Origin of the sequence: Lysinibacillus sphaericus (genome assembly GCF_015844675.1) — a bacterium.
Classification (GTDB): domain Bacteria; phylum Bacillota; class Bacilli; order Bacillales_A; family Planococcaceae; genus Lysinibacillus; species Lysinibacillus sphaericus_E.
The window spans coordinates 1-57,671 of record NZ_LDGC01000096.1 but is presented as its reverse complement, the minus strand read 5'-3'; the positions used below and the strand labels follow the sequence as shown (position 1 = coordinate 57,671).

Here is a 57,671-nt window from a genome sequence, read left to right as displayed (position 1 = left end):
GGTTCATAGTGATACTTTCTACAAGCTTCTATAACCAGTTCATATTGACCGACACCCTTAAAACGTTGTAGCAACATTAATGGCATATTTGAAAGTTCATCTAGTCTTAATGTATTTTCATAATTCCAACTCTCAGGGATAACGGCTACAAAATGGTCCGGAGGTAATGGCAGTGAGGATAGGTCATCTGATTCTGCTTCTAAAGGTAACCGGACTATAGCAACCTCAATATGCCTATTTCTTAAATCTTGTAATAATCGATAGGTATCCCCTTCGTATAAACGAAATGTAACGTTTGAATACTTTTCTCGGAAAAAACGAATGCGTTCAGGTAGGTAAGAAAAGCATGTTTTTACAGATCCAATTGATAAGATTCCCTTAAGACCTTCTCCTACTTCTTTCACCTCCATAATTGTTTCTTCAATCTGATTTAAAAGGTCAGTAGCTCTCTTATACAAAACTTTTCCTGCTTCTGTTAGTTCTATATTCTTTCCATTTCGTACTATTAACAGAGTACTAAGTTCTTCCTCCAGCGCTTTTAGCTGTTGACTAAGGGGGGGCTGGGCCATATGTAATTTCTTTGCTGCTCTAGTGATTTGCCCTTCTTCAACAATAGTGGCAAAGTATCGCAATTGTCTTATATCCATGGAACTCCTCCTTAGAAAGCATATTTATTTTATATACGTTACAAACATTTTAAATATTTTAAATATTGCAAACTTAATGATACATTATTTTTGAAAACGATTCCATGAAAAGGTAGAAAAGGAGAAGATAAAATGTCTAGAATTCAAAATGCTAAGGTAAGTTTAAAAGGTTCGATTGCACCAGTTATTACGCCATTCAAGGAAGATGAAAGTTTAGATTTACAGACATTTAAAAGTTTAATTAACTGGCAAATAGAAAGTGGGAGCCATGGTATTTCGGTAACCGGGACTTCTGGGGAACCTAGTTCTCTAACGTTCGAAGAGAGAGAGCTTGTGATGGAAACAGCAAGTAAAACGATTAACGGACGTGTTCCATTTATACCAGCAACGGGATCAGTTAATCATAATGAAGCCCTTCGGCTAACAAAGGCTGCTCAAGAAATGGGAGCAGATGCTGCGATGGTCATTGTTCCGTATTATAACAAGCCCTCCCAGCAAGCGTTATATAAACACTATAAAACTATTGCAGATGCCGTGGATATTCCAATTATTATATATAACATTCCTGGAAGAACAGGTGTGAATATGGAAGTAACAACAATGGCTCGACTTGTTGAAGATTGCCCGAACATTATTGGTGCCAAAGAGTCAAATAAAGATTTTGAACATGTCAATCGGGTGTTATTAAATTGTGGCAGAGATTTTAGTCTATTCTCGGGAATTGAACTTCTTTGCTACCCAATGTTAACAATCGGTGGAAAAGGTTCTATTAGCGCTACAGCAAACGTTGCACCAGCGAAAGTAGCGGAAATGCACAATGCTTGGGAGGAAGGCGACACTGAAAAAGCGTTAGATCTTCATTTTGAATTAATGACATTAAATGATGTGTTATTCAAAGAAACTAACCCTGGACCAGTAAAAGCTGCGCTGGGCATGATGGGTAAAATTACGCCAGTTTTACGCAAGCCAATGGATGTACCATCTGAGGCACTTCAAAACGAAATTCGTGAAGTTTTACATCAATATGGCATTTTGTCAAATGAGATTGTAACTAAATAATCATTCAAAATCTAAAAAATCCTCTTACTCCTTGTTATAGGAGTAAGAGAAGAAAGAGGAGTGTATTCACATGCAAGTTCAAGTAACTGAGACTAAAAAAAATCACGAACACATGCAAGTAGAAAATATAAAACTCTATATTAATGGACAGTTTGTCGACAGTAAATCAGGTGCTACTTTTGAAAATAAAAATCCATTTACCAATGAAATAAACAATTATATCGCTGAGGGACGTGAAGCGGATATAAATCAAGCTGTTCTTTCAGCAAAAGAAGCGTTTGAGAATGGTCCGTGGGGCAAGATGAAATTGAAAGAAAGAATGAAATATATTAATAGAATTGCAGATCTCATCGATGAGGAGATTGAAGAAATTGCTTTCTTAGAATCATTAGATACAGGTCTGCCAATTAGCCAAACAAGAAATCAAACGGCACGTGCTGCAGAAAATTTCCGTTTTTACGCACGGATGGTTGAGACAAAATTGCATGGCGAATCTTACCCTATGGATGATGAATTCATCAATTATACAGTTTATAAGCCATTAGGAGTCATAGGATTAATTACCCCATGGAATGCCCCATTCATGTTAGAGACTTGGAAAGTAGCGCCTGCATTAGCAACTGGAAATACTGTTGTTCTAAAACCAGCTGAACTTTCACCATTGACTGCAAATAAATTAGCAGAAATTATTCATAAAGCTAAAGTTCCGGATGGAGTCTTTAATGTCGTTCATGGCTTTGGAGAAACAGCAGGGGCTGCTCTTGTTGCTCACCCACATGTGAAAGCGATTTCATTTACAGGTGAAACGACTACAGGTTCCACTATTATTAAAAACTCTGCAGATACTTTAAAGAAAACATCGATGGAGCTTGGAGGGAAATCACCTTTAATTGTATTTGATGATGCAGATCTTGAACGAGCTCTAGATGCAGCAATATGGGGGATTTTCTCTTTTAATGGGGAACGTTGCACATCCAATTCTCGAGTATTCTTGCATAAAAATATTAAAGATCAATTTGTTGAAAAATTAAAAGCGCGTGTCGCAAACATTAATATCGGTGACCCAATGGATTCCTCAACTGAGCTTGGTCCGCTAATTGAAAAAGGGCACTACAACAAAGTAAAAAAATATATAGAAATCGCTAAACAAGAAGGTTGTGAAGTAGTTCAAGGAGTGGTTCCGGAGAAGGTAAAGGCAGGTAATTTTATACCACCAACACTTTTATTAAATGCAAAAAATGACATGAGAGTATGTCAGGAAGAAATCTTTGGCCCCGTAATGGCCGTAATCGAATTTGAAACAGATGAAGAAGCACTTCATATGGCAAATGACGTATCTTATGGACTAGCAGGTTTTGTATGGACAAAAGATTTAAAACGAGCACATCGTATGGCGGATGCTATTGAAGCAGGTATGCTTTGGATTAACGCTCAAAACGTACGAGATCTTCGAATTCCATTTGGCGGTATGAAGGATAGTGGAATCGGAAGAGAGGGTGGTCATTACGCGATGTTTGAATTCTATACAGAACCAAAGGTGGTCCATGTTGCTATAGGTGACCATCATATTCCGCAATTTGGAAAGTAAACACTATTTTTAAGGGGGACACAATAATGCCAGCAAAAACAGGAAAGCAATATATTGAAAGAGTCGATAATGCACAGGCAAATATATGGATTGATGGCAAACGAGTAGAAGGAAAGATTTCTGAACATCCAGCTTTTAAAGGAGTTATGAAAACTCAAGCAGAACTTTACGATTTGCAACATGATCCAGACAAAAAGGATTACATGACATATGTATCTCCAACAACTGGTAAACGGGTAGGTACATCATTTATTCAGCCAAAAACAAAAGAAGAATTGGTGACACGTCGCAAAATGATGCAAGAATGGGCGAAATATAATGGTGGCATGATGGGACGTTCACCTGATTACATTAATGTCGGGATGATGGCGTATGGTTCAGCTGCAGAAATGTTTGGAAAACAGGACTCCATATACGCTGAAAACATGGCCAACTACTACGAGTATTGCCGTGAAAATGATTTATCTTTAACACATACGTTGATTCAGCCTCAAGTCAATAGGGGAGTAAATTCAGCACAGCTTCCAGATCCGTTTATTGCAGCACGAATTAAAGAGAAAACATCTGAAGGGGTCGTTATTAAAGGGGCAAGATTACTTGCTACTCAAGGTGGTATTACCGATGAAATCATGGTATTCCCATCTACTTTGTTAAAACAATCAGCTGAAGAAAATCCATATGCATTTGCATTTTCTATTCCTAATAACACACCGGGCTTAAAATTTATTTGTCGAGAATCTTTTGATTATGGGAAGTCTCATTTCGACCATCCGCTAGGATCTCGCTTTGAGGAAATGGATACCATTGTTGTGTTTGATGATGTTGTCGTTCCGTGGAATCGAGTCTTTGCCCTTGGGGATGTTAATGTGTGCAACCAAGCCTACAACGAAAGTAATGCAGTTGTTCATATGACACATCAAGTTGTATCAAAAAATATCGCGAAAACAGAGTTTGTACTTGGTATTCTTCAATTAATGGCAGAGACAATTAATATTGGTCAATACCAACATATACAGGAGAAAATTTCTGAGGTAATTATTGCACTTGAGACGATGAAAGCATATGTCGTTGCTGCCGAAGCAAATGCAAAAGTGGATAGATGGGGAACTATGACACCAGAATTTGCACCGTTAAATGCAGCACGTCATTACTTCCCGAAAATTTACCCTCGCTTTACAGAAATTATGCAATTAATGGGTGCAAGTGGCTTAATGGCGATTCCAACAGAATCAGACTTCAATTCTGAAATTCGTCCGGATCTTGATAAATATTTACAATCAGCCACTGGAGATGCTTATGATCGTGTGAGACTTTATCGTTTGGCATGGGATGTATGTATAAGTTCATTCGGTACTCGACAAACACTTTATGAGCGCTTCTTCTTCGGTGATCCAGTTAGAATGGCAAGTACGCTTTATAACGGGTATGACAAACAGGAATATGTTGATCGTGTGAAAGAATTTTTGAATCGTTCAGAAGCGTTAGTTAAAAAATAACTAATTAATCGACTAAGGGAGATGAGGAGTATGGATTTCAATATCATTCGTATTGCCAGAACTGTTATAAATGTGAAGGATTTAGACCGTTCAAAAGATTTTTATGTAAAAGCGCTCGGTATGATTGAAACGGAAACAAAGGGTGACTGTGTTTATTTGAGAGGGCTTGAAGAACACACACACCACAGCTTGGTTCTTAAAAAGTCCGAGACGTTAGGGGTACACGCACTCGGTTACAAAGTAGAAAAAGAAGAAGATCTTGACCGTCTGGCCGAATTATTTAAAGCAAAAGGCTTAAAAACAAAGTGGCTTAAGGAAGGTACTCAGCATGCTCTTGGACGTGCACTGCATGTCCATGATATTTCAGGGATGCCCCTTGAATTTTTCTGCAAGATTGAAAAAGCAGAGCGCTTACTTCAGCGCTACGACTTATACAGCGGTGCCCGAATTCAGCGGATTGACCACGTAAACTGTGCTGTACCGGATGTAGAAAAAGCTTATAACTTCTTTATCAACGAGCTAGGCTTTGCATGTTCTGAATATACAACTATAGAAGACGGAAGTATTTGGGCTGCGTGGCTCCATCGTAAACAGACCGTGCATGATCAAGCCTTTATGAACGGAGATGGTCCACGTCTTCATCACTTTGCTTACTGGCTTCCTGATCCACTTGCTCTAATTCACTGCTGCGATGTTTTAGCTTCGCTTGGCTACTCACAGAACATTGAAAGAGGGCCAGCACGCCACGGCTTATCCAATGCGTTCTTCTTGTATTTAAGAGATCCAGATGGATACCGCATTGAGCTGTATAACGGAGATTACTTAACAAGTGACAATGACTTCGAGCCAATTCGTTGGGATTTAAATGACCCACGTCGTCAAACATTATGGGGTGCAAAAGCACCGGACAGTTGGTTTAATGAAACGTCTCCGTTTTTAGATATCGAAACAAATGAACAAATTCAATCAAAGGCACCAAACCTTGCACAGCGCAAACCAGAACTTGTTATTTAAATAAAAAGAATGGAGGAATTTCAATGGATGATCGTACATTTCGAGATGCGATGGGTAAATTTGCAACCGGCGTAACAGTTATTACAACGGACATTGATGGAGAGCCACATGGCATGACGGCAAATGCCTTCATGTCAGTGTCGCTAAACCCAAAACTCGTATTAATATCGATTAAAGAAAATGCAAAAATGCTCGATAAAATTAATCGCTCAGGTAAATTTGCGGTAAATATTTTAGCCGAAGACCAGCAAGAAGTTTCTATGTTATTCGCCGGCCAGATTAAAGAAAAGCGTGAACTAGAATTTGACCGCTTAAGCGAAGTTTCGGTAGTAAAGGATGCTCTGGCGAATATTGTATGTAATGTATATGGGAAGCAAGTAGCTGGTGACCATACGTTGTTCCTTGGAGAAGTAGAAGATATTGTGCTCCGTGAAGGAAATCCTCTGACATTCTTTGCAGGAAAATATGGCCAGATCACTGCACCGCAATTAACTTAACATAAAAGGGGAGGGCAAACGATGGAGACAATTACTATCAAAGGTTCAATAGATAAATCAACGTTCACTGAAATGGAAGCTTGTGTTTTGGCCCTTGGTTTTTTTGATGGCGTTCACATCGGTCATCAAAGAATTCTTGAAACAGCAAAACAAATTGCTAGGCAAAAACAATGCGCCTTTGGTGTTATGACGTTTTATCCGCACCCAAAAGATATACTCTTTCCTCATATGGAGCCAATGACTTATTTAACTCCGCTTCCTTTGAAAGAAGATCGATTTGAAAAGTTGGGTGTTGAGAAGTTATTTGTTGTTGAGTTTAGCCCTGAGTTTGCCTGTCTTTCTCCTAACGATTTTGTTGAACGATACATTATTGGACTTGGATGTATACATGTTGTAGCAGGCTTTGATTATCATTATGGCTATAAAGGACTCGGTAATATGAAAACGTTATCAGAGTATAATCCCGGAAGTTTGGACGTAACGACAGTTCCAAAGATCCAACATGATGATGAAAAAATTAGTTCTACAGCAATCCGAAAATTGCTTGATGAAGGTCATGTGCAAAAGATTCCTATGTATTTGGGCGATTTTTATGAGATTAATGGAGAAGTAAATCAAAGTTCCCTTTTTTACAATAACCATCAGTTTCTTAAATTAATAGTAAAAAAGAGATACCGATTGCCTAAACCGGGTATTTACCATATTCAAGTTGAAATAAATGGTATTTATTATGATGGAACCTGCCATCAAATATCTATAAATGAGCAACACCCTTCATTATTAATACAATTAAAAGATTGTTCTGTATACCCATACAAGAAGCGGATTAAAGTAAAGTGGCTAGATTATAAATATGGCAAGCAGAATGAGTCATACGGAATGAATGAATACATGAAAAAAGATGAGCTAGTAATCTAATTAAAAGTAGGCTATTACAGAAAGGAGTAGACTATGAATTTAAAAGTACAAGTAAGAAAGAAAAACTTATACATTGATGGTCAATGGCAAGAAGCCACTGAACATGCATCCATAACATCTCCATACTCTGGAGATGTTATTGCATATATTCCTAAGGCTAATGAAAAAGAAGTGAATGAGGCAATTGAAGCGGCATGTCGTGCAAAAACAGTCATGGCGAAAATGCCAGCTCACGAACGTGCAGCTATTTTGGAACGTTTAGTAGCTTTGTTTGAGAAGCGATTAGATGAAGCTGCAGAAATTATCGCTTTAGAGGCAGCTAAACCAATTGCTACTGCAATCGAAGAAGTAAAACGGACAATACAAACATATAAGTTTGCAGCTGAAGAAGCAAAGCGAATTCATGGAGAAACAATTCCATTGGATGCTGCACCAGGCGGAGAAAAACGAGTAGCATATACGGTGCGTGAACCTATTGGGGTTATTGGAGCGATTACTCCATTTAATTTCCCGATGAATTTAGTAGCCCATAAAATAGGTCCTGCCATTGCCGCAGGAAATACAATTGTATTAAAACCAGCATCTCAAACGCCACTATCTTCTTTCTTTTTAGCAGAGTTGTTACAGGAGGCTGGTTTACCTAATGGAGCTCTTAATGTGATTACTGGAAGCGGAAGAGTCGTAGGGGATAAAATCGTAACTGATGATAGAATTGCTGCTATTACATTTACCGGAAGCCCAGCTGTTGGGATGGGTATTCGAAACAAAGCTGGACTGAAGCGCGTGACATTAGAACTAGGTTCAAATGCAGCCGTTATTATTGATAAAGGGGTCGATATAGATTCAATTATTAATCGTTGTGTGAAGGGAGCCTTTTCTTTTCAAGGTCAAGTATGTATATCATTACAACGCATTTATATTCATGAAAGTTTGTACGAAACATTTGTGCAAAAATTCGTTGAAGCAACTCAACAACTCAAAATTGGTGACCCTTTAGATCCACGTACGGATGTTTCAGCGCTTATTTCAAAAGAAGATGTGGAACGTACTTTAGATTGGATTCATGAGGCAAAACAACATGGAGCAGAAGTAGCAACTGGAGGAATCGCAAAAGGGAATATTCTATTGCCAACGGTATTATTAAATGCAGAGTCTTCTTTAAAAGTTTCGTGTCAAGAAGTGTTTGCTCCAATTGTGATCATCAATAAAATTCAATCAGTAGAGGAAGCAATTGAGCAAGTAAATGATTCGCGATATGGCCTTCAAGCGGGAATTTACACGGATAATGTTCATACAGCATTAACTGCAGCTGAAAACCTTCATGTTGGAGGCGTAATGATTAATGATATTCCAACGTTTCGTGTAGATCACATGCCGTATGGAGGTGTGAAGGAAAGTGGAGTTGGAAGAGAAGGAATAAAATATGCTGTAGAGGAAATGACAGAGCTAAAACTAGTAGTTTTTAATAGAAATTAAAAATTAGAAGCATTTAAGAACCCTATTGAATTATTAGGAAAGAGGTGCTATCAATTTGGAGCTAGTAAAAGAACAGAGTAATGTAAAAGAAGAAATCGAACAACAAGATAACAACCAAATCGATTATGACAAAATTTCCACTTCAGAGGATTTTAAACAACTACTTTTAGATAAGAAAAAGTTTATTATTTCATACACAATTTTTTATTTGGCTTATTCACTAGCTTTACCATTCCTATCCTTGTTTACAAATATATTAAACGTTCAAGTAATAGGAGACATTACGTTGGCGTGGATTTACGGTATTTCAATTATCTTTATGTCATTTGGAGTATGCAGTGTTTATGTAAAGAAATCTGCTGAATTTGACGAAAAAGTAAAGCAAATCATAGTAAAGGAGGGGCTGTAGACATATGGGATGGGATATTATTCTTCTTTTTGTACTCATGTCAATAGGGGTACTTTTCATTACGTACTATGCTTCCAAAAAAACAAAAACGGCAGGTTCTTTTTATACAGCTGGAGGTGGTCTGACTGCTAGGCAAAATGGACTTGCTTTAGCTGGAGACTTTATGTCTGCATCTACCTTTTTAGGGTTAATAGGAGCCTTTTCTTTAACGGGATATGACGGATTTTTCCTCATGTACGGTGCCCTAGTTTCTTTTCTTGTCATTTTATTTTTAGTTGCAGAACCATTAAGGAATCTTGGGAAATATACGTTAGGTGATATGATTACTGCTCGATTTAAGTTTAAACAAGTACGAGGTGTAACTGCTTTCAATACAATAATCATCTCGGTTTTTTATATGCTTGCACAGCTTGTTGCTGCTGGAGCTTTATTCAAATTATTATTAGGTATTCCGTATAATACTTCAGTCCTTATTGTGGGTGTTGCTATGTTAGCTTTTGTTTTGTTTGGAGGAATGACCGCAACAAGCTGGGTTCAAATTATTAAAGCCATTCTTTTAGTAGGTGGAACCTTTATTATGTTTGTCATGGTTATGTGGAAATTTAATTTTAATTTTATTGGCATTTTTACGGATATGAAAACAGCCACTCCTTTTGGAATTGATTTTTTAAATCCTGGTTTGAAATATAAAAATGGTTGGGATGCAGCTTCTTTAACTCTTGGGCTCATTCTTGGGACAGCGGGTCTACCCCATGTATTAGTTCGCTTTTTAACTGTACCTAATGCTCAGGTTGCCAGAAAGTCAGTTGTTTGGCTTATGTGGATCATGGGGCTGTTCCATATTATGGTTATTTTTCTTGGGTTTGGAGCAGCAAAGCTAGTTGGAACTTCTAGAATTATAGAGGCTAACCCAGCAGGGAATATGGCAGCACCATTATTAGCAAAGTATATTGGCGGAGATTTTATGTTTGCTTTCATTTCTGCGGTTTCTTTTGCTACTATTCTCGCAGTTGTTGCTGGAATTGTAGTTACGGGAGCAACAGCATTTTCTCATGACTTTTATAACGAAATTTTAAAAGACGGGAAAGCAACCGAAAAACAGCAAATGTTTATGGTACGTCTTGCATCGATTGTCATCACTGCTATCGCCATTGCCTTATCACTATTCCTTCAAAATTTTAATGTTGCCTTTGTAGCATCAATTGCTCTTACATTAGCAGCGAGTTCGAATTTACCAGTTATTTTATTAACTATTTTTTGGAGAAAATTCAACAAAACTGGAGCAATATTTGGGATGCTTATAGGATTAATTAGCACGATTGGTCTAGTTATGTTAAGCCCAAATGTTTGGAATCCAGAACCAGGTGTAGCCTTATTTACTGGTAAGCCTATTTTCCCTCTTGCATCACCAGGAATTCTTTCTATACCGTTAGGTTTCTTAGGTTGCTATATTGGTACATTAATAGGGGCCCGTAAGTCAAAAAATGTAGAGGATAATTTTTCAGAAATTATCGTTAAGTCAAATATAGGTAATGATGTTAAAGGTGTAGTTAATCATTAATGATAGTTTTGCAAGTTCAATAAGATTAAGTAATCATCAGAAGAATTTACGAGTTTATGAGAGGAGTGAATAGTTATGAGTAAGGCAATTATTAAATTTAGTGAAACCCTTCACACAAAAGAAGTGGAAGTAGATCCTCAAAGCAATACAATTATTCTCGGTGATAGAAATTTAACAGTAGAGCAGTCCTCTTTGGAGGCGCCAATTTCGGGTACAGTATATGGGGCTTTATTAAATTATAGTGGCGAGCTTAAGGCATTAGGTTCATCTTTAACGAAAGAACCTTATAAACAGCCTCCTAAAGCGCCTGCGTTATATATAAAACCGGTTAACACCATTACTGGATTTAAATCTTCAATTCCATTACCCGAGGATACATCTCATCTGCAAGTAGGTGCCTCATTAGGCATTGTCATTGGGAAAAATGCTACTCGTGTAACAGAAGAAAAAGCTTTAGATTATGTATTAGGATACACCATTGTAAATGATGTGAGTATTCCACATGAGAGTTTTTATCGACCAGCTATTAAACAAAAAGCAAGAGATAACTTTTGCCCTGTAGGTCCATGGATTATTGAACGAGATGCAATCGCTGACCCTAATAAGTTGACGATTACTGTATTCGTTAACGATAAATTAAAACAAAAGAATACAACGGCCAATTTAATTCGTCCTGTATCGCGACTGATTTCTGAAATTTCGGAATTTATGACGCTGTATGAGGGAGATGTTTTACTGGTTGGGGTACCTGAAAATCCTCCGCTTGTTAAAAAGGGAGATCGAGTACGAATTGAAATCGATGGAATCGGTTATTTAGAAAATACAGTTAAATGAGAATCTTATTGTTTTGTAAAGGAGCGCGATTAGTATGAAACATGCACGTGTAGTATTTCAAGATGTCATTCATCACGCAATTGAAACAGATGATGGTCATCTTAAACTTGATAATGGACAAATTGTTTCTGAGGAGGAAGTGGGCTGGCTACCGCCTGTCCAACCTAGAACCGTGTTTGCTTTAGGACTCAATTATGCAGATCATGCAAAGGAACTTGCTTTTCAAGCACCAACTGAACCTTTAGTTTTTCTAAAAGGTCCTAATACTTTTATTGGTCATAGAGGTCAGACTTACCGACCGGATGAAGCAACTAATATGCATTATGAATGTGAACTTGCAGTTGTCATTGGGCGTTCCGGGACTAACATTAAACGAGAAGATGCTTATGATTATGTAGCAGGATATACCGTTGCAAATGACTATGCCATCCGTGATTATTTAGAAAACTATTATCGTCCGAACTTAAAAGTAAAGAATAGAGATACTTGTACGCCAATCGGACCATGGCTAGTTGATGCAAAAGATATTGAAGATCCTATGAATCTTACATTGCGTACTTATGTAAATGGAAAAGTTACGCAGGAAGGCACAACGAAAGATATGATTTTTAGTATTCCGCAATTAATTGAGTATTTAAGTAGTTTTATGACATTAAATAAAAACGACATTATCCTTACTGGTACGCCTGAGGGCTTAGCTAATACAAAGGTAGGGGATGAAGTCATTACTGAAATTGAAGGTGTGGGACGACTAGTAAATACTATTATTAGTGAAAAACAGTTCTTAAGAACAGAAAGTGAGAACGCCATTTTTAGTCAGTGAAAGGGATGAAAACATGCCGCATTTTATTGTTGAGTATACCGATAACATAAAGGAAGAAGCAGCCATTCCGAAGTTGCTTGGAAAAGTGAATGATGTTTTGATTAGCCGTGGTAATCTTTTTCCGACTGGAGGAATTCGATCAAGAGCAGTTGAACTTCATGATTACCGAGTAGCAGATGGAGCAGAAGATGATGCATTTGTTCATGCTATATTAAAAATTGGAGCGGGAAGATCGCCTGAACATAAGAAAGAAACTTGTGACAAACTATTCGAAGTAATCAAGGATCATTTTGCTGATTTATTTTCTAGACGATATCTGGCATTATCTATGGAATTGATTGAATTCAGTGAGGAAGGTACTTACAAGCATAATAATATCCATAAGCGTTTTAAAAAGTAAGAAGGAATCTAATATCTTCATTACTGTTGTTTTTATTGAAGGCTCATAACCTCCATTTTTAAGAGGTTATGAGCCTTTATATCACAACATAGTTGAATCGTTTGTAACAGTAGTTCCGCTTTTTACAATAAAAAGCAATTGATGCCGCTTACAATTTAGGTTACATCACGTTAAGTGTAGATTTTCATTTCAGGAAGGGGACTTTAAATGACAAAGAATCAGGCTTTAGATGTGAACTGCATTGAATGGGCAAGTAAAATAAATAAAAGTTATATTGGAGGTCAATGGGTAGAGGGTGGTAGTAAAAGAACTTATTCAATAAAGGATCCATATGATCAGTCAACTATTACAACTGTAGAATTAGCGAATGTAGAGCAAATAAAAGACGCTTATCACAAAGCAAAAGTAGCACAAAAGGAATGGGCTAAATCTACCCCAGAACAAAGAAGAGTGGTTTTAACGAAAGCATTACACTATTTAGAGAAAAATAAAGAGTATATTTTGGAATTAATTACACGAGAAACAGGTGGAACACTACTTAAAGCTCAAATTGAGTTTGGCTTTGGAGTTAGTGACATCAAAGATTCTATAAATATGGTAGATGAAATATACACACCTAAAAATTATATATCTTCTACACCAGGAAAGGTTAGTCGTGTATATCGATTACCTTTAGGTGTTATTACGTCCATCACACCTTTTAACTTCCCATTTAACATGGCAACAAGAACAATTTTCCCTGCCATTGCTCTCGGGAACAGTGTTGTTCATAAACCAGATCTCCAAGTAGGAATAGTTGGTGGACAAGTTTTTGCAAAGGCTTTCGAAGAAGCAGGACTTCCTGCTGGAGTGTTTAATTCAATTTTAACTGATCTTCAAGAAGCAGGAGAAGAATTCCTGTTAAATACGAATTCTTCGTTTATCAGTTTTACAGGATCAACTGCAGTAGGAAAACATATTAATAAAGTAACAGGCGGAACATTAAAACAAATGGCATTAGAACTTGGAGGCAATAATCCTTTAGTAGTTTTAAAAGATGCCGACGTTGAACAAGCAGTAAAAGTAGCTATCTTCGGGAAATTTTTGCATAGTGGCCAAATTTGTGCGATTACAAATCGGATTATTGTTCATCGAGATATTTATGATGAATTTGTTGCTAAATACGTTGAAAAAGTAAAGGGGTTAACAGTAGGAGACCCTAAAGACCACAACACAATTATTGGACCTGTTATCAATGAAAAACAAGCTGATAAAATCATGGATTTAGTTAATAAAGCAAAGGAAAATGGATTAAAAGTTGTCGTAGAAGGTGACCGTAAAGGGAATGTTATTTCTCCATTTGTATTTGTTGATGTACCTAATGATTCAAGTCTTGCGTCTTGTGAGATCTTCGGTCCTGTTGCACAAATTATTCCGGCTGAAAGTGATGAAGAGGCCATTCGTTTTGCGAATGACACGGAATATGGATTATCCTCTGCCATTATAACTAGTGACTTAGAAAGCGGGGAAAGATTAGCTCTTGAGATTGAATCTGGTACAACACATATAAATGATATGCCAGCAGTGCTAGAAGGAAATGTTCCATTTGGTGGAGTGAAACAAAGTGGAATTGGGCGTTTTGGATATGAATGGATTATAGATGAGTTTACTGTTGCGAAATGGGTATCTGTACAAACGAGTAAATTAGATTATCCGTTTTAGGATTGCCGCAAAATTCACTGTTGTTAAAAAAGCCTGTAACCTTGAGGTAACAAGGGATACAGGCTTTTAACTTAAATACAGATAGTAATTATGAGTGGTAAAGGGCTCTAAATTGCTATATTAAAATTTTTCCGCTATTCGTTTTTGATAATTCGTTTTACTTTTTCAACGAATTTAGGGATTTTATATCGAATTAAATGTAATCTATAAAGGTTTTTTAATTCTTCTTCATCAATATGATCTATTGGATTCCGAATAAAAGGCCTCTATATTTCTTCACCGATGATTGAATCAGGAACGGCAATGCCACTTCCGATTTAAAATAAAGTAATAACCATCTTCATTAAATAAAAAGTCAGTAACACTGAGGGTAGGTGATTAATTATCAAAATTTTCCGAAAGTTATATTGATTATTTTTCCTTTTTTAATTACACTTATTTTACGAACGTTTGTAGTGACGTGGAATATGAAAGCTCTACTAATTCAGAAATGTACTTTGGTTCATTTTTGATTTTTTAGATAGCATGTTAGTTGAGTTGATTTACGTAAGTATAGAAAAATTTAATTTAAGGCTTGATTGTTTTGGAAAATCTTCTGGCAAGGTATTTCTAAAATGAAAAATAGCTACTTCTTGAAAATGAAGGTGGCTAAAAATTGGAATTAAGATAGAAGTTCATCTTACCTTATCTCCTTGTAAACAGTGAGCCAGAGAGTAGACGTAGATAAGGAATCAACCCTGAATAATTGCGAAATACCTACTTAAACTTACTTTGTGTAAGAAAAGTAGTAAACCATTGATATAGCTGTTATTTGATTAACCTAGAAAATAATCATATATTAAGCATCGAATTGTAAGCGTTTACTAATTTGTGTTGCAGGGGGAAAAAGTTGAATAGTCCTTTGAATTCGAAAATAATTAGTTACTTGCCGTCTCAGCCTGACTTTGAATTTCGGACAGATTACTATATTGAACAAAAAGTTAGAATTAAACCAAATCAACCATCTATTTTGTTTTATCAATTTAAGATGGGAGGGGTAGGTAGTCAAATTTCTGTTATTCCGGATGGGTGTATCGATATTCTCATTAATTGTGATCAGCACTACGGTAATATTTGTGGAAGCGTTACTAAAAGTAGAATGATTAATCTTCTTCCAAACAGTATATACTTTGGTATTCGTTTTCTGCCATGCCTAGATATTAAGAAACTAAAATTCGGTATAAAAGACCTTACAGATAAAGAAATTTCCTTAAATGAAATGTTTCCTGTAAATACGAATATTTTAGAAAGGGTAGTAACCGATGAAAGTTTTTTGCAGAGAGTCAATATATTCAATGAAATATTGGAAAGTCATATTTTTGAGATTGATAAATCAACAAAACTAATAAAACAATCATTATATAATATATACGCGACAAGAGGTAATATCACCATAATGCAACTTGCAGAAGAAGTAGGATATTCAACTAGATATTTAAGAAAACAATTTGAAGACCATATTGGAATTTCTCCAAAATTATTTAGCCAAATCGTTAGATTTCAATCATCACTAAATATGCTTCTGAGGGCAACACACTTTACGTTAAATGATATTATCTATGAGAATGGTTATTATGACCAAGCTCATTTGATTCGTGAGTTTCGGAATTTTGGATGCACGACACCTTATCGATTTAACGGGGCAAAAAAGGTGCTTGAATATTAGCTAAATGATGTCTAGCTCAAGCAATTACTTATTTAAGTAATTGCTTTTTTACGTGCGCCTGGCATACGAAACGTTTTTGGTGAAAATTTAGAATGTTCCGATTTTTACAATATCAAATTATCTTATTCTGATAATCTGAAATTAATAGAAAGAATGCTTATTGATCCTACTATAGTCAAAGGAAAAATGGGCAATTAACAAAATAAAAGAGGGGAGTCAGATGAATGACGAAATACCGGCTATTTATTAATGGTAATTGGGTTGAGGCTGTGTCAAGCAGAACGTTTGAGTCTATTTACCCCAGAACCGGAAATGTACAGTTAGGCAAAGCCCTAGGTTGACTTGGGTGAAAAAGTTTTGAATATGGAGGGTAACGCTTTGTATAAATAACAAAATTATAATAATGCCAATGGGGGTAGGGATTATAGAGAACATTCAAATTGTATCAGATGGGCAAAGTCTAAAAAGAAGTTTAAAGATGCGAGATTTAGTTATTTTTGGTCTTGGCTTTATGGCACCAGTTGCAGCGATGTCAATGTTTGGAATTATCACATTGGTATCTCAGGGCCATTCTGTCCTTTCATATGTTCTTGGTTTTGTTGCTATGTTATTTACAGCGTACAGTTTCGGTAAAATGGTTGAAGCTTACCCAGTTGCAGGCTCAACCTATACCTACGCCCATCAAGCGTTACACCCTAAAATAGGATTTATAGCTGGATGGGGAATGCTCCTTGATTATCTGTTGATACCCATGCTAACTTTTTTGATCAGTGCAAGTTTTGCAAACGCCCTTGTACCAAGTATTCCAGTTTGGGGTTGGGTTCTCATTTTCGCTATCCCAATCACGATTGTCAATATAATCGGAATTGATATAGCAACTAAGTTGAATTCAGTTTTAGTGCTCTTCATGATTATCGCGGTGATTGCCTTCGTTTTTAGCGCAAGTCACTTTATTATAACGGGTGATTTATCTTTAATAAATTATAAGGCAATTTATAATGGTGATTCTTTTTCTATAGGAGCAGTTATTGGCGGGGCAGCTATTGTTATTGTCGCTTACCTAGGTTTTGATGCTATTACAACCTTAGCTGAAGAGACGAACGTAGAGGGGAATAAAATTGGTTTGGCCATTATGTTTACCTGTGTCATTCAAACAGTATTTTATGTCTCCGTCACCTATTTAGCAGTGATTCTTGTAGGAAACTATTTAACTATTGATAATCCCGACACAGCCTTCTTCAACGTTTTAGAGACGATAGGGGGCGGGTTTCTTCAGACTTTCATTACATTTACGATTATCGCATCTGGAATTGCAAGCGCTTTAGCGAGCCAATCAGCTTCAAGTCGTCTGCTCTTGGGGATGGGACGTGACAATGTCATCCCTCAAAAATTTTTTAGCTATATCCATCCAAAGTATAAAACACCGATGAATAATATTTTATTAATGTCAATAATCGGTGTTATTGGTGCAATGTCTTTGGATTTGCAAATTGTATCCGACTTAGTCGCATTTGGTGGATTATTAGGATTTGCTTTCGTAAATATTTGTGTAATTAATCATTACTATTTAAAAAGTAAGCAAAAAAATATCGTTAAATATTTGATTGTTCCATTAATTGGGATGTCAGTTTGTCTTTATATTTTATGGGGGCTTTCAACAGCTGGAAAAATAGTTGGATTTACTTGGATGGGAATTGGCGTTTGTTATTTCGCGATTCGATCCATATATTCAAAAGAATCCAAGAAATTCTTAACAGATATAGAAGGGCAGAATATTAGTTAACTAAAATAACAAGCTTTATACCTATTCAGATCTTAAAGGAGGAATAAAATATGCAATACGTTGCAAAGCGGAATAACTTAAGCAAATTGGAATTATCAGAACTTGATAAAAAACATTATTTACATCCAACCACACCACCAAGAGCTCATTATTTATCAGGGCCTTCAACAATTTTTACAGAAGGCAAAGGAATTTATTTGAAAGATATAGAGGGGAAAGAGCGTATTGATGGGGTTTCGATGCTTTGGAATGTTAACCTTGGCTATGGGAATGAAGAGCTTGCTGAGGTAGCAAAACAGCAGATGTTAAAACTTTCTTATAGCTCTTCTTTCAGCGGACAATCCAATGAGCCTGCTATCCTTTTAGCACAGAAAGTGGCCTCATTAGCACCTGGTGATTTGAATGTTTGCTTTTTCACATCGGGAGGCTCGGAATCTAATGATACTGCGTTTAAACTAGCCCGTTTTTATTGGAAAGTAAAAGGTCAGCCAGAGAAAACTAAAATTATTTCTCTTGAACAATCATTCCATGGAGTTACAGTAGGAGCCACAAGTGCTACCGGAATCGAGGGATTCAACAAATTTACGACTTCCAATGCTCCGAACTTCCTTACAGCTGCAGCGCATGTTTTGAATGCAGAACTTGGTGACAAAAGTGATCCAAATTACTCGCGTTCTATTCGTGGAATAATTGAATCAGAAGGCTCCGACACCATAGCTGCTGTCATTCTGGAGCCAATCCAAGGTGCAGGCGGGGTTAGGTTCCCTCCTGAAGGATACCTTCAAGCTGTTCGCCAACTTTGCGACGAACACAACATTTTGCTTATTGCAGATGAGGTGATTTGTGGGTTTGGAAGAACCGGAAAGACCTTTGGTGTTGATAATTGGGGCATTGTTCCGGACCTTCTATGTGTTGCAAAAGGAATCTCGAGTGGCTACGCTCATTTGGGTGCTGTAATTATGAGAGAGCATGTAAGAGAAGCATTTATTCAATCAGATGAAATGATGTTCCATGGATTCACATATAGTGGACATCCAATGGCTTGCGCGGTTGGCTTGAAGACACTTGAGATATTAGAAAGAGATCAAATTGTTGAGAATAGTAGACTTCGCGGTGAAGAATTATTAAAAGGACTTAAGTATCTCGAAAGCAATCATAAACATATCACGAATGTAAGAGGGCTTGGTCTACTTGCCGGTATTGAGCTAGTTAAAGATCCTGAAAACGGCATCTCATTTGATCCGTCTGTACACGCGGCAGCTTTATATACAGATATATGCATGGACTTAGGGCTACAATTGCGTTATTTCGATTGGAAGGGAACAAATACGGTTGCTCTTGCGCCACCGCTTATTATTACAAGCCAACAGGTTGAAGAGATTATTAACAGAATGTCTGATGCTTTTAAAAGGTTTGAAAAACAAATTTAATTCACGCTAGCAAAATCTATTTATACTATTGATAGTAAAGACTATATCCAATAAACGACTGCTGACCAGGCGCTCATACCATGTGAGTACCTGGTCTTTTATTCATCATACGGTCTAAACTTTCTATGCAATATAGAGTAGGAGAATGGAGGCTGAAACCATATTTTTTGACACTTATCTAACATCGTGAAGAAGCGAAAGCAAAGTGAACCGATAAAACCTTATATAGTAAAGGTTCACCGGCTAAATAAAAATATAGATTGATCTGAAAAGAACGATTCTACAAGAATCAAAAATGGATGAGAACCTATTTTAAACAATATTAATTCCTGCACTTGCTGTACCGATAACAAGGTCAACTGCAGTTTCTGCTTGTAACGATGAAATATAAAATACCATTAATAAACGATCACCTGCAGCGACTGGTACTGGTGGGAAAGTAGCCGATCCAAATACTAAAAGGCCTAAGGGTACAGGTTCTGTAATTGATGGAACTAAATCAACACTAGCACTTGTACCAGTAAAAGTATTACTTCCTGCAGGTGCAAGAAAAATTTGAGCACGGATTGTTACAAATCCTGATTCTACCAGTCCCTCCAATGTAGTATATGAGGCTGAAATAGCAGTAATATTCCCGTCACGCGGGACGGAGAAAGCTTCACTTAAAACTGCAGTTAAATTAATCGTATTATTTGCAATAGGTACAAAATCTACAGCAGAACCAAATCCTATGATACTAGCAAGATTATTGCCAAGTATATTTTCAACGACTGTTTGTGTTCCAGAGGAGAAGGGAATTATTGAACCACCTTGATTTTCTCCGCCATTCCCAATTTCTGAATTGATACAGATTGATATCTGTGGCCACAAATGGTCCTAAGTTATTACAGTCTTTTCTTGCTGATGAACTATTACAATTATTTTTGCACACAAACTTCCCTCCTTTTATCGCTAGGATATGTGGATGAAGGTAAGTGAGAAGGGCTATTTACTTGATAAATATTACTTTTCTTTGTCTTTATATGAAAACAACCATGACTTAATTTTGTTAATTTTATTGGAGAGCAGGCATGCTATCAAAAACTATCTCTGCTTGACACATAAACGATTTTTTGTAAGTTTTTTATATATCGAAAACCCGGTTTCTTTTAATAATTATTTGCGCCGAATTTAACTTGCACATTTGCCTCCTCGTATTCTTTTTTTACCATATAGATAATTTCATTTGCTTGATATTTTGATAGTTCCTTTGCCATCACTGTTACAGAAACTTTTTCGCCTTCGATTTGTACTAAAGCATCGGGATAGCCTAATGTCTTGATTTGCATCTCTAGTATGGTTTCGGTAGATTCTTCATTATTGAGAGTATCTATTTCAATAGAAGCCTTATTTTTATCTTCTACAAAATACTGGTCTGACGTAATTTGTTGCGTTAACTTTTGGCGAAGCTGGTTTCTCTCGTTACTAACTTGTAGGCGCTTTTCTTCAAATAACGGGCTTGGAGAGGATACTTCCTTTATCACATTCTGTAAAGTTTCTTTTTGATCTGCATCTTCTCTGAATGTAGTCTCCTCTTTCGATTGTTTTGGTGAATTTGTCAAAGAATAGACTGAAATAACCGCTACTAGGGTTAATAATGCAAGTAACCAAGACGATTTACTTTGTAGGTGCATTCACTGTCCCTCCATCAATAAATTTGGTGAAATACTTAGCATCTCTTCACTATCTGTTTAATGAGAAATTAATGTAGTAGTTTCATTTATTATGTTAATGGCAAGAAATACGTAATTTATGAGCCCTACATTGAAAGGGAGTTAATAGAGCATCGGCTTGTTTACCTTAATATATTCCTAAGAAACTAAATTCTTACATAAACATTAAAAATAAATTACGTCCTCAGATTTTGAAGCACTGGTATATATTGTTATAAACTAGGGAGTGAGGAAAATTGATTTCCACATTTAAGGAGGGAATGATTTTGATAATTACGGAAACGGAAAGGTTAGAATTACGAGAGTTTAATGATGAGGATATTTCAGTCCTTTACACAATTTTTTCAGATGCAGAAACAATGAAATATTATCCGTCCCCATTTAATTTAGAACAAACTAAAAATTGGATTGAGAAAAATAAACAAAGATATCGAGAAGATGGTTATGGTTTATGGGCTGTCTGTTTAAAAGAATCGAAGGAGTTAATTGGAGATTGTGGCCTCGTTAAACAAATAGTTGATGGAAAAAATGAAGTTGAAGTGGGTTACCATATTCATAAAAAATATTGGTCTAAAGGATATGCAACTGAAGCAGCTAAAGGTTGTGTGGAATATGGATTTGCACATTTGGAGCTAGAAAAATTAATAAGTATTATTGACCCGAAAAATGGACCTTCAATTCGTGTGGCTGAAAAAAATGGTTTTATGAAGGAAAAGGAATCGTTTATTTTTAATAAAACTCACGATATATATTCATTAAATAAGTTGTAATTGTAAAACATAATGAAGACTAAATAATTACAACTACAACTTCTTGATACCTTATATAGAGGATTATTGAATAAAACACAGTATATTAGGAGATTTTTATGAAAGATCCTTTTTTAAATAGTAGTGCATATAATCCCTTCCAACATTGTCCAATGTACCGTAAACTTGATATCCGTGATTTTCATAAAAATCTAAAGCCTGAAAACTTAAAGTATCGACCTTTATGAAATCACAGTTGTTACTCAAAGCTATTTTTTCGATTTCTACTAATAATTTAGAGCCATAACCTAATCAGCGAATTTCATCATCGACCATAAGTGTATGTATCTCTAACCAATTCCAACAAATTTCTCCCAATATGCCACCACGGACTTGGTCATTTTCATCTGTAAGGAAGAGGTTGATTTCTTGATATCGGCCTCTTAAATCTTTTGGAAAGTGATTTAAATTGTATTCGTAAAGCTTATTATTAATTAAAGATTTTTTATGTTCATTTAGCTCCTGTAAGATTTTATATTGCATACATTGTTCCTCCTTTTTTATAATCGGAAATTTCGCTTCCAAATTATATGATGGGTATTCTCATTCTAATAATGTTCCGTTTTTGATTGTTCATATTTGCGATAAATTTTAGATAATAGTAAAAAGGAAAAGAAATTACTATCCGTTATCTACCTTCGATATAATAAAATAGGGTCGTCATAAAAAGTTTGGGATGGCATTCGTTAAAATGTATGTCACGTTATAAGTTTGGTGATGAACTATACAATAGCAGGATTAATTTGGTAAGTAAAGAGGCGGATGGAAAGGTGAATTATATCCAAATTTATGTTGGCCAATGTCTGTTTGCAGTAGGTGTTATTGATGATTTGAAAAATAGCAGAGAAAAGGGGCATTCCTTTTTATACATATCAACTAATGACGAAAGCACAGAATGCACCTATCATATGGACAATCTTTGGACTATTTTACAATGGTCAGTTTATTTCATATGAAATTATGAGTGCAAACAAATTCGAAATAGGTTTAAATTACATTATGAGTAGGGGATTTATCCCTTTTTGATGAACATTAAGATTAGAGCAAATAAACAAATACCTATAAAAGAACCTAGAGTAAACGACCAAGAAAAATAATCGAAAAAGATGTATGCAATTACGATTGCAAGCATATATCCGAGAACAGTGCCCAACAATTGTTTTTGGATATTCAACGTTCTCACTCCTTACTGCTTAGGATTTTTAAAAGTTATTACCCTTATTTATATTTTATAGAATTATCAGGTAAATATCCATAATAATTCAGAATTCAGGTAGATCAGCTTTGAAATTTAGCAAATTAGTATACAGAACATTAAATATGGGGAGATCCATATGATGCATGGCATTTAGTGAAAAATAATGATCTCAGTATTATTTATGAGCGTATGGCTGCTAAAAAACAGTTGATGTTAATCATTATCACCATCATGCACAAAAATTTTTCTTTGTGCTATTTGCAACAGCAACAATCGATATTGACGGTGAACGAATTGTGTTACAAAAAACGCACCAGATGGTAGTAAGTAAAGTAAGGCAAATAAGTACAAAGGAGATGTTTTACGACCGAATCTCCTTAAGTGAAGTAAATCCAATAATAGAGGAGTATATAGGATTACACTAAACAACAGGCTGAAACGCTCGGTGAGGATTAAGAAAGCTCCCCGAAAGGTTTCATTTTGGAGTAGTCACAAAAACTGCTATATAAAGGAGTTAATTTTTTGAAAGCAAAAAGCATTAAATTATATGAATTTGGAAGCCCTCGGGAAGTTTTGAAGTTTGAAAATAAAATAATTCAACCTCCTCATAAACAAGAAATTCTTGTTCGAATGCTGGCACGACCTATTAACCCTTCTGATTTAATACCAATATGGGGGAGTTACGCTCATCGAATTTCTTTGCCAAATATTCCTGGCTATGAAGGGGTAGGTATTGTAGAGGCTGTAGGCCCGTGTGTTTCTCAGAATCTTATTGGAAAGCGTGTATTACCTTTGCGAGGGGAGGGAACTTGGCAGGAAATTGTAAAAACAAGCGCAGAATTCGCAGTACCCATTCCAGATACTATAGATGATTTTACTGCAGCACAAATGTATATCAACCCAATGACAGCTTGGGTAACATGTACAGACATATTACAATTGCAGCCAAATGATGTTTTAATAGTCAATGCTTGCGGTTCCGCAATTGGGCACATATTTGCTCAGCTAGCAAAATTGTTAGGTTTTCAATTAATCGCGGTTACGAGAAATAATAGACATACTGACGATTTAATTCAGCTAGGTGCTTCCTATGTAATCGATACTTCCAAAGCACCTCTTTATGAGACAGTAATGGAACTAACAAATGGTCGGGGCGCTGATGCTGCTATTGATTCTATTGGAGGGACAGCGGGCAACGATCTTGCTTTTTGTCTGAAATCTGGAGGGAACTTTTTAGCCATTGGTCTTTTATCAGGTGTGCAAGTGAATTGGCAGAGAATCGTTAAAGAGGCAAATGTAAATGCGAATCTGTTCCATTTGCGTCATTGGAATAAGCAAGTATCGGTAGAAAGATGGCAACGTACATTTCAGCACTTAATCCATCTAGTTAATAGTGATAAATTAAAAATGATGACGGTGGATTCTCATTATGATTTGTTAGACATTAAAAACGCGATAACGGCTGTTGAATCATCTAAAACTACTAAAGGAAAGATTTTTTTAACAAGTTATAAATAAATATAAAAACCGAACTATCCCTATGAAACACTTCATGAGCGTTTCATAGGGATAGTTCGGTATTTTTGTTAGTTGAAACTCTTTTGTCCCAGCTTTTTTATGAATAGTGTGGCTAGCCTAAAAAAATCTAAGCATACTGTGATGCTAAAATAAATCAGTTGATAAATAACGCAGACCAGTATCAGGTAGGATTACGACAATTCGTTTTCCTTTGTTCTCTGCACGTTTTGCAAGAGCTGTGGCGGCAAATATAGCAGCACCTGATGAAGTACCTACTAAAATACCATCTGATTTCGCAACTGCGCGTGTAGCCTCATAAGCTTGTGTAGTTTCTACTTCAAGTACTTCATCAATTATATCTAAATGAACATTCGATGGTACACGGACCTCGTTTGCATCGGAGAAGCGATGAACACCTGTAATTTCAATGATATCTGGATTATTAACGGTTGCAATGGAATTAATAGCAGGCTCTACACCAATGATCTGAATAGCTGGATTTTTAGATTTTAAGTATGCACCAGCACCACTTATTGTACCACCTGTGCCGATTGATGCCACAAAGATATCAATTTGTCCGTCTGTATCCTCCCAAATTTCAGGACCAGTAGTTAACCTATGAACATTTGGGTTGGCGTCATTATTAAGCTGATTTAAAAACACAACATTTTCTTCTCGTTCAACGACCGTTTCTCGAAATACTTTATTCGTTTCAACAAAGTCACCCTCTGTTTCCTCAAAAGCAGTTACCATTTCTGGGACATCTGAAAATGGTACAACCTCTGCTCCGTATGCCTTTACAACCTTTGTGCGCTCTTCACTAACACCATCTTGCATGTAAATTCGAAGCTTATAGCCTTTTGCTGCTGCAATTGCTGCTAGACCAATACCAGTATTGCCACTTGTTGTTTCGATTATTGTTTTATCTTTTGTTAATACACCACGAGTTTCAGCATCCTCAATTAACGCTTTAGCAACACGGTCCTTCACACTATTAGCAGGATTAAAATACTCTAGCTTTACGATAATTTCGGCTTCTAGCTGTTGCTCTTTTATATACTGATTAAGTGCTAATAGTGGTGTATGACCGATTAATTCTGTAATAGATTGTTTGATCTTATTCGTTACAATTTGACCCATCACAATCAACCCCTTCAATTTAACCTACTTAACTTACTTGTTTTATAGGAATTGATGGAATCATATCATGATAAATCCATATAAGCAATAAAACACCTGATAGAAAAATTGAATCTAATGATAGAAAAAAATAATGAATCATATATGTATATTAATTTTTCCTGAGGTAAGGGGAGTAATATTGACAATGCTTCTATGCGAAAGTTAGCCGAGTGTATTAAAATGGGTGTCTTATCAGAAAGAAATTCCTTCATTATTTTTGATTAATTAAAGTTTTTTAATCCAAATGCACTAATAGTAGATATAAAGTAATCTTTAAAGTGCATAAATATATGTTTATTTGGAGGAATTTACTTTAAATTTGCTAATTAACGATATTTTGGAATAATATTTGTTAAAATGTAGCCTTGTATAAAAGTTGGTTTGAGTAGTAACTAGGAGACTATTTGAGATCAACCGTAAAAAAGAGCTATTAAGTTAGCTTGATGTTATTTGGGAGATGAAAGTATGAAAGAAACAATTTCTTCAGTTTGTATAACTGCTGAAACAAAAATTAACATGATGAAGCATAAGTCTGCTAATTATTTCTTGTTAGCTATTTTTGGTGGACTTTTTATCGGATTTGGAATTTTGCTCATCACTACTATTGGCGGCTTATTAAGTCCGACTGAAGTACCAAGTATGAAAATCTTACAAGGGTTAGCATTTGGTGTGGCGCTTAGTATGGTTATGATGGCTGGGGCAAATTTATTTACTGGTGATAATCTAGTTTTAACGGTTAGTACACTATCAAAAAAATCATCTCCATTAGAGATGTTGGGTATTTGGTCGTTTAGTTACATAGGTAATTTCTTTGGTTCTCTTTTAGCAGCAGCGTTATTTTTCTACTCGGGGCTAGCAGTTGGAGATACTGCAGCTTACATTGAAAAACTTGCTACAGCTAAGATGAATGCTAGTTTCGTTGAACTTTTATTACGAGGTATTTTATGTAATTTACTTGTTTGCTTGGCCGTATGGTGTACGTATAAATTGAAAACAGAGGCAGGAAAATTAGCGATGATTTTCTGCTGTATTTTCCCTTTTGTCACAATTGGATTTGAGCACTGTATAGCAAATATGACATTGTTTTCTCTTGCTCTCTTCATACCTCATGGTGAACTAGTATCGTTTGGTGGAGCCATTTCAAATTTATTGCCTGTAACACTAGGGAATATTATTGGTGGAGCTGTTATTGGTTTTGTTTATTGGGTAAATGGCAGAGATTAATAAATCACTAAATATTACTAATGTAGTCAGCTTAAGTATAGTAAAATACTTCGTGCCAGGGCAATTTGAGAAGATTGTAAGTACCTGTTGACATATACAGGAATATAAAGCAATGCGATTTTATCAAGTGAAATTAACGGATGAATACTTGACAATTTCCATCTTTTAACACTTTGACTTTTAGATAAATCGTAGATAGAATGACAGGTAGAGTTGCTTATGTAACTCTACCTATTTTTATTGTGATTAATGCGTGAAATTAATAGATAAATGTAATAAATATAAAGGAGCGGAGGAACTCAAAAATGGAACAAGAAGTCAACCAACATACGATTCTTCAAGCAATTTTAGAGCTTTCAAAGCAAATGCAAGACATAAAGTCGGATCTCCAACAACAAATCGAAGCAGTTGAGAAGAGATTAGAAGTAAAAATCGATGCAGTTGAAAAGAGACTAGAAGAAAAACACGAAGCGTTGGAAAAAAGATTAGACAAAGTTGAACAAAATTTAAGTCGAAAAATTGATCTTGTAGATGCAAAATTTGATATTTTATCATCGGATGTAATAACGACAAAAGCTGAAGTATCTATGCTTAAACAATTAAAATAGTATCAATTATGCTTCGGCATAATTCCGTGACACACGCTACCGTATCCTTTAAGGTTACGGTATTTTTTTATGGTATAATAAACGGACAAAGGAGTGAAAACATTGTTAAAAACTGAAGTATTTGAACAATTAAAAAAGGCAATGAAAGAAAAGGATGTATTAGCAAAAGGCGTATTAACACTTTTGAAATCTGCTCTAGATTTAGCTGAAAAAGAAAAGGGAGAAGCTTTATCGTCTGAAGAGGAAATGGCTATTATAAATCGTGAAGTAAAGCAAACAAATCAGGCTCTTGAGGGTGCTCAAAATGCAGGTCGAGCTGACTTAATTGAAAAAGAGGAAGCAAAATTAGTTCTGTTAAAATCATTTTTACCAGAGCAATTAACTGAAGAAAAAATTGCAGAAAAGCTTGTGGCAGCTGGCGTTGTAAAAGGAATGAACATGGGTGAAGCGATGAAAATTGCAAAACCTTTATTAACTGGGCAAGCTGAAGGCGCTGTTATTTCAAAAGTTGTGAAGAGCCTTATTTAATATCGTTAGAAACATCCCCCTACAGTTAAGTAGTACGGGGTTGTTTTTATTGAATTACTATATTTTTGTGTAACTATTGCCAAAAAATGAAAATGCTTTTATACTTATTGTTAACCACTGGTCAATAAGGAGGGTACTATGTCGCCACGTAAGCCATCAACAAAAGATTTGACGAAAGAAATGATTATAAATGAGGCTCATAAGCAATTTATCACGAAGGATTTTCAGCAAATATCAATGCGTAGTATTGCTAAAGAGCTTGGTTGTAGTCATGGGGCTATTTATTATCATTTTAAAAATAAAGCCGAAATATTTTATGCGATATTAAGTGATTATTTTTCTGAACTAAATAATATTTTAGATGAAAATATGAACGGTCCTGAAGATCATAATACTAAACTGCTGAATGTTTTTGTAGGCTTTATGGCATTTGGTTTAAATAATCAAAGTCAGTATGAATTAATGTTTATCATGAGGGATAGCGAAATTGATGGGCTATCGCAAGAGGCCGCAAACCTTAGCTATGAAAAATTTGCACAATCTGTACGATCCTTATCAAAGACAGAACTGTTGATTTCAGATATACATTCTACATTTATTGCTCTTCATGGGTTTGTTGCACATTATCGTCATTATGTAAAAAATTATGAGGAAGCGAAAGAAGCAGTGGATGTACATGCAAAATTTCTTATGAAGGCTTTAACTTATAGAGAGTAGCTCTAGAAAAAATTCTAGAGCCTTCTTCTAACAGTTATTTGACCAGTGGTTAATTAAAGGAGGAATCTAGTTTGCAAAAAGCATTAGTTATTGGAGCATCTGGTGGTATGGGTTATGCGCTTGTAAATGAACTAGTTAATAGAAATATACAGGTGAAGGCATTTGCTAGAAATGAAAAAAAGTTAGTTGCACTTTTTCGGCAGCACAAAAATGTCGAAATCATTTCAGGTGATGTATTTAATGAACAGGACATGATGAGAGCTTCAAACGGTGTGGATATTATTTTTCATGCTATTAGTTTTCCGTATCAGGATTGGGAAAAGCTCCATTTGAGATGCTTAGATATAGTGATTAACATAGCCGAGAGGCGAGGAGCGAAGATTGCATTTGTAGATAATATTTATGCATATGGAAGACAATCGACAAACCCTGTAATAGAGCAAGCTAAAAAGGAACCACAGACGAAAAAAGGGAAAATTCGCTTAACGATGGAAAATAAATTAAAAAACAGTAATGCACCCTCGTTAATTGTACATTTTCCTGATTTATACGGACCAAATGCAGAGAACACAATACTCTATGAAACATTAAAAAGTGTTGCGCAAGATAAAAAAGCTAATTTTGTAGGGAATATGCAAGTGAAAAGGGAATTTCTTTATACAGTTGATGGAGCAAAGGCTATGGTAGAGCTTGCTTTGCGAGACGACACATATAATCAAAATTGGAATGTGCCAGCTGCTCACCCAATTGCAGGGGAAGAACTAGTGAAAATTTTACGTGACATTACTGGCTACAAAAAGGGTATTCGTACAGTTTCTAAAGGCATGATCAGGCTGATTGGAATATTTGCTCCTTCTATGAAAGAAGTAGTTGAAATCTTGTATTTAACAGAAGAACCGGTCATTTTAAGTGGGGAGAAATTAGAAAAGGAAATAGGCGCTTTACCAAGTACTTCGTATAGAGTAGGGCTAGAAGAAACGCTTACATGGATGAAGAAGAGAGCATCAAAAGACTTTTAAGAGTCAATGAAAAAATCCGCATAAACTTCTGTTGGTAGAAACTCACCTACAGAAAGCATAGCGGATTTTTTATTAGTATTTCTTACAGCTGAAATTTTTGTATGATAGTACGAAGTTGTTGTGCCATCTCAGCTAAATTATTTGAAGACGCCGTAATCTCCTCAATACTAGCTGATTGTTCCTCAGAAGCAGCAGCCACATTTTGAATGTTTCCAGAAGCTTGAACGGCTATTACACCAACTTCCTCAACAGAAAATGCAATGTTGTTAACCCCGTCATTAATGTTAGAAATGATATTATTGACATAATCCATTTCTTGAGTTAATGAAGTAATATTCGAATATATTTCTTTAAAGGCTACACCTGATTCATTAAAGCTAGTAGAGCTTTCAGCAAGATTATTACTGCTAATCTCCATAGATTTCACAGCTTGAGTAGACTCTTCTTTAATCGTCTCAATACGTGTTCGAATACTATTCGTCGCTGCTAAAGATTGGTCAGCTAATTTACGCACTTCTTCGGCTACAACTGCAAAGCCTTTACCATGCTCACCCGCACGTGCTGCTTCAATAGATGCATTTAAAGCGAGTAAATTTGTTTGATCAGTAATTTCGTTAATTAAAGTGACAATGTCGCCGATCTCATTTGAATAAGTGCTTAAACGTTTCACAACATCTGAAGTCTCTTGAATAGCATTAGATGTTAAGGCCATTTTTTCTGTAGCGCTTTGAATCGTCGTATTACCTTTTTCTGAAATAGAAGATGCATTAGATGCTTTTGTAGTGACATCATTTACAGTCGATACAACTTCTGACATCTTTGTAGAGATTGTCGTAATATGAGTTTCTACGTCTTCAATAGAGGAAGTTTGCTTTTCTGATCCTGCAGCTACCTCTTGCATAGAAGATGTGATTTGTTGAATCGATGCACTTGTTTGCTCAGAGCCCGCAGATAACTCTTCGGACATAGCAGCTACTTGCTCAGCATTTTCAGCAATTTGCTGAATTAGTGAGCGTAAGTCTTCTGTCATATTTTCAATGCCATCTGAAAGCTGTGCAATTTCATTAGAACCCTTTATGTTAAGTGATTCAACAGCTAAGTCTCCTTGTGCCACCTTACCAACATAACTAGTCATATTTTTAATTGGTTTAATAATGCCTTTACTAATGACATAAGCCACAATAATACCGAATATCAAAAACATCACAGTCATGATGATACAAATCCAAAGAGTTTCTGTTTGAAGCTTAGAAATAAAGGAAGCGTCCATATCTAAACCAAAAAGAATATCAGTATCTTTAAATGGTAAAAAAATCGATTTATGAATTCCGTATTCATCTTCATAAATATCACTGGATTGAACAGTTCCATTATCTAGCGCATCATTCATGTCCTGGCTAAAAACATAGCTCTCTTGATAATCATCTTTATCACTTAATGCCACAATATGTTCCTTACCGTTTGCCCGGGAAAGAACGTAGGCATTTTGAATATCATACTCTTTAAGAGTTTCATTTAATTCCTTTAATATGTCTTCATATTTATCCTTATCGCCTTCATCTGCAGCTTTGACATCATTTATGTCAATATCATCAAAAATTACCTTTGAAATAATTTCTAACTCTGACTCAAATTGTGTAATAACAAAATTATCGATGATCCGATAAGATGTAATAAATAATACGATACTAAATATTACAGAAATAATAGCAATTGGAATAGTAAAACTTGCAATATATTTATAGAGTAACGAGCTTTTAAATTTTTTGACTATACTCAACTTTAGCAGCCTCCAATACTTTCACCTTTTGTTGTAAGAAATGAACCATATCACTAATATGTTCTGTCTCAGTATAAGGAGAGATTGAAAAGAATTTTGCAGCAGCGACTGGAATTTGTTGTTTTGTATCGCTAGTATTGACAGTGCAGACACGTGTTGTATCACCGAAAAATACTTCGTCGCGACCTTCTCCTATAATTTCAAATAAAGAAGCATTTAGACCATTAATATATTCAATCTGATCTTGTGTATAGCTATCTGACTGTTCAGATTTCCAATTCATTCCTTCTGGATATAAACGGAAGGCTGTGACTGGTCCAATATTAGACTCGTTGACTACTTGTAACATTGGCGTTTTCTCAGCTAACTGCGCACGGAACGCTAAATTTACACGTACATAATTAGCTAATATTTGTTGGTAGCCTTCTTTACCAAATGCCTGTAATGCAGCATAAATAGCAATTGAACTACCCATACGAGAGCACTCTAATGTATAGCCTGTATGGTAAGAACCATAGCCTCGATTACCTACATAAGGTGTGTCGAAGTCATCAATATCTAATAGCTGTAAATGCTTTCCTTCTTTTATTAAGAATAAGCTTGTTAAATACGGTGTTTGACCAAGCTTTTGGAAGTCGAAGCAAAGGCTATCTGCAATAGGTAGATATTGCATACGTTCTCTAATTTGTTCAAGTCCTTGTAAAACATCAGTCTCGAACTGTAGTGGGTTTGCCTTAAAATCATAATCGTTGAAAAATGCGTAAAAACCACCTAAAGCTGAATCAGCGTGAATATGTATAGGCTTTAAGGAATGTTTTTGTTCTAGTTCAGTTGTAACATTTTTGATTGCTTGTACATCATCAATAGCAAATTGATCTGTAGCGCCTGTTGTAGCAACTACATACACTGGAATGCCACCATTTTCGATAACCTCAGTCATACGCAAACGTAAGTCTTCGATATCCATTGAATGATCTTGTCCAGCTTTAACACGAATTAAATGCTTGCTACCGATGCCGACTGCTTCAATTGATTTTAATAAGCTGTAATGAGCATTTTCTGAAGCGAAGCAATATAAATTATTAGGTACGCCATCTTCCTTTGCGTTAGGGAATTGTTTAGCGATTGCAAGACGAAGCCCACTGAAAACAGCCCCTTGTCCGCCCCACGTTGTGTAACCAAAGCTTTGTGTATAGTCGTAGCCAACTAACTTCGACATCATTGCAACTACTTTTACCTCACATTCCGCGGCAGCAGGTCCGTATACATCCCATAGATTGTTACCATTAAGTAGAGCATTTGTAAACTGGCCTAATATTCCAGGAATGCTGGCCATTGGCAAAACATTTGTTACAAAGTTGCGTGTATGGTAAGGATGTCCTTGCATCAATTTCGTTAATTCATTTACAACTTGATCAAGCCCGACACCTGAAACTGGTACTTGATTTTCTTGCATTAACTCTTTGTAGAAATTGTCAGAGCGTTCTTTCATCGGTCCAAGAGTCGTTGTTTGTGGATCTTTTAATGCATCTAATGATGTAACAATTTTCTCTAATAGGGTTAAAAAGTTCTCTCTTTGTTCGATATTTCCATCTTCACTTTGGAATAATTGTTGGATTTTTTTCATAGTCATCATCCTTTTTAGTTCATTTTTCCTCTATTTTTTGTTTCATAAAAATAGGTCGTTTTACTAAAATAATGATAACATATTATAACAATAAATGAATTTATATTTTATCAGAAAATTAATTTAGATATTTCTAAATAGTTCGATTTATTACGATGGCGAAATATTTCGAAAAATAATATAGCGAATTATTTCTGTAAATGTTGATTTTAAAGGGTTTTTATGACGTTTTTTTTATGAATTATTGCAAAGTTAGTGAAAGGAAAATACTATGAGGAAAAGAAATATTTTATGATGAATACTATGGATATAATAATTTTCATTTAATAAATAAATGCGGATTTTTTAATGCTTTATGACTATTAATGAGAAGGGAGTATTACTCGAAGGGAGTAAGCGTTTTATTATAACAATATAGTTCCTTCATTTAGATTTTCCTCAATTTCCTTCCCAATTAGAAAAAGTTGCTTTCGTATTGTAGTCGTCTAATAAGGATAAAATGGTGCTAACATTTTTAGTAGGGCCATCATCAAAAGTTAATGCTACGACCTTCTGATGTGTTTCGAAATGTGAAGTAATAGTGCCAAATAGTTGGAACGATTTAGCATTCATCAACTTATATGTACCAAACCCTAAAGCAACAATGAATAATAGACCGAATTAGTAATTCTCTTTTTCAGCATAAATACTCCTTACAATACCGATAATTTTTTAATGTTAAACCATACTAGTTGGGAGGTGAAAAAATGTATAAATTGCTATCGCATAATGATTTAGATGGAATAGGTTGTGGAATTTTAGCCAAACTTGCTTTTCAAGATCAAGTGAAGGTAAGGTACAATTCGATTTCATCGCTGGATCGCGAGATTGAATTTTTTTTAGACACGAACGACCAAGGTACTTTTTTATTTATTACAGACTTATCTCCAAACGAGGAAAATGAAAAGAGATTAGATAATTATTATACCGCAACTGGTAATGTACAACTGCTTGATCATCATAAAACAGCTTATCATTTGAACGATTATGGATGGGGTAAAGTAATAGTAGAAGATGAAAATGGATATTTAACATCAGCAACATCCTTATTTTATCAGTACCTTGTTTCACATGGATTTTTAGAACAAACAAATGCCATCACAGAATTTGTAGAGTTAGTGAGACAGTACGATACATGGGAATGGGAAAAGAATGATAATCAACAAGCACGTCGGCTAAACACTCTCTTTTTTTTAGTGTCAATTGATGACTTTGAAGAAAAAATGCTTGAACGCTTAAAGACAAACGAACACTTTGACTTTGATGATTTTGAAAAGAAAATGTTGCGTATGGAAGAAGAGAAAATAGAACGGTACATCCGCCGAAAAAAACGGGAGCTAGTACAAACATCGATAGGAGATTACTTTACAGGTGTAGTGTATGCAGAATCTTATCACTCAGAGCTTGGAAATGAATTGGGGAAAGAAAATGTACACCTTGATTTTATAGCAATATTAAATATGGGTGGCAAAAGAATTTCATTTCGAACGATTCATGATCACGTAGATGTTTCGGCTATTGCAGCAGAATTCGGAGGAGGAGGGCATCAAAAAGCTGCTGGTTGCTCTTTAACAGATGAAGCTTATGAACAGTATGTAACACAAACATTTCATATAGCACCAATACCGGAAGACGCCAAAAGAAATCGCTATAATTTAAGGTTTTCTTCGTTTGGGACAATGTATAAAAACCTTGAAGAAGAAAATTTCCTCCTATATTCAATAAGTGATTTTGATTGGATAATTGAAAAAAATAAACTGCCATTAGATCAAATCTTTACAAGTTTTTATGAAGCGGAATGGTTTTTAAAAAGAAATTACCAAGCATGGTTAGTGAAAGATGAGTTGTTTGTAGATTATTTAATGGAAGAGGCCAAAAAGGTTCGCCATCAAGAGTAAGGAATAAAGCTCTTCGCATAGCATATATTTTCAGGCATGAGAAATCACTCTAATTTAATGTACTGCAACAATCAGAAACATTTCATTGACCATTTTGTTCTTCAAGATGTGCAACAACATTAAAGGAATATACATTATTCCTTTAGATACATAGCGAAATCAGCCAAATCAAGACAACGTTAGAGGTTATATAATGTTCAACTGAAAACTACAATAAATAAAAAGCTTTTGTGCAGACATACTTTCTTTAAAATGAGGTGTACATGATGTCCGATATGCTTCTAGTTGAGAATCAGCCAAAGGGAAATCTAGGACGCAAAATATGGTTTATTGTAGTATTGCTTTTATTGGTAGCTACTTGTGTCATTGTTTATTATTTTTTATTTAAGAAAGAGTTGAATTTTGAAGCATACAAAACAGTTGTCGACAAAACTACTGAAAATGCTCTTGGACGTTTAACGTTAAATGAAATAATCATTGATGATAACCAAATATTATTGAATGCTACTTTTAAGCCAGTTAAGGACTTAAATTTCGACAATCAAATCTTTTTCTTTCCACAAGTTTTTGTGAATGGAAAAGAGCTCACGGTTAGAAATGGAGGACAGACAATCCAACAATCCGATAAAAAGTATACAATTTATAGTAGTGTGAAATTAAGTGAACTACCAGAAGATAAAATATTAAATGTAGATATTCGTTATAACGACTGGAACGGGGAAAAAAAGATTGACGATCCATGGGAATTTCAAGTGGAAGCTTCACAAGAGCAATTACAGGAAGATAGAAATACCTTCTCTGTTGAGAAAAAAGCAAAGCTGTTAGATGGTCAGGAAATAACGATAGAAAAGGTTGTTTCTACACCAATATCTACAACGGTTTATTTTCATTCCGAGAAAAGCTTATTAAATGAAGCAATACATTTTAAAATTCAATCAGCGTCAGGGGAAACTTGGCACATTAACTCTGCTTATCCTTTAAATGAAGATTATACGAAATGGGGTGTCCGCCTCGATGCATTATACTTAACTGGTAATAGCTATGAGCTAATTCCAGTTGCTAAAAATGGAAGTGAACTGGGCTCCGCTATTAAAATTGAAGATAAATAACGAAACCTACATCCGTAACTTTTAAATTTTACAATATCTTAAACTAAAAAGATGATTACTTAATGTAATATGAATATATAGACATTTGAAAGTAGTTGAAGATATTGCGAAGGTTATGGGGAATTTTTTTAGTTTCACTAAAATTAGGTTGTACATCCTTTGGGGGTCCTACTGCTCATTTAGGGTATTTTCAAAATGAATATGTTCAGAAGCGTAAATGGTTATCTGATAAAGAATATAGTCAACTAGTTGGGCTCAGTCAATTTTTACCTGGGCCAGCATCGAGCCAGGTAGGGATGGGTATTGGCTTATTAAGAGGCGGTTTATTGGGGAGTATTGTGTCATTTCTTGGTTTTACATTACCATCGGTTTTGCTCCTTATGGCATTTGCGTATTTTTCTGCATATACAGGGATGGATATGGGCTTGGTTCATGGCTTAAAATTAGTGGCTGTTGCGATTGTCGCACAAGCTATTATAGAAATGTCCAAAAAATTAATCCCTAGTATTCGCCATTTTATAATCGCTTTGTTAGCACTTGCAGTAGTCCTTTTATGGGTTCATCCGCTTGCTCAAGTAACTACTATTATTGTTGCTTCTTTTGTAGGCTATCTCTTTTGTAAGATGACTAATCAAATAGAAAACCCAAAAGAAACGCTTGTGCCGATTTCAAAAATGACCGGTATATGTTTTTTAGCGCTGTTTGTTCTATTACTTATTGGTTTACCAATCGCTAGCCCATTTATTCAATATGAATGGTTTATGTTGATTGAAAAATTTTATCTATCAGGTGCATTAGTGTTTGGTGGAGGTCATGTTGTGTTGCCTTTACTTGAGGCACAGTTTGTCCAAAGTGGATTAATGAGTTCTTCCGATTTTTTAGCAGGCTACGGAATGACGCAGGCAGTCCCAGGCCCATTATTTACGTTTGCTTCTTATATAGGAATGGTCATTGCTGGGGTGCCAGGGGCTATTATTGCAACGATAGCGATTTTTTTACCAGCATTTTTGCTAATAGTAGGGGCAATGCCTTTTAGGCTAACGCTTAATCGTATTGCCGGATTAAGAGGAGCGATGGCTGGTGCAAATGCAGCAGTTGTTGGCATATTAGCTGCAGCTTTTATTCATCCGATTGTTACACTGACAATTCAAAATGGACTAGACATCGTAATCGCAGCCTCTTTTTTATTGTGCCTGATACGTTGGGGAATTCAACCTTATTTGCTCGTTTTAATTGGCATTTGTATAGGATTTGTATGTTATTAAGTACACACAAAAATATATTTTATTCTTTTCTTGATGAATCAAACCCACTTGTTGCAGTGGGTTTGATTTTTTTGTGCTTTTAAAAATGTCCAGCAGGATTGATGTCGTGCAATTGTTATAGATAAATAATGTCCATACCATTTAATTTTGATTTAGTTATTTTAACTGGTTGGATTCATGGCGTTCCATGTCACGATTGTTTATAATGAGGAAATGGAAAAAGACTAACGAGAAAGAAGGGATAGCTATGGCACGAGGTGTTTACATTCATATTCCTTTTTGTCATCAAATTTGCAACTATTGCGATTTCAATAAATTTTATTTTAAAAATCAACCAGTTGATGAATATATAGAAATGCTTGGCAAGGAGATGGAGCTTGCGACTGAAAAATATCCTGAAAGTTTTAAAAAAATCGAAACGATATTTCTTGGAGGCGGTACACCAACAGCATTAACGCCGCAACAATTAGAGAGACTTCTTGAACTTATCCGTACGTACATTCCAATGGGCAGTGTGACGGAGTTTACGTCAGAGGCCAATCCGGACGAGCTATCAGAAGCAAAATTACAGGCATTATTTGCTGGCGGTGTAAATCGCATAAGCATGGGTGTGCAATCCTTTGATCAAGAGTTGTTAAAAAAGATTGGCCGTACACATAGCAACAAACATGTCTATGAAACAATTGACTTAGCGAAAAAGGTAGGCTTTAGAAACATTAGTTTGGATTTAATGTACGGCTTGCCAGGGCAAACGATTGCACAATGGAAGGATACTTTAGAAAAAGCGTTCGCGCTTGATATACCACATTATTCCGCTTATTCACTAATCGTTGAACCGAAAACGATTTTTTATAATCAATACACAAAAGGTAAGCTTCATTTACCAACTGAAGATCTTGAAGCGGATATGTACGAGGTGTTAATGAACCAGATGGAGGCACATGGACTTCATCAATATGAAATAAGCAACTTTGCTCAATCTGGTTTCAGTTCTACACATAACAAAATATACTGGGAAAACGATGAATATGCAGGCTTTGGTGCGGGTGCTCATGGATATCTAGCAGGTGTGCGATATTCAAATCATGGACCATTGAAAAAGTATATGGATGCAGTAAATGCAGGAGAACTACCAATTGTATATGAACATGTTGTAACAAAGAAAGAAAAATGTGAAGAGCAAATGTTTTTAGGACTGCGTAAAACGGAAGGAATTACACACACTATATATGAAGAAAAATTTAATGAATCCATGCATAGGCATTACTCACATATCATAGAAAAATTAGTTTCAGAAGGTCTATTGGAGCATGATACTAAAGGAATTCGCCTTACTCGAAAAGGTCGTTTTGTAGGGAATGAAGTATTTCAACAATTTTTATTAGAAGATTGAGCGATATCATTGACATAAAATGTAGGATTTGATAACTTAATAATAGTATTAGCACTCCTCTTAGTTGAGTGCTAACAGAGGTGATAATCATGCTAACAAATCGGCAATTACAAATATTGCAAGCTATAGTAGATGACTTTATTATGTTTGCACAGCCGGTAGGTTCTCGCCAAATCTCCAAAAAGCAAGAGATTACATTTAGTCCAGCCACAATTCGAAATGAAATGGCGGATTTAGAGGAATTAGGCTTCTTGGAAAAAACACACACCTCCTCTGGTCGAGTGCCTTCGGAAAAGGGTTATAGATTTTATGTAGATCATTTGTTGAGCCCACAAGGCATTAATTCAAGGGACATTCAGCAAATCCAATCAATTTTCAATGATCGCTTAGTAGAAGTAGAGCATATTATCCGGAAGTCAGCCAATATTTTATCGGAGCTGACATCGTATACATCGATTCTTTTAGGACCAGATGTCCAAAGACATCGTGTTAAACGATTTTCAATTGTGCCACTCTCTAGCGATGAAGCAGTAGCGATTATCGTAACAAATAATGGACATGTTGAAAACCGCATGTTTAGTTTACCTCCTAATTTTACCGCTTCTGATTTAGAGAAAATGGTTAATATCTTAAATGAACGTCTAATTGGTGAGTCATTAGAAGATATTCATAAAAAACTCGAAGCTGAAGTGCTAGCAGTATTACAACAGCATGTTCAATCAGCGGATGATTTTATTCGCTCTCTCGTGACAGCGACGATGCATAATTCGGAAAGTAAAATTTTTTATGGTGGTAAAACAAATATGTTCAACCAACCGGAATTCCACGATTTAAATAAAGTCCGTATGATTTTGGACTTAATGGAAACGACTAGCCAAGTGCAGTCGCTCTTCCATCCTAATGAATCGGGCATTCATATTCGTATAGGCTCGGAAAATAAACAATTAGAAATGGAAAACTGTAGTGTCATTACGACCACTTATTCTATTGGTGAAGAACAGCAAGGGGCTATAGCAATTATTGGTCCAACACGAATGGATTATAAACGTGTTGTTGCTTTACTAGATGTAATGCGCATGGATTTAACACAAGCCTTTACGAAGAATCGTAGTGATTGATAATGAGGAGGATTTCAAGTGACGGAAACAACTGAAAACAAAGACCTTGTACAAGAAGATGTACAAGCTGAAAATGAAGTAGAAGAAACTGAAGTTAAAGTAGAAGAAACAGAAGTTAAAGTAGAAGAACAAGAAGTCGAATTAACAATTGAAGAACAGTACGAAGCAAAGCTAGCTGAGTTACAAGCAAAGCTAGATGATGAGGAAAGCCGTCATCTACGTTTACGTGCTGACTTCGATAATATTCGTCGTCGCAACCAACTTGATCGTGAGGCTGCTGAAAAGTATCGCGCTCAAACTTTACTGTCAGATTTACTGCCAGTCATCGATAATTTTGAGCGTGCCTTACAAGTTGAAGCGACTTCAGAAGAAACGGCTTCTATCGTAAAAGGTATTGAAATGGTATACCGTTCTCTGATCGAAGCAACTGAGAAGGAAGGCTTGCAAATTATTAAAGCTGAAGGTGAGCAATTTGATCCAAATGTTCACCAAGCTGTTATGCAGGAGCAAGATAGTGAAAAAGAGTCTGGTGTTGTCTTACGCGAGCTTCAAAAAGGTTATATGTTAAAGGATCGCGTATTACGCCCAACGATGGTATCTGTGAACGAATAGACTTAGTACTATTTAGTTAATTACAATTATTAGTTAGAAAACGCATCATTTGCGTTTCAATAATAGGAGGAAATTTTAATGAGCAAAATTATCGGTATTGACTTAGGAACAACAAACTCATGTGTCTCTGTACTTGAAGGCGGAGAACCAAAAGTAATTCCAAACCCAGAAGGAAACCGTACAACACCATCTGTTGTTGCATTTAAAGGCGGAGAACGTCAAGTTGGTGAAGTAGCGAAACGTCAATCAGTAACAAACCCTAACACAATTATTTCTATTAAATCTAAAATGGGTACATCTGAAAAAGTTCAAGTGGAAGATAAAGAATATACGCCACAAGAAGTTTCTGCAATGATTCTTCAATACTTAAAAGGTTATGCTGAAGATTACTTAGGTGAAAAAGTAACAAAAGCAGTTATTACTGTACCTGCTTACTTCAACGATGCTCAACGTCAAGCTACAAAAGACGCTGGTAAAATCGCTGGTTTAGAAGTTGAACGTATTATCAACGAACCAACAGCTGCTGCACTTGCTTATGGTTTAGATAAACAAGATACAGATCAAAAAGTATTAGTATTTGACCTTGGTGGCGGTACATTTGACGTATCTATTCTTGAATTAGGTGACGGTGTATTTGAAGTATTAGCAACAGCTGGTGATAACAAACTAGGTGGGGACGATTTCGACGATGCTATTATCGAGTACCTTGTAGCAGAATTCAAAAAAGAAAACGGCATTGACCTTTCAAAAGATAAAATGGCTATGCAACGTCTAAAAGACGCAGCTGAAAAAGCGAAAAAAGACTTATCAGGTGTAACTTCTACTCAAATTTCTTTACCATTCATCACTGCTGGTGAAGCGGGTCCATTACACTTAGAAATTTCTTTAACTCGTGCTAAATTTGACGAAATTACATTACCATTAGTAAACCGTACAGTAGGTCCAGTACGTCAAGCATTATCTGATGCAGGTCTTTCAACATCTGAAATTGACCAAGTAATCTTAGTTGGTGGTTCTACTCGTATTCCAGCTGTACAAGAAGCTGTACGTAAAGAAACTAATAAAGAACCACACCGCGGTGTAAACCCTGACGAAGTTGTAGCAATGGGTGCTGCAGTTCAAGGTGGCGTATTAACTGGAGATGTTAAAGACGTAGTTCTACTTGACGTAACTCCACTTTCATTAGGTATCGAAACTATGGGTGGCGTATTCACAAAATTAATTGACCGTAATACTACGATTCCAACATCTAAATCACAAGTATTCTCAACTGCAGCTGACAACCAACCAGCAGTAGATATTCACGTACTACAAGGTGAGCGCTCAATGGCAGCTGACAACAAAACATTAGGTCGCTTCCAATTATCGGATATTCCGCCAGCACCACGTGGTGTACCACAAATCGAAGTAACATTCGATATTGATAAAAATGGTATCGTATCTGTTAAAGCGAAAGACCTTGGTACAAATAAAGAACAAACAATTGTTATCCAATCTGATTCTGGTTTATCTGAGGAAGAAATCGAACGTATGGTAAAAGATGCTGAGGCAAATGCTGAGGCGGATTCTAAACGTAAAGAGGAAGCAGATCTTCGCAACGAAGCTGACCAATTAGTGTTCCAAGTTGACAAAACAATTGCTGATTTAGGCGAACAAATTACAGAAGACGAGAAAAAATCTGTAGAAGATGCTCGTGATGAACTGAAAAAAGCGCTTGAAGCTGGCGAATTAGAAGGCATTAAATCTGCTAAAGAAAAACTAGAAGGTGTATTACAACCACTAGTAATGAAAGTATATGAACAAGCTGCAGCAGCTGCTCAAGCAGCTCAAGGTGGCGAAGCAGGTGCAGAAGCTGGCGATGGTAAAAAAGACGACATCGTAGACGCTGACTTTGAAGAAGTAAAAGACGATAAATAATAGTAAGTAACACAGTTAAGTGAAGAAGCCAAAGACCGCTTGCGGCTTTGGCTTTTCTCTTTATGTTTAGCTATATCCTATGACCATGTAGTCGTCTAGTTGCTAGATTTTTTGTGAGAAAAGGGAAAATACATGGATTAGGAAAATATAGGTTTATTATTGGTTGATAAAAGGATTTTTTATTGATATTTTGCTAATGAATGTCCATTTTTACTGATTGTAGCGTAGGGCTACTCGACTCCCGCGGGAAAGCGAGGCAGACGAGACCCTGAGGCTAACACGATGTTGGTCACGAAGGCGTTGTCACAGGATGCGAAAGCGAAGCGGCAGCAACAAATGTTTTATCTGTGCGAAAGCGAAGCGGCAGCAACAAAGCGAGTAGTCCGGAGTGGAAATCAGAGCCTTCTAATTAATAAGAATGGATAATAATGATTAATCAACCCCTTTGGTACAACAATTGTAATGTATATTTAATAATAAAATAGAGGCAGTTTTTTTAACTGCATGATACAATAGATTTTATGCAAAAAGAGCGGAGTGTGAATCATGGAGAAACGCGATTACTACGAGGTGCTTGGTTTAACGAAATCGGCTTCTAAAGATGAAATTAAAAAAGCATACCGTAAATTATCAAAGCAATACCATCCTGACCTTAATAAAGAGCCAGGTGCAGATGAAAAATTCAAAGAAATCGCTGAAGCTTATGAAGTATTAAGTGACGATCAGAAAAAAGCACGCTATGACCAATTTGGCCACGAGGATCCAAATGCAGGCTTTGGTGGTGGCTTCGGAGGCGGCGGCTTTGGCGGCTTCGAGGATATTTTCAGTTCATTCTTTGGTGGTGGCGGTCGCCGTCAGGACCCGAATGCACCACGCAAAGGTGATGACCTTCAATATCGTATGAATATTACGTTTGAGGAAGCAATTTTCGGAAAAGAAACAGAAATCGAAATTCCTAAAGATGAAGAATGTAATACTTGCCAAGGTTCAGGTGCAAAACCAGGTACTAATCCTGAGACATGTTCAACATGTCAAGGTGCTGGTCAAGTAAATCAGGCAGTAGATACACCATTTGGCCGTATGATGAATCGCCGTACTTGTTCAACATGTCAAGGTGCGGGTAAAATCATTAAAGAAAAATGTTCTACTTGTCGTGGTGAAGGAAAAGTTCAACAACGTAAGAAAATCAAAGTTAGTATTCCAGCAGGTGTTGACGATGGTCAGCAAGTTCGTGTGTCTAATCAAGGTGAGCCAGGTATAAATGGAGGACCTGCGGGGGATTTATATATTATGTTCCGCGTTCAAGGGCATAAAGAGTTTGAGCGTGATGGCGATGATATTTATTTCGAACTAAAACTGACATTCCCACAAGCAGCTCTTGGTGATGAAATTGAAGTTCCGACTGTTCATGGGAAAGTAAAACTACGTATTCCAGCGGGAACACAGTCAGGTGCACAATTCCGTCTAAAAGACAAAGGTGTCAAAAACGTCCATGGCTATGGCACAGGGAATCAATATGTAACAGTAAAAGTTGTAACGCCAGAAAAATTAACAGAAAAACAAAAGCAATTACTACGTGAATTTGCAGAAATCAGTGGTGATATTCCTGAAGAGCAAGGAAGCACACTATTCGATAAAATTAAGAAAAAATTCCAAGGTGAATAATTAGAGGAGCTGAAGAGCTACGTGAAGTGGTCAGAATTATCCATTCATACAAAAAATGAAGCGGTAGAAGCAATTTCGAATATTTTGCATGAAGCAGGGGCAAGTGGTGTGGTTATTGAGGATTCTGCAGAATTTGCGAAACCACGAGAAGATCAGTATGGTGAAATTTATGCGCTAAATGAAGCGGATTTTCCGAAAGATGGTGTTATTGTTAAGGCTTACTTATCGGAGTCTAGTTTTTTAAATGAAACAGTCGAAGAAATTAAGGCAGCTATAACAAATCTAACGAACTTCAACATCGATATTGGTGAAAATGTTGTTTCGATTGTGGAAGTTAACGAGGAAGACTGGGCAACAGCATGGAAGCAATACTATCATCCTGTAAAAATTTCTGAACGCTTTACAATCGTACCAACATGGGAAGAGTATGTACCAGTATCAACAGATGAGCTAATTATTGAATTAGATCCTGGTATGGCTTTCGGTACAGGAACACACCCTACAACTGTTATGTGTTTACAGGGGCTTGAGAAGGTTGTAAAAGAGGAAGATATGGTTATCGATATCGGAACGGGTTCGGGCGTTCTATCAATTGGTGCAGCCTTACTAGGAGCTAAGAGCGTGCATGCACTTGATTTAGACGAAGTAGCTGTACGTTCAGCACAAGAAAATGTTGCATTAAATAAAGTGGATGATAAAGTATCAGTATTCCATGGGAACTTATTGGATACTGTAAAGGAACCAGCTGATGTCGTTGTGGCTAATATTTTAGCAGAAATTATTATGTCCTTTACTGACGATGCATTTTCAATTGTTAAACCGGGTGGATTATATCTCACTTCAGGCATCATTGCCGCAAAACGTGATGATGTAAAAGCAGCACTAGAAGCTTCAGGCTTTGTTATCGAAGAAGTATTATTAATGGAAGATTGGGTAGCGATCATTGCCCGTCGACCACAATAAGTGGACTGAGGAAGCGCCAAATCGGGAGCCGAGTGCTTGTGATTTGGCGTTTTCTCTTCTTTTTAGAAAGGAGTACGGTTAAATGCAGCGATATTTTATTGAGACAACCATAGAGGAAGCACGAATTAGCGGAGAAGATGCCCGACATATTGAACGGGTAATGCGTATGAAAGAGGGCGACAAAATCGTAGTTGTCGCACAAAATACAGCTCATATTTGTGAAGTTTCAGCCTTTGAAGGGGATGAGGTACACGTTCAAACTACGGGTGAGATCGTTCCTTCACCAGAGTTACCTATCCATGTAACGGTGGCATGTGGGTTGCCGAAGGGTGATAAGTTAGAACTGATTACACAAAAGGCGACAGAGCTTGGAATGTTTGCCTTGTTGCCATTTGAAGCGGAGCGTTCCATCGTTAAATGGGATAAAAAGAAAGGTGCCAAAAAGCAAGAGCGTCTACAAAAAATTGCAAAAGAAGCAGCTGAACAATCCCATCGTACACATATTCCAGAAATATATGAACCGATTTCTTTCAAACAGCTAGTAGAACAAGTAGACAATTTCGACGCCGTTTTTATAGCGGATGAAGAAGATGCAAAAGCAGAACAACGTACAAGGTTTGCAGAGAAGCTAAAAAACGTGTATGACAAGAAGTCAAAATCTATTCTTATTATCTTTGGTCCTGAAGGCGGCATTGCACGAAAAGAAGCGGATGCCCTGCTTCAAGCAGGTGCTCAAACGATGTCTTTAGGACCCCGAATTTTACGAGCAGAAACGGCACCACTCTATGCACTATCTGCAATATCTTATGAATTTGAATGAGACAGCGTTTAGCATTGTTAAAAGAGGTTTTCACACAGTGCATGAGTAAACATCATTATTATTGCGTATATATGCAGTCGTGCAAGGTTTGAAAACTTAGGTAATCCTATAAGTAGAGCCGATTCAAAAAACTTTGAATCGGTTTTTTTAGTAAAATCCCATGTTGAAGGAACGTTGTCAAATCAGGTGCCACAACGGTGAGTAGCTGGCATTGTGTTCATTTTTAACCCTCCGCTCAAAAATCCCTTTATTTAAATGAATAAAAAACTAGTATACGCGTCCATTCATAGATTTAATTGCTACATATTCTGATACTGAGAGCTCTCGAATACTACAAAATGAAAAGAGGGGAATTTTTTGAGTGGTCAATGTGAAAATCAAAATCAAGTGCCACCTTGTCCAGTAACATCAACTGAACAAATACCATTAAATAGTGAGGCTACTATACTAGCCGCTACACCGGTTACGGCACCAACTATTAAAGTTCCAGTTGCACTTGCAGAACCAACACTTCAAATAGTTGTGGAATCAGATATTACGCTGGATCCTGCAGCAACTGAAATCAAAAGAGTAAAAAAAAATGTTTTCCTAAATCAAGTTAAATTAGTGCCTGTTCGATTTGCACGTATTGATAACACTGACTTTTTTAGAGTAACAAGAGCTAAATTGTTTGTAGCAGGACATATTCGCAAAAATATAGAATATGCTTCAGCGGCATGTAATGGAGCGCTACAAGATAGAATTGCTGATGTTCCGTTTTCTGGTTTTACAGAACTTATTTTCCCACAAACAATTGGAGGCACTACTCCAATCATCGGAATTTCCGAGTTTGCCGAAGCGAACTTCCTGAATGAAGTTACTCAAATGGATGCTCGATTGGATAAGGCTTTCTTCCAAAATTTAGTTAAGTACAATGAACAACCATTTGGCGAGTTAGTCGCTGCAAACTTCTTTGAACTTGATTTTTCACCAGTTATGACATCACCTGAAGGTACTTTCCGCACATTGCGTGAAAAAATTGTTCTAGATCTTACAGTAAAAGTACTGCAAGTTCAACAAGTACGCCTTGGAGCTGGTAGTGCTGTAATAACTCCTGTTTTACCAGGATTGACTCCACCGGTTAGTCCTGCTGATCCACCAGTTAGACCTAATCCTCCTTCTAATCCTTGTTAATTCATTAGTTTTTAGAGGAGCGAGTAGATAAAAGCGGGCATTTAGAGGCATATTGAAAATCCAATATTTGAGTTTTGGCAGTTGACAGTTTGATTGAATAGAACTGTTAACTGCCTTTTTGCTATATATTATCGGGTTGAAAACAAAATAATGGAAAGATAGATATGTTCTATTTAAGTAATCGACTTAAACGCATTAATATCGAATTTTCTACTGAGATTTGGAAATTACCGAGTGGCAAAAGTAAAAGTAATGCATAAAATGGATTGTAATTATAAGTGCAACGCTTAGAAAAGAAAAAGAGTTTCATGGATTAAAAACGAAAAAGGGTTATAGTGTGCGTTTTCTTGAAGAAACGGATTTTGAACATGGCGCATAAAGTCTGAATATTTGACCGAAAAGCTGTCTTGGCTGGAAAAATGCTTAGGAGTTTTTTACAAATCACCTGTTGCACGTTATTTGTCAATACATTATTTAGGAGTGAACTAATGAAAACTCCATGGATTAATTTTAGAAAAATGAAAGAAATAAGTTCCAAACAAAAAGTTTTCATCAATTGTAATTATCAAATTAAACCCAAGAAAAAGATAGATCATACACCTCAACTAGATACTACAGGTGACATTTCATATTCTTTCAATGCCGATTTTATAAATAATGACCTTGCTATAGAAAAAGATGAAACCAGTCTTGTAACGCATCTAAATCCCGATAGTGAGCTACTCATTCCTCCTGAAATTGATGTTGAGAATGAAATGAACGACCTCCTTAATAAAGAAGAGGCGGATGATACCAGTCCTGTAGAAGAAGAGGAAGTTGCGCATATAGATCCTAATGCTGAGTTACACAGCCCTTCTGAAGTTGATGTAGAGAATGAAATGAATGATCTCCTTAATAAAGAAGGGGCGGATGAAACCAGTCCTGTGGAAGAAGAGGATCTAGCAGCGCATTTAGATTCTAATGCTGAGTTACACAGCCCTTCTGAAGTTGATGTAGAGAATGAAATGAATGATCTCCTTAATAAAGAAGGGGTGGATGAAACCAGTCCTGTGGAAGAAGAGGATCTAGCAGCGCATATAGATCCTAATAGCGCGCTACACATCTCTGCTAAAGTTGATGTAGAGATTGATACAGAAGAGATGGAGAAAAACAATTCTACAGGTGATAGTAGTGTATCTACAAGTTCAGCGCAAGGACAAATATGTTCTATAACCAATAAAAGTCTAATTTCTACTCATATAGAAATTAATGATTTTCTTCATGCTCCTATTTGTGGTGAGGTTGTTAAAAATACATTTGATTTTCTTGATTTAAACAATCAACTAACTCCTCAACTTGAAACCAAACTATTTAATACTTCAACGGATTATCCTGAACAGCCCGATTGTCGTTTAGTTCACTCAAAAATTAATGAAATAATATTTTTAATGAAAAAAGATACTTATGAAAAAAATAATCAGGCGAGTAATCCGTCTAAATCAGTTGTAGTTCCTTTACATAACACACAATCAATTAAAAAAGGAGAAACAAATAATAACTCTTACGCTTCCGATGATGTTATGCATATTAGAGTTCCGGTTGTAGTAGGGGAATATAAAATTGAAATATGTCTTGAAGAATTTATTCAATTTGACAAAGGGATTGTGGGAGTAAAAGACATCTCGAATGAGGTAGTACTAACAAATTGTAGATTCGTACCTAGTCAGTTTTCCCAATCATTGAATAATGGGACATGTACAGCGTTAAAGGGAAAATTATTTATTGAAGGCTTTATAAATCAAAATATTGAATATACTACATTTCACACTACGAATGCAGTTCCTACACAAGATGAGTCATTAATTCATTCAAACCAATTGTGCCAAAATATAGTATTAGAATTAATCATCCATATGCTACAAGTACAGAAAATTCGAGTCCGTTATGACAGTCAAGAGTCTAGCGAGTAATTAAAACTTATCTCTCAGCTTAAAAAATCCCTTTTTTTAATATCGAAAATAACTAGTATATACGTCCATGTGTAGATTTAATAGCTACATATTCTAGCAATATAGAGAGCGCTCTCTAATGACAAAAAATGAAAAGAGGGAATTTTTTGAGTGATCAATTAGAAAATCAAATGCTACCTTGTCCTGTAGCATCCACTGAACAAATACCTTTAAATAGTGAGGCTACTCCACTAATCGCTACACCAGTTACAGCTCCAACTATTAAAGTTCCAGTTGTACTTGCGGAGCCAACACTTCAAATAGTAGTGGAGTCAGATATTACGCTTACTCCTGCAGCAACTGAAATCAAAAGAGTGAAAAAAAATGTATTCCTAAATCAAGTTAAATTAGTACCGGTTAGATTTGCACGTATTGATAACACTGACTTTTTTAGAGTAACAAGAGCTAAATTATTTGTAGCAGGACATATTCGTAAAAATATTGAATATGCTTCATCGGCATGTAATGGCGCACTTCGTGATAGAATTGCAGACGTTCCGTTTTCTGGTTTTACAGAACTTAATTTCCCACAAACACCTGGAGGCACTACTCCAATCATAGGAATTTCTGAGTTTGCCGAAGCGAATTTCCTGAATGAAAGAACTCAAATGGATGCTCGATTGGATAAGGCTTTCTTCCAAAATCTTGTAAAATACAATGAACAACCATTCGGCGAGTTAGTTGCTGCAAACTTCTTTGAACTTGATTTTTCACCAATTATGGCAGCACCAGAAGGTACTTTCAGCACATTACGCGAAAAAATTGTTCTGGATCTTACAGTAAAAGTACTGCAAGTTCAACAAGTTCGCCTTGGAGCGGGTAGTACTGTAGTAACTCCTGTTCTTTTAGGACTTACTCCTCCTGTTAGTCCTTAATCTAGTTTTTAGATGTGCAGAACAAACAGCACAAATTAAAGGGTTGTTCTAAGAAAACGTAATTGAAAAAACTGCCCAAAATTATTTAATGGCACTGATAAAAATTTACTATTTGAGTTGGCAGTTGAAAGTTAGAGAGTGAATCTAATTTTTAACTGCCTTTTTGCAATTTATTTTGAAATTGGACTTTTTTTCTTTTATATTATTTGTATTTTTAGTAGAGGAACTCTTATTAGTAAATACTTTTCATTTATATATTTTTTGAAGCCTAGCCAAAAAGCTAGGCTCATTATATTTATTTGTGCTATTATAAGACACGTTGATAATTTAATTTATTGTAGTGTACTCTTGAAAGGATGATATATATTATGAGTAACGAGCGATCAAAAATCGTGAGTTTCCATACTCTAGGTTGACCTTTTCCCAAATGAGAAAGCCGATTCAAGTAAAACTTGGATCGGCTAAAAAAGAGGCTGGGACACAAGGATTTTAGCCAATGAAAAACCCGAACTATATCACGAAACGCTCAGCCTGTGTTTCGTAATTGTTCGGGTTTTCTGTTTATATTCATTGCTAATTTAAAAATTATACGTTTTTCATAAAGTACAAATTAGTTATGTCCCAGCCTCAGATAATTAATATTTATTTAATTGTTAGTGAATAAGGCATACCATAGCTTGAGCGCCTAAACAACTAGCGCAAGTTACTATACCTACAATATTTCCGCCAAATATTACAGAGAGACAAGCAGCGGAACATAATTCTTTCGTAAGTTCAGGAGCATTTTTCCAAGCATTTTTTAAACAATCCCAAGTATCGCTCCAATAACCTGCTTCACCACTATCAGTTGGAGATACTTCGTTATATATTTTTTTGTCAATAACTTCATTTGTGCCTACATCAAGAGTCATGCCAACCACTTTTTCATCATTTAATGTTGAGTAGGTAACTTCAATTTCATTATTTTCGATATCAAGAACTGATTTCATAATAATAAAATCATCACTAACTTCACCAGTTGTTTTATCATAAGCAGTCAATAAACGAATATCAAAGTTTTCATTGTTCTGCTTATAAGGAATCATTAAACCATCTTTATCCTTGCCGAAATCCATGAACTCAATATTTTTCCAATCGAAATCATCTTTATTGTACTCACTATGATTAAAATTCTCCGCTATATCTAAATCTTCTTTTACATCGTTTATTACTAAATTATTTTTTAAAAAACCTGCTTGTTCCATTTGTAAAGGTAATTTTTGTGAACAGCTATTACAATCATTGTTCTCACCTATTTCTTTAGCAATAGCTCCTTCTAAATTTACAGATAGGGGTTGCAATGCTAAAAACATGATCATTACCAAAAAGATTAACTTTTTCTTCACGTACAATTCCTCCTGAATCTTAAATTTATTTTTTGAAAAACTTGTACCACGGAACACCAATGAAAAAAACGACAATTAAAAGATAAAGAAAATCATGAGATTGTATCCCATCTGAAAAAAGTATTAGTAATACGGCTATAAATGCCAATATTCTAATTAAGATAGTTTTTTTCATTAAAGACCCCCATTCTTTTATAGATTATTATGAATGGTTTTTTAGAAAAATGGAATTACCACCCATAGAAAATATTACCATCTATTACATATAATTTCCACTTCTTTATAAAGAAATAGGTTATTTGAAAAAATTCGGAATATTCCACGGGATTATGCAGGTAATATTTGAGATTTGGAGAGATGAAAGAAAGGCACTCATTTTTAATAATGAGTGCCTTTCTCCATGAATAGAACCTGGTCATTCATAAAAAAGTATCTTAAAAGTACTGATTTCAAAAGGTTTGTGTTATTATAGTTCACGTATCTATAAATTATGGACATCAAATAATAATTAAAAGTTAAGAAACAAAATGTAATGCAATCTTGAAAGGATGAAATTTATTATGAGTGAAACGCTTCCTAAAACCCTAGCTCTATATACATTAGGTTGTAAAGTAAATCATTATGAAACAGAAGCAATTTGGCAGTTATTTAAAGAAGAAGGCTATGATCGTACGGAGTTTGATCGTCAAGCAGACGTCTATGTCATTAATACATGTACAGTAACAAATACAGGGGATAAAAAATCACGTCAGGTTATCCGTCGAGCTATTCGTCAAAATCCAGACGCTGTCATTTGTGTTACAGGCTGTTACGCTCAAACTTCTCCAGCTGAAATTATGGCGATTCCTGGTGTTGACATTGTTGTAGGAACACAGGATCGTACAAAATTACTTGGCTACATAGATCAATATCTTACTGAACGCCAACCAATTAATGCTGTGCGTAACATTATGAAAAATCGTGTATATGAGGAATTAGACGTGCCTGCATTTACAGACCGTACACGCGCATCTTTAAAAATACAAGAAGGCTGTAATAACTTCTGTACGTTTTGTATTATTCCATGGGCACGTGGGTTAATGCGCTCTCGAGATCCTCAAGAAGTATTGAGCCAAGCCCAACAACTAGTGGATGCAGGGTATCTTGAAATTGTTCTAACTGGTATTCATACAGGTGGCTATGGACAAGACTTAAAAGATTACAATTTAGCCCAGCTTCTACGTGATTTAGAGGCAAATGTGAAAGGTTTAAAACGCCTTCGTATTTCTTCGATTGAGGCAAGTCAATTAACAGATGAAGTGATTGAAGTTTTACGTGAATCAAAAATCGTTGTTAACCACCTACACATTCCAATCCAATCTGGCTCAGATACAGTTTTAAAACGTATGCGTCGTAAGTATACAATGGAGTTCTTCGGTGAACGTTTAACTAAACTACATGAAGCGTTACCAGACTTGGCTGTCACTTCTGATGTAATCGTAGGTTTCCCAGGTGAAACAGAGGAAGAGTTCATGGAAACATATAACTTTATTCGTGACCATAAGTTTTCTGAATTACACGTATTCCCGTTCTCTCCACGTACAGGTACACCAGCTGCGCGCATGGAGGACCAAATTGACGAAAACATTAAAAACGAACGTGTTCACCGATTAATCGCTTTAAATGATCAATTAGCGAAGGAATATTCTTCTCGCTTTGAAGATCAAGTGCTAGAGGTAATTCCTGAGGAATTCGTGCATGATGAAAGCGGTGAGGCAGGGCTTTTAACAGGTTATACTGATAATTACTTAAAAGTAGTCTTTGAAGGTCCTGAAAGCCTAATCGGTCAGCTTGTAAAAGTGAAAATTACACAAGCTGGATATCCTCATTCTAAAGGACAATTTGTTCGTGTATTAGAAACTATAAAATAACAAAAGAGTACCTATGAATAGAAACACCGTTCAAACTTTGAACGGTGTTTTGCTATATTTTAACTTCTTTCAGTAGGTGGCTAAATACCCGCGAAAGCGAAGCGAATACCCGTTGAAATATTGAGACACCAATGTTAATAGGTGGATTTACAACTGTAACAGTTGGATCAGTCGTTATTGCTAGTATTTTTGATCAAAACATTGTAGTTGCATTGACTTCTTTCAGCAGTCCGACTCTAGAGAAGATTTTGCCTAGGGATAATGGAGTTGTTTCTAAAATAAATTTGAATTCATCTAATTGCATTCATTCAAAATTAGACGGAAACGTTAAAAAATGTTATGATTCCAGAGAGGTACGTACAACTTGTTGATAGAAGGAGAGTCTAATAAAATGGAACAAAATTTCGCACGTATGATTGATCACACATTATTAAAGGCTAAAGCTACAAAAGAGCAAATCGAAAAATTGTGTGCAGAGGCAAAACAATTTAACTTTGCTTCTGTTTGTGTAAATCCAACTTGGGTGAAATATAGCAGCGAGCTTTTACAAGGCTCAGATGTTTTAGTTTGTACAGTAATTGGCTTCCCTTTAGGTGCTAACACACCAGCTGTTAAAGCATTCGAAGCGAAAGATGCGATTGCTAACGGTGCAAAAGAGGTAGACATGGTTATCAATATCGGTGCATTAAAGGATAAAAACTATGACCTTGTGCAAGCAGATATTGCTGCAGTTGTTGAAGCGGCAAAAGGTAGCGCACTTGTAAAAGTAATTATTGAATCTTGCCTTCTAACTGATGAAGAAAAAGTAAAAGTATGTGAGCTAGCTGTGGCAGCAGGTACTGACTATGTGAAAACATCAACAGGTTTTTCTACTGGTGGCGCAACTGCAGAAGATATTGCCTTAATGCGTAAAACAGTAGGCCCAGATTTAGGTGTAAAAGCTTCTGGCGGTGTACGAAGCTTAGAAGATATGCAAAAGATGGTTGAGGCTGGAGCTACTCGTATTGGAGCAAGTTCTGGTGTTGCTATTATGAACGGATTAATTGCAGATTCTAATTATTAATAGTAAGGACTACGGGGCTGTTCGTTATGGACTAGCCCCGTTTTTATTGAAAATTTGATTGATAGTATAATAATGGAAAATATTTCATACATAAAAAATGAGCAAATTGATAAATTCCTTTACTATTTATTCATGGATATTATCAAAATTTAACCTATTGAACGAATGTTGTTGTTTCATTCACAATACACCTCTTTTTAACTCATAGTAGATGTTGTATTATGAAGAGTACTTGTAAAAATGTACAGAGAGGAATATTATCATTTTTATGGGTTATCATCAAGTTTCTTATAAAATCTTGGTGATTGGATCATTTTACAAGAACTTTGTATAGATACGAACTAAATTTTTACATAACTTAGTAACATCGATAACATATGGTATTTAAGATTGAATGCGTTGATCATTAATAGGTCAATCAAATACGATTATTTAATCTTAATTGCCTCTCCGTTTTTAATCCTTGGAGTGTTTTAAATGAAAAAATGGGGGAATATATGATGTTTAATGATATAGGTAACGATTTGTATTAAAAAAGGAGAAACTATTCGTGGAATTCATAAGCAGTTTTATAAGTCAATATGGATATCTAGCTATATTTTTAATCTTATCTTTAGGAATAATTGGCTTACCCATTCCTGATGAGATCTTAATGACGTTTGTGGGGTTTTTGTGTCATGAGGGACATTTAAACTTTCTATTGAGTATTATCTTAAGCTTTTTAGGCGCATCCACTGGTATGGTATTTAGCTATGCAATTGGAAATAAATTAGGAACACCATTAATAATAAAATATGGAAAGTGGTTTGGACTAAATAATAGACGGTTTACTAAAGTTGAACGATGGTTTCATCGTTTTGGACCGTGGACAATAATTATAGGATATTTTGTTCCGGGGATTAGACACGTTACAAGTTACATGTCTGGAATCACACAGATGAAGTTTAGTACTTTTTTGGCTTTTGCTTGTTTTGGTGCGATGATATGGGTAATTATTTTTATTTCTATAGGATATTTTCTTGGAGTAACATTTTAAAAATAGGCTGTTTTCGCAAAGATTGTTGCTCTTCAACTAACCTTTCTTGTTGCACTAACAGGGTAGGATAGTTTAATAAGGAATGCTAAAATAGCCTTAATTTCAAAACGATTTTATTTAATACTGCTCAACAAAAAGTAGGCAGAACAGTATTCGGGAGAACTTTCTAAATTTGATTTTTGACGAAGAAAAGAATACAGAATATTTTTGGCTGTTGCTGTTGCCTTTGATTTGGAAGGACTAACGCTTTATGATAAAATGGTAAACTGTATTTAAAACTCCTGAATGGAAAGAGGATTGCTGTGAAAAAGAAGTTGGTATTGATTGGGATAGGGATTCTCTTAGTTTTCCTTCTACTACTAGGCACTTATAAATTAATGAATTCTAGGACGTATCAGTTATTTGGGGGCTTAACCAAACAAGTAGAGACGAATCAAAAAGTAGTTGCTTTAACTTTTGATGATGGTCCGGCGGGTAACACAAATCAGATATTGCCGCTATTAGAAGAGTACAATGCTAAAGCTACCTTTTTTCTGATAGGTTCAGAAATAGAAAAATTTCCAGAGGAAGCAAGAAGAATTGCAGAAGAAGGACATCAAATTGGGAATCATACCTATTCGCATAATCGGATGATTTTCAAAACACCCTCTTACTACAAAGATGAAATAGAAAAGACAGATCAATTGATTCAAAATACAGGTTACAAAGGTGAAATTGATGTTCGGCCACCTAATGGGAAAAAGCTGATAGGGTTGCCGTATTACCTTAATAAACATAAAAGAGAAACTATAACTTGGAACCTTGAACCAGATACTTTTTACACAACGGTTTCTGACAAAGTAAAATATGTGACTGAGAATATTGAACCTGGTTCGATTATCTTGCTGCATCCAATGTATGATGAAACGGGCAAATCGCTCCAAACAATTGAAGGTATACTAAAGGAACTTTCAAATAAGGGTTATAAATTTATCACTGTTAATGAACTTCAAGATTTATAGTATAAAAAAAAGAGTTAATTTCCTACCTTTGAACTGAACCCCGAATAGTGGACACTTTAAAAAAAGTGGACCTATTCGGGGTTTTTCTATTTTCAACGTTTGAAAACCCCGTTATACTAACCATACCATTTATGAACGGGAGAACATCATGAGTAAAATAATTTTTAACGAGCACCAACGCAGACAAATTGAAGCGAATCCAAATGTCGCCTCAGTATCCGACCGCTCAATTCAATATACAGCCGACTTTAAATTGAAAGCTGTTCAGGCAAATTTACAAGGAAAAGGTCCAGTCCAAATCTTCAGAGAAGCAGGATTTGACTTAGAGCTGATAGGAATTAAGAAAGCTCAAAGTGCAATTAGCCGTTGGAAGAAAACATATCAAACACATGGTAAGGAAGGCTTTTACGAGGAACGTCGTGGAAAAGAGAGTACTGGTCGTCCACGCCTTGAAAACTTATCCGCAGAAAAAAAACTTGAGAAAGCGGAAGCGCGTATTCAACTATTAGAGGCAGAACTTAATCTGTTAAAAAAGCTCGACGAAATGGAAAGGCAGGCGAAGAAGAATCGTTTTTAACACCAAAAGAGAAATACCAAGCCATCAATGAAACGATTCGTTTATATCAATTAAAAAATATGACTCGTCATCTTTGTCAGGTAGCGAATGTCAGTCCAAGCGGCTATTATAAGTGGCTTCAAAATAGGGAGAAACACGCTTTACGTGAAGAAGCTGATTATCAAGATTACATCTTATTAAAATCAATTTATGATCAAGCGAAAGGGAAAATTGGTTATCGTGGATTTTATATGGCACTGGTAGATGTGCTGGACACACCGATGAACCATAAAAAGATTCTTCGTCTGATGCGTAAGTTCAATTTATATGCAAAAGTACGTCGTGCGAATCCATATCGTCTGTTAGAAAAAGCAACAGAGGCGCATCGCCGTATACCGAACCATTTAAACCGTGCATTTAAGCAAGAGGAGCCAGGAAAAGTATTCTTAACAGATATTACGTATCTGCAATATAGAGGTGGTCAAAGGGCGTATTTATCATGCGTGAAAGATGTCGCAACACGAGAAATTGTAGCATATGAATTATCTACTACGTTAAAGATGTCCCTTGTCTATAAGACGCTTGAAAAGTTAAAAACACATCTAGACGGCAATCTCCATCC

General features: G+C 35.9%; 48 protein-coding genes and 3 pseudogenes (1 of these 51 running past the window's edge). 42 read left to right on the top strand and 9 right to left on the bottom strand.

The features are described from left to right. Positions 1-647, bottom strand: the 5' portion of a protein-coding gene (locus ABE34_RS24340) for a LysR family transcriptional regulator (RefSeq protein WP_197144965.1). The gene continues 259 nt to the left of window position 1, outside the view; 647 of the gene's 906 nt are visible here — the first part of the coding sequence; it begins with the start codon at positions 645-647; its stop codon lies off the left edge, out of view. A 132-nt stretch (positions 648-779) separates the two neighbouring features. On the opposite strand from ABE34_RS24340, the gene hpaI reads away from it, so the two are divergent. The 16 genes from hpaI to ABE34_RS24260 all read left to right on the top strand — a co-directional run bounded on the left by hpaI (position 780) and on the right by ABE34_RS24260 (position 19,341). Then, positions 780-1,706 (top strand): 2,4-dihydroxyhept-2-ene-1,7-dioic acid aldolase, encoded by a 927-nt coding sequence (gene hpaI, locus ABE34_RS24335; protein ID WP_197144964.1) that lies wholly within the window; start codon positions 780-782, stop codon positions 1,704-1,706. A gap of 70 nt (positions 1,707-1,776) precedes the next feature. After that, on the top strand, positions 1,777-3,294 hold the full coding sequence (hpaE, locus tag ABE34_RS24330; protein ID WP_197144963.1) for a 5-carboxymethyl-2-hydroxymuconate semialdehyde dehydrogenase: 1,518 nt from the start codon (positions 1,777-1,779) through the stop codon (positions 3,292-3,294). Between the two features lie 26 nt (positions 3,295-3,320). Next, a complete protein-coding gene (gene hpaB, locus ABE34_RS24325; RefSeq protein ID WP_197144962.1) occupies positions 3,321-4,790 on the top strand; it encodes a 4-hydroxyphenylacetate 3-monooxygenase, oxygenase component in 1,470 nt (489 codons plus the stop codon). Between the two features lie 30 nt (positions 4,791-4,820). Then, positions 4,821-5,804 carry a 3,4-dihydroxyphenylacetate 2,3-dioxygenase gene (gene hpaD / locus ABE34_RS24320; RefSeq protein ID WP_197144961.1) on the top strand — a complete coding sequence of 328 codons (984 nt, stop codon included), beginning with the start codon at positions 4,821-4,823 and terminating at the stop codon, positions 5,802-5,804. 23 nt (positions 5,805-5,827) lie between these two features. Beyond that, complete coding sequence (locus ABE34_RS24315; protein ID WP_197144960.1) at positions 5,828-6,301, top strand: flavin reductase family protein; 474 nt, start codon at positions 5,828-5,830, stop codon at positions 6,299-6,301. Between the two features lie 21 nt (positions 6,302-6,322). Further along, the gene (locus ABE34_RS24310; RefSeq protein WP_197144959.1) at positions 6,323-7,219 is read left to right on the top strand and encodes a cytidyltransferase; all 897 of its coding nucleotides are present in this window, start codon (positions 6,323-6,325) and stop codon (positions 7,217-7,219) included. A gap of 33 nt (positions 7,220-7,252) precedes the next feature. Beyond that, entirely contained in the window at positions 7,253-8,695 is a 1,443-nt protein-coding gene (locus ABE34_RS24305; RefSeq protein ID WP_197144958.1) for an aldehyde dehydrogenase family protein, read from the top strand. A gap of 55 nt (positions 8,696-8,750) precedes the next feature. Then, positions 8,751-9,104 carry a DUF485 domain-containing protein gene (locus ABE34_RS24300; RefSeq protein WP_197144957.1) on the top strand — a complete coding sequence of 118 codons (354 nt, stop codon included), beginning with the start codon at positions 8,751-8,753 and terminating at the stop codon, positions 9,102-9,104. Positions 9,105-9,108: 4 nt separating this feature from the next. Continuing rightward, positions 9,109-10,665 (top strand): solute symporter family protein, encoded by a 1,557-nt coding sequence (locus ABE34_RS24295; RefSeq protein WP_197144956.1) that lies wholly within the window; start codon positions 9,109-9,111, stop codon positions 10,663-10,665. A 75-nt stretch (positions 10,666-10,740) separates the two neighbouring features. Further along, on the top strand, positions 10,741-11,499 hold the full coding sequence (locus tag ABE34_RS24290; RefSeq protein ID WP_197144955.1) for a fumarylacetoacetate hydrolase family protein: 759 nt from the start codon (positions 10,741-10,743) through the stop codon (positions 11,497-11,499). Positions 11,500-11,533: 34 nt separating this feature from the next. Then, complete coding sequence (locus tag ABE34_RS24285; protein ID WP_197144954.1) at positions 11,534-12,322, top strand: fumarylacetoacetate hydrolase family protein; 789 nt, start codon at positions 11,534-11,536, stop codon at positions 12,320-12,322. A 13-nt stretch (positions 12,323-12,335) separates the two neighbouring features. Further along, positions 12,336-12,722, top strand: coding sequence for a 5-carboxymethyl-2-hydroxymuconate Delta-isomerase (locus ABE34_RS24280; RefSeq protein ID WP_197144953.1), 387 nt, complete (start codon positions 12,336-12,338; stop codon positions 12,720-12,722). A 207-nt stretch (positions 12,723-12,929) separates the two neighbouring features. Then, positions 12,930-14,423, top strand: a complete 1,494-nt coding sequence (locus ABE34_RS24275; RefSeq protein WP_197144952.1) for an aldehyde dehydrogenase family protein — start codon at positions 12,930-12,932, stop codon at positions 14,421-14,423. A gap of 889 nt (positions 14,424-15,312) precedes the next feature. Then, positions 15,313-16,128: a helix-turn-helix transcriptional regulator gene (locus tag ABE34_RS24270; RefSeq protein ID WP_197144951.1), complete on the top strand. Its 816-nt coding sequence runs from the start codon at positions 15,313-15,315 to the stop codon at positions 16,126-16,128. Positions 16,129-16,606: 478 nt separating this feature from the next. Continuing rightward, positions 16,607-17,911 carry an APC family permease gene (locus ABE34_RS24265; protein WP_197229944.1) on the top strand — a complete coding sequence of 435 codons (1,305 nt, stop codon included), beginning with the start codon at positions 16,607-16,609 and terminating at the stop codon, positions 17,909-17,911. 50 nt (positions 17,912-17,961) lie between these two features. Then, a complete protein-coding gene (locus tag ABE34_RS24260) occupies positions 17,962-19,341 on the top strand; it encodes an aspartate aminotransferase family protein (protein WP_197144949.1) in 1,380 nt (459 codons plus the stop codon). Positions 19,342-19,653: 312 nt separating this feature from the next. Here ABE34_RS24260 and ABE34_RS24255 read toward each other — a convergent pair whose 3' ends face one another. Both ABE34_RS24255 and ABE34_RS24250 read right to left on the bottom strand, forming a co-directional pair. Then, entirely contained in the window at positions 19,654-20,211 is a 558-nt protein-coding gene (locus ABE34_RS24255) for an exosporium glycoprotein BclB-related protein (protein ID WP_206700765.1), read from the bottom strand. A 278-nt stretch (positions 20,212-20,489) separates the two neighbouring features. Further along, positions 20,490-21,014, bottom strand: coding sequence for a SpoIIIAH-like family protein (locus tag ABE34_RS24250; RefSeq protein ID WP_197144948.1), 525 nt, complete (start codon positions 21,012-21,014; stop codon positions 20,490-20,492). Between the two features lie 305 nt (positions 21,015-21,319). Here ABE34_RS24250 and ABE34_RS24245 point away from each other — a divergent pair, with 305 nt between their 5' ends. Then, positions 21,320-21,823 (top strand): GNAT family N-acetyltransferase, encoded by a 504-nt coding sequence (locus ABE34_RS24245; protein ID WP_197144947.1) that lies wholly within the window; start codon positions 21,320-21,322, stop codon positions 21,821-21,823. A 96-nt stretch (positions 21,824-21,919) separates the two neighbouring features. Here the strand turns inward: ABE34_RS24245 and ABE34_RS24240 are convergent. Further along, positions 21,920-22,345 (bottom strand): annotated as a pseudogene (locus ABE34_RS24240) (GNAT family N-acetyltransferase). A gap of 396 nt (positions 22,346-22,741) precedes the next feature. Between ABE34_RS24240 and ABE34_RS25320 the strand changes: the two are divergent. After that, on the top strand, positions 22,742-22,888 hold the full coding sequence (locus ABE34_RS25320; protein ID WP_241747224.1) for a YoaP domain-containing protein: 147 nt from the start codon (positions 22,742-22,744) through the stop codon (positions 22,886-22,888). Positions 22,889-23,582: 694 nt separating this feature from the next. Then, positions 23,583-24,578 carry a zinc-dependent alcohol dehydrogenase family protein gene (locus tag ABE34_RS24225; protein WP_197144946.1) on the top strand — a complete coding sequence of 332 codons (996 nt, stop codon included), beginning with the start codon at positions 23,583-23,585 and terminating at the stop codon, positions 24,576-24,578. Between the two features lie 144 nt (positions 24,579-24,722). Here ABE34_RS24225 and ABE34_RS24220 read toward each other — a convergent pair whose 3' ends face one another. Beyond that, entirely contained in the window at positions 24,723-25,718 is a 996-nt protein-coding gene (locus tag ABE34_RS24220; protein ID WP_197144945.1) for a PLP-dependent cysteine synthase family protein, read from the bottom strand. Positions 25,719-26,225: 507 nt separating this feature from the next. Between ABE34_RS24220 and ABE34_RS24215 the strand changes: the two genes are divergently transcribed. From ABE34_RS24215 to ABE34_RS24195, 5 genes are all read left to right on the top strand, one after another. Continuing rightward, positions 26,226-26,984, top strand: a complete 759-nt coding sequence (locus ABE34_RS24215; protein WP_197144944.1) for a formate/nitrite transporter family protein — start codon at positions 26,226-26,228, stop codon at positions 26,982-26,984. A 305-nt stretch (positions 26,985-27,289) separates the two neighbouring features. After that, positions 27,290-27,592: a DUF5320 domain-containing protein gene (locus ABE34_RS24210; RefSeq protein ID WP_197144943.1), complete on the top strand. Its 303-nt coding sequence runs from the start codon at positions 27,290-27,292 to the stop codon at positions 27,590-27,592. 102 nt (positions 27,593-27,694) lie between these two features. Beyond that, positions 27,695-28,120, top strand: coding sequence for a GatB/YqeY domain-containing protein (locus tag ABE34_RS24205; RefSeq protein ID WP_197144942.1), 426 nt, complete (start codon positions 27,695-27,697; stop codon positions 28,118-28,120). A 138-nt stretch (positions 28,121-28,258) separates the two neighbouring features. Beyond that, positions 28,259-28,837 (top strand): TetR/AcrR family transcriptional regulator, encoded by a 579-nt coding sequence (locus ABE34_RS24200; RefSeq protein WP_197144941.1) that lies wholly within the window; start codon positions 28,259-28,261, stop codon positions 28,835-28,837. Between the two features lie 71 nt (positions 28,838-28,908). Beyond that, complete coding sequence (locus ABE34_RS24195; protein WP_197144940.1) at positions 28,909-29,856, top strand: SDR family NAD(P)-dependent oxidoreductase; 948 nt, start codon at positions 28,909-28,911, stop codon at positions 29,854-29,856. Between the two features lie 82 nt (positions 29,857-29,938). Here the strand turns inward: ABE34_RS24195 and ABE34_RS24190 are convergent, their stop codons facing one another. From ABE34_RS24190 to ABE34_RS24180, 3 genes and pseudogenes are all read right to left on the bottom strand, one after another. Next, a complete protein-coding gene (locus ABE34_RS24190) occupies positions 29,939-31,636 on the bottom strand; it encodes a methyl-accepting chemotaxis protein (protein WP_197144939.1) in 1,698 nt (565 codons plus the stop codon). Next, positions 31,614-33,263, bottom strand: coding sequence for a pyridoxal phosphate-dependent decarboxylase family protein (locus tag ABE34_RS24185; RefSeq protein WP_197144938.1), 1,650 nt, complete (start codon positions 33,261-33,263; stop codon positions 31,614-31,616). Before ABE34_RS24185 ends, ABE34_RS24190 begins: the two co-directional genes overlap by 23 nt. A gap of 419 nt (positions 33,264-33,682) precedes the next feature. Next, positions 33,683-33,946: pseudogene (locus ABE34_RS24180) on the bottom strand (polysaccharide deacetylase family protein); the annotation flags it as partial. 63 nt (positions 33,947-34,009) lie between these two features. Between ABE34_RS24180 and ABE34_RS24175 the strand changes: the two are divergent. The 13 genes from ABE34_RS24175 to ABE34_RS24115 all read left to right on the top strand — a co-directional run bounded on the left by ABE34_RS24175 (position 34,010) and on the right by ABE34_RS24115 (position 50,098). Next, complete coding sequence (locus tag ABE34_RS24175) at positions 34,010-35,200, top strand: DHH family phosphoesterase (RefSeq protein WP_197144937.1); 1,191 nt, start codon at positions 34,010-34,012, stop codon at positions 35,198-35,200. Between the two features lie 263 nt (positions 35,201-35,463). Then, the gene (locus ABE34_RS24170) at positions 35,464-36,309 is read left to right on the top strand and encodes a DUF4179 domain-containing protein (protein WP_197144936.1); all 846 of its coding nucleotides are present in this window, start codon (positions 35,464-35,466) and stop codon (positions 36,307-36,309) included. Positions 36,310-36,404: 95 nt separating this feature from the next. Continuing rightward, positions 36,405-37,574, top strand: coding sequence for a chromate efflux transporter (gene chrA / locus ABE34_RS24165; RefSeq protein ID WP_430982181.1), 1,170 nt, complete (start codon positions 36,405-36,407; stop codon positions 37,572-37,574). A 247-nt stretch (positions 37,575-37,821) separates the two neighbouring features. Next, positions 37,822-38,967 (top strand): radical SAM family heme chaperone HemW, encoded by a 1,146-nt coding sequence (gene hemW / locus ABE34_RS24160; RefSeq protein ID WP_197144934.1) that lies wholly within the window; start codon positions 37,822-37,824, stop codon positions 38,965-38,967. An 89-nt stretch (positions 38,968-39,056) separates the two neighbouring features. Next, complete coding sequence (gene hrcA, locus ABE34_RS24155; RefSeq protein WP_197144933.1) at positions 39,057-40,085, top strand: heat-inducible transcriptional repressor HrcA; 1,029 nt, start codon at positions 39,057-39,059, stop codon at positions 40,083-40,085. A gap of 18 nt (positions 40,086-40,103) precedes the next feature. Further along, on the top strand, positions 40,104-40,697 hold the full coding sequence (gene grpE / locus ABE34_RS24150; RefSeq protein WP_197144932.1) for a nucleotide exchange factor GrpE: 594 nt from the start codon (positions 40,104-40,106) through the stop codon (positions 40,695-40,697). 78 nt (positions 40,698-40,775) lie between these two features. Continuing rightward, positions 40,776-42,614 (top strand): molecular chaperone DnaK, encoded by a 1,839-nt coding sequence (gene dnaK / locus ABE34_RS24145; protein WP_197144931.1) that lies wholly within the window; start codon positions 40,776-40,778, stop codon positions 42,612-42,614. 546 nt (positions 42,615-43,160) lie between these two features. Continuing rightward, complete coding sequence (dnaJ, locus tag ABE34_RS24140; protein ID WP_197144930.1) at positions 43,161-44,279, top strand: molecular chaperone DnaJ; 1,119 nt, start codon at positions 43,161-43,163, stop codon at positions 44,277-44,279. Between the two features lie 21 nt (positions 44,280-44,300). Next, complete coding sequence (gene prmA, locus ABE34_RS24135; RefSeq protein ID WP_197144929.1) at positions 44,301-45,242, top strand: 50S ribosomal protein L11 methyltransferase; 942 nt, start codon at positions 44,301-44,303, stop codon at positions 45,240-45,242. Positions 45,243-45,324: 82 nt separating this feature from the next. Further along, on the top strand, positions 45,325-46,062 hold the full coding sequence (locus tag ABE34_RS24130; protein ID WP_197144928.1) for a 16S rRNA (uracil(1498)-N(3))-methyltransferase: 738 nt from the start codon (positions 45,325-45,327) through the stop codon (positions 46,060-46,062). Between the two features lie 357 nt (positions 46,063-46,419). Continuing rightward, positions 46,420-47,235 (top strand): CsxC family protein, encoded by an 816-nt coding sequence (locus ABE34_RS24125; RefSeq protein WP_197144927.1) that lies wholly within the window; start codon positions 46,420-46,422, stop codon positions 47,233-47,235. Between the two features lie 488 nt (positions 47,236-47,723). Next, the gene (locus ABE34_RS24120; protein WP_197144926.1) at positions 47,724-49,184 is read left to right on the top strand and encodes a BC_2427 family protein; all 1,461 of its coding nucleotides are present in this window, start codon (positions 47,724-47,726) and stop codon (positions 49,182-49,184) included. Between the two features lie 146 nt (positions 49,185-49,330). Continuing rightward, the gene (locus ABE34_RS24115) at positions 49,331-50,098 is read left to right on the top strand and encodes a CsxC family protein (protein ID WP_197144925.1); all 768 of its coding nucleotides are present in this window, start codon (positions 49,331-49,333) and stop codon (positions 50,096-50,098) included. A 653-nt stretch (positions 50,099-50,751) separates the two neighbouring features. On the opposite strand, the gene ABE34_RS25315 is transcribed toward ABE34_RS24115, so the two are convergent. Next, a complete protein-coding gene (locus ABE34_RS25315) occupies positions 50,752-51,483 on the bottom strand; it encodes a hypothetical protein (protein ID WP_241747225.1) in 732 nt (243 codons plus the stop codon). 560 nt (positions 51,484-52,043) lie between these two features. Here ABE34_RS25315 and mtaB point away from each other — a divergent pair. From mtaB to ABE34_RS24085, 5 genes and pseudogenes are all read left to right on the top strand, one after another. Then, complete coding sequence (mtaB, locus tag ABE34_RS24105) at positions 52,044-53,393, top strand: tRNA (N(6)-L-threonylcarbamoyladenosine(37)-C(2))-methylthiotransferase MtaB (protein ID WP_197144924.1); 1,350 nt, start codon at positions 52,044-52,046, stop codon at positions 53,391-53,393. A gap of 391 nt (positions 53,394-53,784) precedes the next feature. Further along, positions 53,785-54,456, top strand: coding sequence for a deoxyribose-phosphate aldolase (gene deoC / locus ABE34_RS24100; protein ID WP_197144923.1), 672 nt, complete (start codon positions 53,785-53,787; stop codon positions 54,454-54,456). Positions 54,457-55,006: 550 nt separating this feature from the next. Further along, entirely contained in the window at positions 55,007-55,492 is a 486-nt protein-coding gene (locus ABE34_RS24095; RefSeq protein WP_197144922.1) for a VTT domain-containing protein, read from the top strand. A gap of 302 nt (positions 55,493-55,794) precedes the next feature. Then, complete coding sequence (locus ABE34_RS24090) at positions 55,795-56,493, top strand: polysaccharide deacetylase family protein (RefSeq protein ID WP_197144921.1); 699 nt, start codon at positions 55,795-55,797, stop codon at positions 56,491-56,493. Positions 56,494-56,641: 148 nt separating this feature from the next. Then, positions 56,642-57,671, top strand: a pseudogene (locus ABE34_RS24085) (IS3 family transposase); the annotation flags it as partial.

Excerpts from the sequence above, each read along its gene's own strand:
- mtaB (WP_197144924.1), top strand. The coding sequence starts at position 52,044 with ATGAGTGAAACGCTTCCTAAAACCCTAGCTCTATATACATTAGGTTGT.
- hpaB (WP_197144962.1), top strand. The coding sequence starts at position 3,321 with ATGCCAGCAAAAACAGGAAAGCAATATATTGAAAGAGTCGATAATGCA.
- ABE34_RS24130 (WP_197144928.1), top strand. The coding sequence starts at position 45,325 with ATGCAGCGATATTTTATTGAGACAACCATAGAGGAAGCACGAATTAGC.
- ABE34_RS24210 (WP_197144943.1), top strand. The coding sequence starts at position 27,290 with ATGGAACAAGAAGTCAACCAACATACGATTCTTCAAGCAATTTTAGAG.
- ABE34_RS25320 (WP_241747224.1), top strand. The coding sequence starts at position 22,742 with ATGACGAAAGCACAGAATGCACCTATCATATGGACAATCTTTGGACTA.
- dnaK (WP_197144931.1), top strand. The coding sequence starts at position 40,776 with ATGAGCAAAATTATCGGTATTGACTTAGGAACAACAAACTCATGTGTC.
- ABE34_RS24185 (WP_197144938.1), bottom strand. The coding sequence starts at position 33,263 with ATGAAAAAAATCCAACAATTATTCCAAAGTGAAGATGGAAATATCGAA.
- hpaI (WP_197144964.1), top strand. The coding sequence starts at position 780 with ATGTCTAGAATTCAAAATGCTAAGGTAAGTTTAAAAGGTTCGATTGCA.
- ABE34_RS24220 (WP_197144945.1), bottom strand. The coding sequence starts at position 25,718 with ATGGGTCAAATTGTAACGAATAAGATCAAACAATCTATTACAGAATTA.
- ABE34_RS24305 (WP_197144958.1), top strand. The coding sequence starts at position 7,253 with ATGAATTTAAAAGTACAAGTAAGAAAGAAAAACTTATACATTGATGGT.
- ABE34_RS24200 (WP_197144941.1), top strand. The coding sequence starts at position 28,259 with ATGTCGCCACGTAAGCCATCAACAAAAGATTTGACGAAAGAAATGATT.
- ABE34_RS24215 (WP_197144944.1), top strand. The coding sequence starts at position 26,226 with ATGAAAGAAACAATTTCTTCAGTTTGTATAACTGCTGAAACAAAAATT.
- ABE34_RS24315 (WP_197144960.1), top strand. The coding sequence starts at position 5,828 with ATGGATGATCGTACATTTCGAGATGCGATGGGTAAATTTGCAACCGGC.
- ABE34_RS24290 (WP_197144955.1), top strand. The coding sequence starts at position 10,741 with ATGAGTAAGGCAATTATTAAATTTAGTGAAACCCTTCACACAAAAGAA.
- ABE34_RS24280 (WP_197144953.1), top strand. The coding sequence starts at position 12,336 with ATGCCGCATTTTATTGTTGAGTATACCGATAACATAAAGGAAGAAGCA.
- ABE34_RS24175 (WP_197144937.1), top strand. The coding sequence starts at position 34,010 with ATGTATAAATTGCTATCGCATAATGATTTAGATGGAATAGGTTGTGGA.
- ABE34_RS24260 (WP_197144949.1), top strand. The coding sequence starts at position 17,962 with ATGCAATACGTTGCAAAGCGGAATAACTTAAGCAAATTGGAATTATCA.
- dnaJ (WP_197144930.1), top strand. The coding sequence starts at position 43,161 with ATGGAGAAACGCGATTACTACGAGGTGCTTGGTTTAACGAAATCGGCT.
- ABE34_RS24295 (WP_197144956.1), top strand. The coding sequence starts at position 9,109 with ATGGGATGGGATATTATTCTTCTTTTTGTACTCATGTCAATAGGGGTA.
- hrcA (WP_197144933.1), top strand. The coding sequence starts at position 39,057 with ATGCTAACAAATCGGCAATTACAAATATTGCAAGCTATAGTAGATGAC.
- ABE34_RS24310 (WP_197144959.1), top strand. The coding sequence starts at position 6,323 with ATGGAGACAATTACTATCAAAGGTTCAATAGATAAATCAACGTTCACT.
- hpaE (WP_197144963.1), top strand. The coding sequence starts at position 1,777 with ATGCAAGTTCAAGTAACTGAGACTAAAAAAAATCACGAACACATGCAA.
- hpaD (WP_197144961.1), top strand. The coding sequence starts at position 4,821 with ATGGATTTCAATATCATTCGTATTGCCAGAACTGTTATAAATGTGAAG.
- ABE34_RS24170 (WP_197144936.1), top strand. The coding sequence starts at position 35,464 with ATGATGTCCGATATGCTTCTAGTTGAGAATCAGCCAAAGGGAAATCTA.
- deoC (WP_197144923.1), top strand. The coding sequence starts at position 53,785 with ATGGAACAAAATTTCGCACGTATGATTGATCACACATTATTAAAGGCT.
- hemW (WP_197144934.1), top strand. The coding sequence starts at position 37,822 with ATGGCACGAGGTGTTTACATTCATATTCCTTTTTGTCATCAAATTTGC.
- ABE34_RS24250 (WP_197144948.1), bottom strand. The coding sequence starts at position 21,014 with ATGCACCTACAAAGTAAATCGTCTTGGTTACTTGCATTATTAACCCTA.
- ABE34_RS24285 (WP_197144954.1), top strand. The coding sequence starts at position 11,534 with ATGAAACATGCACGTGTAGTATTTCAAGATGTCATTCATCACGCAATT.
- ABE34_RS24275 (WP_197144952.1), top strand. The coding sequence starts at position 12,930 with ATGACAAAGAATCAGGCTTTAGATGTGAACTGCATTGAATGGGCAAGT.
- ABE34_RS24265 (WP_197229944.1), top strand. The coding sequence starts at position 16,607 with ATGCGAGATTTAGTTATTTTTGGTCTTGGCTTTATGGCACCAGTTGCA.
- ABE34_RS24120 (WP_197144926.1), top strand. The coding sequence starts at position 47,724 with ATGAAAACTCCATGGATTAATTTTAGAAAAATGAAAGAAATAAGTTCC.